Origin of the sequence: Acinetobacter sp. SK-43 (assembly GCF_015351505.1) — a bacterium.
Classification (GTDB): Bacteria; Pseudomonadota; Gammaproteobacteria; order Pseudomonadales; family Moraxellaceae; genus Acinetobacter; species Acinetobacter junii.
This window is the reverse complement of sequence record NZ_JADKPY010000035.1, coordinates 1-41298: the sequence shown is the minus strand read 5'-3', so window position 1 is coordinate 41298 and position 41298 is coordinate 1. Positions and strand designations below refer to the sequence as shown.

At 38.0% G+C, this 41298-nt stretch carries 40 protein-coding genes; 24 read left to right on the top strand and 16 right to left on the bottom strand.

The features are described 5' to 3' along the window. A partial coding sequence (locus IRT38_RS08375) for a nicotinate-nicotinamide nucleotide adenylyltransferase (protein WP_194597438.1) occupies positions 1-570 on the bottom strand: 570 nt, incomplete at its 3' end. A 108-nt stretch (positions 571-678) separates the two neighbouring features. On the opposite strand from IRT38_RS08375, the gene IRT38_RS08370 reads away from it, so the two are divergent. Beyond that, positions 679-1479 carry an enoyl-CoA hydratase-related protein gene (locus IRT38_RS08370; protein WP_194597437.1) on the top strand — a complete coding sequence of 267 codons (801 nt, stop codon included), beginning with the start codon at positions 679-681 and terminating at the stop codon, positions 1477-1479. 101 nt (positions 1480-1580) lie between these two features. Then, the gene (locus IRT38_RS08365; RefSeq protein WP_194597436.1) at positions 1581-2342 is read left to right on the top strand and encodes a nitroreductase family protein; all 762 of its coding nucleotides are present in this window, start codon (positions 1581-1583) and stop codon (positions 2340-2342) included. On the opposite strand, the gene IRT38_RS08360 is transcribed toward IRT38_RS08365, so the two are convergent. Both IRT38_RS08360 and purL read right to left on the bottom strand, forming a co-directional pair. Next, positions 2343-2657, bottom strand: a complete 315-nt coding sequence (locus IRT38_RS08360; RefSeq protein WP_194597435.1) for an NGG1p interacting factor NIF3 — start codon at positions 2655-2657, stop codon at positions 2343-2345. Between the two features lie 100 nt (positions 2658-2757). After that, entirely contained in the window at positions 2758-6588 is a 3831-nt protein-coding gene (gene purL / locus IRT38_RS08355) for a phosphoribosylformylglycinamidine synthase (protein WP_194597434.1), read from the bottom strand. Positions 6589-6965: 377 nt separating this feature from the next. Between purL and IRT38_RS08350 the strand changes: the two genes are divergently transcribed. From IRT38_RS08350 to pal, 10 genes are all read left to right on the top strand, one after another. Then, positions 6966-8306 carry a deoxyguanosinetriphosphate triphosphohydrolase gene (locus tag IRT38_RS08350; RefSeq protein ID WP_194597433.1) on the top strand — a complete coding sequence of 447 codons (1341 nt, stop codon included), beginning with the start codon at positions 6966-6968 and terminating at the stop codon, positions 8304-8306. A 73-nt stretch (positions 8307-8379) separates the two neighbouring features. Continuing rightward, positions 8380-8985, top strand: coding sequence for a Holliday junction branch migration protein RuvA (gene ruvA, locus IRT38_RS08345; RefSeq protein WP_194597432.1), 606 nt, complete (start codon positions 8380-8382; stop codon positions 8983-8985). A 4-nt stretch (positions 8986-8989) separates the two neighbouring features. Then, entirely contained in the window at positions 8990-9985 is a 996-nt protein-coding gene (gene ruvB / locus IRT38_RS08340; RefSeq protein ID WP_004952988.1) for a Holliday junction branch migration DNA helicase RuvB, read from the top strand. Positions 9986-10080: 95 nt separating this feature from the next. Then, positions 10081-10977, top strand: a complete 897-nt coding sequence (locus IRT38_RS08335) for a hypothetical protein (protein WP_194597431.1) — start codon at positions 10081-10083, stop codon at positions 10975-10977. Positions 10978-11127: 150 nt separating this feature from the next. Next, positions 11128-11535 (top strand): tol-pal system-associated acyl-CoA thioesterase, encoded by a 408-nt coding sequence (gene ybgC, locus IRT38_RS08330; protein ID WP_004913566.1) that lies wholly within the window; start codon positions 11128-11130, stop codon positions 11533-11535. A gap of 24 nt (positions 11536-11559) precedes the next feature. Next, positions 11560-12258: a protein TolQ gene (gene tolQ, locus IRT38_RS08325; protein WP_004913568.1), complete on the top strand. Its 699-nt coding sequence runs from the start codon at positions 11560-11562 to the stop codon at positions 12256-12258. Continuing rightward, entirely contained in the window at positions 12258-12710 is a 453-nt protein-coding gene (gene tolR, locus IRT38_RS08320) for a protein TolR (RefSeq protein WP_004913571.1), read from the top strand. Before tolQ ends, tolR begins: the two co-directional genes overlap by 1 nt. A gap of 3 nt (positions 12711-12713) precedes the next feature. Then, positions 12714-13973, top strand: a complete 1260-nt coding sequence (tolA, locus tag IRT38_RS08315) for a cell envelope integrity protein TolA (protein ID WP_194597430.1) — start codon at positions 12714-12716, stop codon at positions 13971-13973. 100 nt (positions 13974-14073) lie between these two features. Next, positions 14074-15357, top strand: a complete 1284-nt coding sequence (gene tolB / locus IRT38_RS08310) for a Tol-Pal system beta propeller repeat protein TolB (protein ID WP_194597439.1) — start codon at positions 14074-14076, stop codon at positions 15355-15357. A 22-nt stretch (positions 15358-15379) separates the two neighbouring features. After that, positions 15380-15946 (top strand): peptidoglycan-associated lipoprotein Pal, encoded by a 567-nt coding sequence (gene pal, locus IRT38_RS08305; RefSeq protein WP_004952979.1) that lies wholly within the window; start codon positions 15380-15382, stop codon positions 15944-15946. Between the two features lie 44 nt (positions 15947-15990). Here the strand turns inward: pal and IRT38_RS08300 are convergent, their stop codons facing one another. Further along, positions 15991-16185 (bottom strand): NF038105 family protein, encoded by a 195-nt coding sequence (locus IRT38_RS08300; RefSeq protein ID WP_004913584.1) that lies wholly within the window; start codon positions 16183-16185, stop codon positions 15991-15993. 176 nt (positions 16186-16361) lie between these two features. On the opposite strand from IRT38_RS08300, the gene IRT38_RS08295 reads away from it, so the two are divergent. The 5 genes from IRT38_RS08295 (at position 16362) to IRT38_RS08275 (ending at position 19631) form a co-directional block, all read left to right on the top strand. Continuing rightward, entirely contained in the window at positions 16362-17333 is a 972-nt protein-coding gene (locus tag IRT38_RS08295; protein ID WP_005403007.1) for a class 1 fructose-bisphosphatase, read from the top strand. 57 nt (positions 17334-17390) lie between these two features. Further along, complete coding sequence (locus IRT38_RS08290) at positions 17391-18167, top strand: TrmH family RNA methyltransferase (RefSeq protein WP_194597429.1); 777 nt, start codon at positions 17391-17393, stop codon at positions 18165-18167. 157 nt (positions 18168-18324) lie between these two features. Beyond that, positions 18325-18936, top strand: a complete 612-nt coding sequence (locus IRT38_RS08285; RefSeq protein WP_004952970.1) for an RNA polymerase sigma factor — start codon at positions 18325-18327, stop codon at positions 18934-18936. Beyond that, positions 18929-19252, top strand: a complete 324-nt coding sequence (locus IRT38_RS08280; RefSeq protein WP_004959825.1) for a hypothetical protein — start codon at positions 18929-18931, stop codon at positions 19250-19252. Before IRT38_RS08285 ends, IRT38_RS08280 begins: the two co-directional genes overlap by 8 nt. Beyond that, the gene (locus tag IRT38_RS08275; RefSeq protein ID WP_004959826.1) at positions 19242-19631 is read left to right on the top strand and encodes a DUF3106 domain-containing protein; all 390 of its coding nucleotides are present in this window, start codon (positions 19242-19244) and stop codon (positions 19629-19631) included. The genes IRT38_RS08280 and IRT38_RS08275 overlap by 11 nt, the downstream gene beginning before the upstream one ends. A 52-nt stretch (positions 19632-19683) precedes the next feature. On the opposite strand, the gene IRT38_RS08270 is transcribed toward IRT38_RS08275, so the two are convergent. The 4 genes from IRT38_RS08270 to cxpE all read right to left on the bottom strand — a co-directional run bounded on the left by IRT38_RS08270 (position 19684) and on the right by cxpE (position 26064). Further along, entirely contained in the window at positions 19684-22140 is a 2457-nt protein-coding gene (locus IRT38_RS08270) for a CSLREA domain-containing protein (RefSeq protein ID WP_194597428.1), read from the bottom strand. Positions 22141-22158: 18 nt separating this feature from the next. Beyond that, complete coding sequence (rbtA, locus tag IRT38_RS08265; protein WP_194597427.1) at positions 22159-24039, bottom strand: rhombotarget A; 1881 nt, start codon at positions 24037-24039, stop codon at positions 22159-22161. 112 nt (positions 24040-24151) lie between these two features. After that, positions 24152-24850, bottom strand: a complete 699-nt coding sequence (locus IRT38_RS08260; protein ID WP_194597426.1) for a DnaA ATPase domain-containing protein — start codon at positions 24848-24850, stop codon at positions 24152-24154. A gap of 20 nt (positions 24851-24870) precedes the next feature. Beyond that, the gene (gene cxpE, locus IRT38_RS08255; protein WP_194597425.1) at positions 24871-26064 is read right to left on the bottom strand and encodes a chloramphenicol efflux transporter CxpE; all 1194 of its coding nucleotides are present in this window, start codon (positions 26062-26064) and stop codon (positions 24871-24873) included. A 133-nt stretch (positions 26065-26197) separates the two neighbouring features. On the opposite strand from cxpE, the gene purM reads away from it, so the two are divergent. Together purM and purN are read left to right on the top strand one after the other, a co-directional pair. Beyond that, entirely contained in the window at positions 26198-27268 is a 1071-nt protein-coding gene (purM, locus tag IRT38_RS08250) for a phosphoribosylformylglycinamidine cyclo-ligase (RefSeq protein ID WP_194597424.1), read from the top strand. Beyond that, positions 27265-27894 carry a phosphoribosylglycinamide formyltransferase gene (gene purN / locus IRT38_RS08245; protein ID WP_171057540.1) on the top strand — a complete coding sequence of 210 codons (630 nt, stop codon included), beginning with the start codon at positions 27265-27267 and terminating at the stop codon, positions 27892-27894. The genes purM and purN overlap by 4 nt, the downstream gene beginning before the upstream one ends. Before the next feature lie 51 nt (positions 27895-27945). Here the strand turns inward: purN and IRT38_RS08240 are convergent, their stop codons facing one another. Next, the gene (locus IRT38_RS08240) at positions 27946-28737 is read right to left on the bottom strand and encodes an alpha/beta fold hydrolase (RefSeq protein ID WP_004913622.1); all 792 of its coding nucleotides are present in this window, start codon (positions 28735-28737) and stop codon (positions 27946-27948) included. A 174-nt stretch (positions 28738-28911) separates the two neighbouring features. Beyond that, entirely contained in the window at positions 28912-29934 is a 1023-nt protein-coding gene (sppA, locus tag IRT38_RS08235; protein WP_194597423.1) for a signal peptide peptidase SppA, read from the bottom strand. A gap of 138 nt (positions 29935-30072) precedes the next feature. Here sppA and IRT38_RS08230 point away from each other — a divergent pair, with 138 nt between their 5' ends. Next, on the top strand, positions 30073-31017 hold the full coding sequence (locus IRT38_RS08230; RefSeq protein WP_194597422.1) for a lysophospholipid acyltransferase family protein: 945 nt from the start codon (positions 30073-30075) through the stop codon (positions 31015-31017). A gap of 7 nt (positions 31018-31024) precedes the next feature. Here IRT38_RS08230 and IRT38_RS08225 read toward each other — a convergent pair whose 3' ends face one another. The 3 genes from IRT38_RS08225 to IRT38_RS08215 form a co-directional block, all read right to left on the bottom strand. Continuing rightward, positions 31025-33439: a DNA internalization-related competence protein ComEC/Rec2 gene (locus tag IRT38_RS08225; RefSeq protein ID WP_194597421.1), complete on the bottom strand. Its 2415-nt coding sequence runs from the start codon at positions 33437-33439 to the stop codon at positions 31025-31027. Positions 33440-33524: 85 nt separating this feature from the next. Then, on the bottom strand, positions 33525-34211 hold the full coding sequence (gene lolD, locus IRT38_RS08220; protein ID WP_039047276.1) for a lipoprotein-releasing ABC transporter ATP-binding protein LolD: 687 nt from the start codon (positions 34209-34211) through the stop codon (positions 33525-33527). Continuing rightward, the gene (locus IRT38_RS08215; RefSeq protein ID WP_004959849.1) at positions 34204-35439 is read right to left on the bottom strand and encodes a lipoprotein-releasing ABC transporter permease subunit; all 1236 of its coding nucleotides are present in this window, start codon (positions 35437-35439) and stop codon (positions 34204-34206) included. Before IRT38_RS08215 ends, lolD begins: the two co-directional genes overlap by 8 nt. A gap of 25 nt (positions 35440-35464) precedes the next feature. Between IRT38_RS08215 and IRT38_RS08210 the strand changes: the two genes are divergently transcribed. After that, positions 35465-36037 carry a PilZ domain-containing protein gene (locus IRT38_RS08210; RefSeq protein ID WP_004913640.1) on the top strand — a complete coding sequence of 191 codons (573 nt, stop codon included), beginning with the start codon at positions 35465-35467 and terminating at the stop codon, positions 36035-36037. Between the two features lie 10 nt (positions 36038-36047). Here the strand turns inward: IRT38_RS08210 and IRT38_RS08205 are convergent, their stop codons facing one another. Then, complete coding sequence (locus tag IRT38_RS08205) at positions 36048-36935, bottom strand: DMT family transporter (RefSeq protein WP_194597420.1); 888 nt, start codon at positions 36933-36935, stop codon at positions 36048-36050. Positions 36936-36942: 7 nt separating this feature from the next. Further along, entirely contained in the window at positions 36943-37413 is a 471-nt protein-coding gene (locus IRT38_RS08200; protein WP_004913645.1) for a YaiI/YqxD family protein, read from the bottom strand. A 225-nt stretch (positions 37414-37638) separates the two neighbouring features. Between IRT38_RS08200 and IRT38_RS08195 the strand changes: the two genes are divergently transcribed. Then, complete coding sequence (locus tag IRT38_RS08195) at positions 37639-38577, top strand: hypothetical protein (RefSeq protein ID WP_087540480.1); 939 nt, start codon at positions 37639-37641, stop codon at positions 38575-38577. Between the two features lie 37 nt (positions 38578-38614). Beyond that, positions 38615-38758 (top strand): hypothetical protein, encoded by a 144-nt coding sequence (locus tag IRT38_RS08190; protein WP_004913649.1) that lies wholly within the window; start codon positions 38615-38617, stop codon positions 38756-38758. A 58-nt stretch (positions 38759-38816) separates the two neighbouring features. Here IRT38_RS08190 and serC read toward each other — a convergent pair whose 3' ends face one another. Continuing rightward, positions 38817-39896, bottom strand: coding sequence for a 3-phosphoserine/phosphohydroxythreonine transaminase (gene serC / locus IRT38_RS08185; RefSeq protein ID WP_194597419.1), 1080 nt, complete (start codon positions 39894-39896; stop codon positions 38817-38819). A gap of 345 nt (positions 39897-40241) precedes the next feature. On the opposite strand from serC, the gene IRT38_RS08180 reads away from it, so the two are divergent. Then, positions 40242-41298, top strand: a 1057-nt coding sequence (locus IRT38_RS08180; RefSeq protein WP_194597418.1) for a TolC family protein, incomplete at its 3' end; no start/stop codon positions are given.

Sequence of the window (41298 nt, the reverse complement as noted above, 5' to 3'; positions counted from 1 at the left end):
ACATTCATCCAAATTACTTTTATCACCCGCAAGATATTTACGCTGCAATTCCGCATAGACTTTTGTATTTTTAAATTCAGTCAGAAATTCAATCGTGCCTTTAGGGAAAAATTCAGTTTGAATCTCACCTCGATAATAGGCTTCTCGCATAGGTGTAGCTGAAATAGAATCCTTTAAACTATCCAACTCAACCATTTCCCATTCTGGAAATAAAGCTAAATAATACGAAGATTCATCTTTGAAGTGACCAATCAAACCTACTTTTGCATTTAGCTGAACCACTTGATTGACCAATGTTTTGACTTGTTTGACCCATTTTTCATCGTTATACACATCAACCACATGTACGAAATGAATCCGCTTCTGATCATCCTCTGAAAAGTTAGACAGAATCATTTGCTCACGTTCATGAGCTAAAAATGGATTTTTGATATTCCGTTCTGATTGTGCTGAACCTAATGCCAATATCACGTTCTGACTTTGCTGTAACGCAATTTCAATGGTTTGTAGATGTGCTAAATGAAAAGGCTGAAAGCGTCCAATAAAAACAAGATAGTCAAATGTGTACATAGGCGTAATTTCACTTTTTGTGAACTCATCAGTTGCACTATGTAACGCAAATATGCGACATAATGAGAGCACTTTAAAATCAATCTGGATTAAAGCAAGGATAGTACGATGACACTTAGCTGTATTCAACAACCTCATCAACATTTGCAAGCAAATTTAGAAGATGGCGTACTCACCTTAGCCATTAACCGTTCAGAAGCCAAAAATGCACTTTACGGTGAACTTTATCTTTGGATTGCAAAAGCATTAGATGAAGCTGATACAAATAAAGATGTACGTGTTGTGATTTTCCGTGGTGCAGAACAAGATTTTACTGCGGGTAATGATATGAAAGACTTCATGGGCTTTATGCAAAAGCCATATGAAGGCAAAGCGGGTGATCAACCTCCATTTGTATTATTAAAAGCTGCGGCTCGTTTTTCTAAGCCACTTATTATCGCAGTGAAAGGTGTTGCAATTGGTATTGGTGTAACAATCTTATTACATGCTGACATCGTATTTGCAGACAATACTGCCGTATTCCAAATTCCATTCGTTAGTTTAGGCCTTTCTCCTGAAGGTGCTGCGAGCCGTTTATTGGTCAAACAAGCAGGCTATCAGAAAGCGGCTGAATTATTATTCACAGCGAAGAAGTTTGATGCAGCAACAGCAGTAAAAGCAAATCTTGTAAATGACGTTGTTGAAGATGCCTATGCAACCGCTCAACAAACCGCTCAACATTTAGCAGCATTACCTTTAGCATCTCTAAAACAAAGTAAAGCGCTAATGAAAAAAGACTTAGCTGAAATTATTGTTTGCGTCGACGAAGAAGCTGAAATCTTTATGCAGCGTGTACGCTCACCTGAAATGATGGAAGCTGTACAAGCATTTATGCAAAAACGTAAGCCTGACTTCTCACAGTTCAATTAATACATTTCACTGTTTTTATACAAACCATTTAGTCAAGACTGGGTGGTTTTTTTATTTAACGTCCCAATATTAACAACAAACTTATAGGAACATTTATTCTCATGTCTGAACAAAATCAAACCGAAAAAAAACGCTACTACGAACCTGCCCCTCAAGATATTGATGTTGCCAATTTCCGTAAAGTCATTGAAAGCCGTCGTTCAGTACGTAAGTTCACGGATAAACCGATTCCAAGTGAGATTTTAGATGAATGTTTAGATTTGGCACTGCTTGCACCCAACTCATCAAACTTACAGCCTTGGACATTCTATGTGGTGCAAAATCCAACCAAGAAAAAGCAACTGGTTAAAGCGTGTTTAGGACAACTTGCCGCTAAAACTGCATCCGAATTAATCGTATGTGTCGCTAGAACAGATCGTGTTGATGAAATGGCAAAACTAAATATCACCGAGTTTCCATTTCCCGAAGCGCCACCAGCGGTTCAAAAGTATTACCGCTTTATTCCCTACAACTATAAAACAGGTTATTTCAATGCCTTAGGTAACTTCAAAAAAGTTGCATTTAAAGTAGCCCGTACACTTGATAAACAACTTCCTGTGACTGCATTTAACCCTGCCGATGCTAAATTATGGGCAACTAAAACCACAGCTTTAGCCTGTGAAAACCTTGTATTGGCTTTACGCGCTTATGGTTTTGATAGTTGCATGATGGAAGGTTTTGATGAACCTTTGGTTCGTAAAATTTTAAAGTTAAATGATCAACAATATCCTGTGATGGTGATCGGCGCAGGTGAACGTGCCAAAGATGGCGTGTTCTTCCCGCAATATCGTTTTGATCGTGATTTATTTATTCAAAAAGTATAATTATTCAATATCTAATATTTGAATAAACTCAAAGGCAGGCTCTTCATAAGGATGGCTTGCCTTTAATGCTTTTGCCACAACACTGGCTTTTTCTTCAGGCACAATGGTCTCTACACGCCATTCTTCAAGTTGTTCCAGCTCATCCAGCTGCCCTAAAAATGGATTTGCACCTTTAACAGACTTAAACTGCCCTATTCCTTTCACTTGCCAAGCACAATGCTCATAATTGCCAATACCGCCTGCACCAGCTTCAAAGATAGCCTGTTTGGTGGATTCAAGGTGTGATTCAGGTACATAATAAATAAGTTTTAGCATATTCTTTTTGATTTCATTGTTCTTGCTCATTCATCGTTATTTTATATTGAATCCAAGAATAAAATAAGCCACCTTACGGTGGCTTATTTTTTATTTCATATTAACCAATGAACTTACGTGCATTGCGGAACATACGCAACCAAGCACCATCTTCAGCCCAATCTTCAGGCTTCCAAGAATGTTGTAAAGCACGGAAGTTACGCTCTGGGTGTGGCATCATTACTGTTGCGCGACCATCTTTAGAAGTTTGTCCTGTAATCGCTTCAGGTGAACCATTCGGGTTCAATGGATAGTGCTGAGTTGGATTACCCAAGCTATCTACATAACGCAAGATGACTTGGTTCTCTGCATTTAAAGCGGCAAGTTGTTGTTCTGTCGCAACTAAACGACCTTCACCATGCGCAACTGCGATTGGTAAAATCGAACCTTGCATATCTTCAAGCAACACAGAAACAGATTTCTCTACACGAACATTCACTGCACGCGCTTCAAATACTTCTGACATGTTACGGTGGAAACGTCCCCAATGCTCTGCACCCGGAATCAGCGGAGCAAGTTGTGACATCATTTGACAGCCGTTACATACGCCTAAGCTGAATGTATTTTCACGATGGAAGAATTGTTCGAACTGATCACGTAGTTTCGCATTGAACAATACTGATTTCGCCCAGCCACCACCAGCACCCATCACGTCACCGTATGAGAAGCCGCCACATGCCACTAAACCTTCAAAGTCGCTTAAGCTCACACGGCCTGCAAGTAAATCACTCATGTGTACGTCGATAGTATTGAAGCCTACTTTGTCAAAGGCTGCCGCCATTTCCACATGACCATTTACACCTTGCTCACGCAAAATTGCCATATTTGGACGACGTGTATTGATAAACGGCGCTTCAACTGGCTCATTTAAGTCATATGTTGGTTGTGCAATTAAACCTTTGTGGTTCTTATCTGCAATTAAAGCAAATTCTTGATCAGCTGTTTCAACGTTGTCACGTAAACGTTGGATCTGATGTGACACTTCAGCCCAAGCTTGTTGTAATTCAGCACGCTCAAGCGTTAAACCATTTACAACCAATTGATCAGTTGTATTCACACGACCAACAACAGCAATTGTATCTTTCAAGCTAGATGCCGCAACTTCAACTTCTAACTGCGCCCAATCAGCACCCGTAATTTGAAGTACTGCACCAATTTCTTCAGCAAATAAGCTTTCAGTGGATTGATTTTCTAGAGCAACACCTAAACGCGATGCGAACATCATTTCAGCAACAGTTGCCAATAGACCACCATCACCGATGTCATGGTAAGCTTTGATCACACCACGATTGTTCCAGTCTTGAATCAAGGCAAAGAATGCTTTGAAGTCATCAAAACTATCAACATCAGGGGTAACAGAACCGATTGCTTTATAGACTTGCGCAAGGATCGAACCACCTAAACGGAATTGACCTTTAGATAAATCAATACGTACAAGTACTGAGTCTGCTAAGTTCTTCAGTTCAGGTGTTAATGTTTTACGTACATCTAAAACAGGTGCAAACGCAGTGATTACGCCTGTCATTGGAGAAGTTACGGCTTTATCTTCACCATCATTCCAAGTGGTACGCATTGAAAGTGAGTCTTTACCGACAGGAATAGCGATACCCAATGCAGGACACATTTCCATACCAATCGCTTTCACACCTTCAAACAAAGCTTGGTCTTCACCTTTTTGACCAGCAGCAGCCATCCAGTTTGCAGAAAGTTTGATATCGCTGATTTGTTCGATGTTGGCACACGCAATATTTGTAATTGCTTCCGCAACCGCTAAACGTGCAGATGCAGCAGGATTTAACAAAGCAACTGGTGGACGCTCACCCATCGCCATAGCTTCACCTGTAAAGCCTTGCAAGCTTGTCGTCGTTACTGCTGCATCTGCAACAGGAACCTGCCAACGGCCAACCATTTGATCACGTGCAACCATACCTGTAATCGAGCGGTCACCAATGGTGATCAAGAATGATTTAGACGCAACTGTTGGATTCTTCAATACGCGGAAAATCGCATCTTTCAAATCAACTTTTGATGCATCAAAGTCGTTACCTTTACGTTCAATCGTTTCATATGAACGTTGCATACGTGGTGTACCACCCAACATGACTTGCATTGGGATGTCGACTGCATTGTTTTCAAATAATGGATCTTCAACAGTCAAATGACGTGCTTCAGTCGCTTCACCAAGTACTGCAAACGGACAACGCTCACGTGCACAAATTTCTTCAAACTGTTCTAAAGATTCTGGACGAATCGCTAACACATAACGTTCTTGCGCTTCATTTGACCAGATTTCCATCGGGCTCATGCCTGGCTCTAAAGATGGAATCTTACGAAGGTTCAATACAGCACCTAACTCGTGATCATTCACTAGTTCAGGCATCGCATTGGATAGACCACCCGCACCCACGTCGTGTACAGACACGATTGGGTTAAAGTCTTCTAAGCGCCAGCATGTATCAATGACTTCTTGGCAACGACGTTCCATTTCTGGGTTTTCACGTTGTACTGAAGCAAAGTCTAAGCTCTCACCCATAGTACCGCTGTCTACAGATGATGCAGCACCACCACCAAGACCGATTAACATGGCAGGACCACCCAATACAATGAGTAAGTCACCTGGTTGAATCGCATCTTTTTCAACGTGGTCAGGACGAATGTTACCGTAACCACCAGCGATCATAATTGGTTTATGGAAGCCTTTAACTTCACCATTCACATTCTGTTCGAAGGTACGGAAATAACCATTCAATGCAGGACGACCAAACTCGTTGTTAAACGCCGCACCACCCAATGGACCTTCAATCATGATTTGTAATGGCGATGCCATACGTGAAGGTTTACCGTAGTTTTCTTCCCAAGGCTGTTCGAAACCAGGGATATTCAAGTTAGAAACCGTAAAGCCTGTTAAACCTGCTTTTGGTTTACCACCACGACCTGTTGCACCTTCATCACGGATTTCGCCGCCTGAACCAGTTGCAGCACCAGCAAATGGAGAAATTGCTGTTGGGTGGTTATGCGTTTCAACCTTCATTAAAATATGAGCGGCTTGGCTCTTATATTTATAAACAAAGTGACCATTTTCATCCGCTTTTGGATAAAAACGCATCGTGTCATAACCCACGATCACAGAGGCATTGTCTTTATACGCCGACAATACATCTGTTGGAGATTCTTTATAGGTATTCTTAATCATTTGGAACAATGATAATGGTTGTTTTTCACCATCAATTGTCCATTCAGAACCAAAGATTTTATGACGACAGTGTTCAGAGTTCGCCTGAGCAAACATCATTAACTCGATGTCATTTGGATTACGACCCAGCTTTGTAAATGCTTCGGTTAAGTAATCAATTTCTTGCTCAGATAAAGCAAAGCCAAACTCATTATTCGCTTTAACTAATGCTTCTTTACCTTGACCCAAGATATCAATTGAGTTGAGTGGCTTCGGCGCAGTTTCTGAGAATAAAGCTTTTGCATCTTCAATTTGAGCAAAAACTGTTTCCGTCATACGGTCATGAAGTACTTGTTTAACTTCATTCGTAATTTCAGTGACACCTTTTAGCGTGAATAAAAGACCACGTTCTAAACGGTGTACAGGTGTATTACAGTTTTGGAAAATATCAGTTGCTTTAGACGACCACGGAGAGATTGTGCCAACACGTGGAGTTACTAAAATTTGGATTTCATCACTTGCAGCTTGGCGAAGTTCGAAAGATTGACCATCGTTTAAAAGTTGTAATGCCGATTGATGTTGCTGCTCGTTGAGCGCTTGATCAAACAAATAAACCCACTGGCTGTCAAAAGATTGAACAGAACTCATTGACGCTAAACGGTTTAAGAGTTGAGCTTTCTTAAAAGAAGAATGTGCTGATGCACCGGCCACGATAAACATGTTGACTTTGGCTCCACGGGTGGGTCTAACGAACCTACCGCAATGTGACTTATGAGAGAGCGCATATTCTACTGTGAAAGCCTTCTTTCAGCTAGCCATATCCATCTTAAAAATCAGAGTTTTCTATCCCAAATCACTTAAATTCTTATCGCTTTATCCATTTTACTTTATTCGTAACAATTCATTTAGTTTGTTCTGATGTACGCATTTCCCATCCCTCATTTTCACGACCTCTTTATTCCAATAGTATAAAAACCAATACTATCAATAGAAAAATCAGAGTGCTTTACACTTACAAGACAACTTATGTCGCACTACTCTAGTGCTTTAATCTTTTTTTTGGCATGATGAATTAAAGTCAGTTTGAATAATGATAAATGGAACAAATGCGTTGGTTGGAATTGCTCTCTGCAATTCGCTTAGGTAGTAAAAAAAGTAGTACAGAATTGGCTAGAAGCCCGTTTCATAAAGATTACGATAGAATTATATTTTCCCAAAGTTTTCGACAACTGAATAGAAAAACTCAAGTTCACCCATTGACTCAGCACGATGGTATTCATACAAGATTGACTCATTCACTCGAAGTATCTTGTATTGGTCGCTCGCTTGGTATGCTCGCCGCTGAAAAGATCAAAGATGAATTACCCATGTGGATTTCACCTGCTGATGTCGGTGCGATTATTCAAGCGGCATGTTTAGCTCACGATATTGGTAATCCCCCTTTTGGTCATGCAGGTGAATATGCTATACGTGAATGGTTTGATGATGCCTCACATCGTGACTTTCTGACCAAACTCACTCCCGAAGAAGAAGCAGACGTTCGTCAATTTGAAGGTAATGCGCAAGGTCTTCGTTTACTCAGTCGTATTGACTACCATCCTGATGATGGTGGTATGCGTCTGACCTGCGCAACACTGGGTGCCTATTTAAAATATCCTTGGTTATCAAAAACCATCGACCAACAAGGCGATACCCCATCCCATCAAAGAGCAAAATTTGGTTGCTATCAATCAGAAAAGGAAATCTTAAAACAGCTTGCTGAACAGCTTGGTTTAATTAAACTGGGTGAATATCACTATTGTCGTCACCCTCTAACTTATTTATTAGAAGCTGCTGATGATATTTGTTATGCACTGATTGATTTAGAAGATGGCATCATTCTTAATATGTTGAGTTATGAAGAAGTTGAACCTATCTTCCTCAACTTGATCGCAGATTTTGGTCTTCCTGAAGAGCTGCATTTACCGCATACCACTTGGCAACAAAAAATTGCAGCCTTGCGTGGTCGTGTAATGAAACGATTAGTCGATGAAGTCACGACGGCTTTTGCAAAACACCACTATGAAATCCTCACAGGTCAACTCAAAGGTAGCCTTTTACAATATTGCTCACCTGATATTGAAGCAGGCATTCAAACAGCGAAAAATCTTGCACGAGATCGTATTTTTGAACATCCTCAAAAATCCGGTTTAGAAATTATTGCGCATCAAAGCTTACAGACTATTTTAGATGCTTTTGTGCCTTTGACCATGCCGCATAAAACATTAAGCTTTAAAGAACAACGTTTGATGTCGATTTTGCAACATTCAGGCGCAAATTTTCAAAACAACCATTACAATAATATTATGCAAGTCTTAGATATTATTAGTAAGTTCTCAGACCATCAGGCTTATAGCTTGGCGCAAGAGTTACAAGGGAATAAAGTTGGCTTCTTTTAAAAGAATATGCAAACTCTGTTTTCTTAAATGACTTTGGTTTAAATCTTTTCAAATAAATAGTGAAAAATTTTCTATGATCGGATGTTTAATTGGCGAAGTGTTTGCCTTAGAAGCCCCTACTGTATTACTTAATGTAAATGGGGTTGGTTATGAAATCGATACACCGCTTTCAACATTTTGCCAATTACAAAAAGGACAAAAAGTAACGTTATGGACACATTTAGTCGTTCGTGAAGATGCTCAACAATTATATGGCTTCAGTGAAGCACAAGAAAAAATTATTTTCCGCACCCTACTCAAAGTAAACGGTGTAGGACCCAAAATGGCATTAGGGATTTTATCTACGTTAAGTGTTGAATTATTAATTCACACCATTGAACACGATGATATCGATACACTAATTAAAGTGCCTGGAGTTGGTAAAAAAACTGCGGAACGTTTAATGATTGAATTACGTGACCGTTTCAAAGCACTTTCACAGTCAGCGAATAGCACTTCACAAACAACCACCGCTCAAATTCAATTCATGTCAAACTCACCTGTTGCTGAAGCTGAGGCTGCTTTACAATCGCTTGGCTATAAACCTATTGAAGCACAAAAAGCTGTGGCAGCTGTCAAGGCTGACTATACAGAATCTGCCGATATTATCCGCGCAGCTCTTAAATCGATGATGAAGTAATATTATGCAAGATCGCCTCATTAGTGGAATTGAAAAACCTGAAGATCACTTTGATCGTGCAATTCGTCCGACATCACTTGCTGACTATATTGGTCAGCCCGTGGTTCGCGAGCAAATGGAAATTTTCATTGGTGCTGCTCGTGGGCGTGGTGAAGCACTGGATCATACGCTAATTTTTGGACCACCAGGTTTAGGTAAAACCACGCTCGCCAACATTATTGCTCGCGAAATGGGTGGAAATCTAAAGTCTACGTCTGGTCCTGTATTGGAGCGCGCTGGTGATTTAGCTGCAATGCTGACCAACTTAGAAGAAGGTGATGTTTTATTTATAGATGAAATTCATCGTCTTTCGCCAGTGATTGAAGAAATCCTCTATCCAGCGATGGAAGATTATCAACTGGATATTATGATTGGCGAGGGTCCAGCAGCGCGCTCTATTAAACTAGATTTACCACCATTTACATTAGTCGCAGCAACAACACGTGCAGGTCTACTCACTTCACCACTACGTGATCGTTTTGGAATTGTGCAACGTCTGGAGTTTTACTCTGTTGAAGATCTTACGCATATTGTAACGCGTTCAGCAAACCTCATGGATGTTCCAATTACTAGAGAAGGTTCAACTGAAATTGCAAGACGTGCCCGAGGTACTCCACGTATCGCCAATCGACTATTACGCCGTGTACGCGATTACGCTCAAGTGAAAGGCACAGGTGAAGTAACTCAAGAAATGGCTCAACGTGCTCTAGACATGCTAAATGTCGATAAAGCAGGTTTAGATACTTTAGATCGTCGTTATATCAGTATGTTGCTTGAACGATTTGAAGGCAGACCTACTGGTGTTGAAGCATTAGCAGCCGCAATGGCTGAAGATAGCGGCACACTAGAGGATGTTATTGAACCTTACTTAATTCAACAAGGCTATGTTATGCGCACTGCTCGCGGGCGTATAGCAACGAATATGGCTTATTTGCAATTTGGTATGACCCCACCGGAATAATATCAATTTCCTTTAATAAAATACTTTCTATAGTGAAGTAATTAAAATAATATACAGATTATTCTACTTACTTCATTATTTTATTAAGGGTTAAAATGAAAAATAAATTTTTCACAACAATATTTTATAGCAGCATAATATTACTAACAGCTTGTGGGGGTGGAAGTGACGGTAGTAGTAATGGAACATCCACCCAAAGTAAAGAAAAAATAGACTACACCAAAGCAGAATCTATTGAGTCAATTTATGAACCAATCATTAGTTTATCTCAAGAGAATGACAATATTGCATTGATTGGCACTGAGTTTGCAGAAAATATTTATTATGGCATTTATGCTGGTAATAACTTTAGATGTTCAAAAGGCTCATTTACAAAAAATAGCGACAAGAGCATTACATTCAATGACTGTGAGTTTATGGATTATATAAATGATGACAGCAGCTCTATAACTCGCTTAGGTATTTTCACCATCTCTGGATCCGTAAATAGCAAAGTAATATCATCGGCAGATTCTGCACGTTACGAGACCTCATTAAAGAACTTCAAAATCATTCCACCAAGTGATTCGAGTATTACTTTCAATGGTGACTTTGTCAGTAAATACAACCAAGCCACTACTCAATATCAAATCAAAGAAATGGTACTAAGTGTATTTGATGATGAAACCAAAAAAACGCAACAGTTGATGATTAATAATTATCAACTCAATGTGAATAATCTTATGCTTACTGCACTAGGAAATATTCAAGGTACTCCTGAAAGTAAATTTTTCTCAGTCAATTTCAAAAGTGATGTCAGATTTGAAAATGATACAGATAAAATAGCTTTCTATCCTAATTTTGCTGAAATTATGATTGAAGACACTGACAATATAAAAAATACAATTAAGATTTCAAACACGAGCAATTACAAGGCTTTAATCAGTGCATATGCAGATGGCATAACAGTAACTGGATTCCCTAAAACAGTTGAATGGGATGAACTCAATTAACTTTAAATAATTGTCTTTTCGATCAAGCCCTACATGTTAGGGCTTTTTTTATGCGCATCAAGAATATGTTATTTATTACTATTTCCTTAGTCTCATCGAGAACATATCATTCCTTCATCGCTCCCAGTACGAAACCAATAGGTAAAAGAAATGGCAAATCATTTTGAATTTAACATTCGCGTTTATATTGAAGATACAGATGCAGGCGGTATCGTCTATCATGCCAATCATATCCGCTATATGGAGCGTACTCGAACAGAATGGCTAAGAGCAGCTGGCGTTGATCATTATTGGCACCAAGAGGATTACAACTTTGTGGTTCACCAAATTCAGGTGAAATATGTACGTCCAATATTAATGGATGATTTAATTACCGTTACAGCACGTGTTATTTCGTGTAAAGCCGCATCTTTTGTGTTGCAACAAAATATTTATCGTGGTGAAATCTTGCTGGCTTCAGGTGAGGTTACGTTGGCATGTTTGAATAAAGACATGATGCCACGTCGACTTCCTGACGAAATTCGTGATCTGATTCAAAAAGAATTAGCACAGGACTAAAAATAAACTTTCGGCACTTAACTTATGGCAACAAATTTAGAATCTTCTCTGCATATCTCTGACCTGATTTTACAAGCAAGCCCTGTCGTACAATTGGTGATGCTGATCTTATTACTCGCTTCTATTTATAGCTGGTATTTGATTGCAAAATTGCATATGGGTTTCAAAAAAGCAGAACAAGATGACGAGCATTTTCAAAAAATGTTTTGGTCAGGTGCCGAATTAAATACGCTCTATAATAATGCCCAATTAAACTCAAAGCGTCGTGGGCTTGAAGATATTTTCTATCAGGGCTTAGGTGAGTTTTTAAAATTACAGAAACGCAAAGCTGATACTACACAAACGATTGAAGGTACAGAGCGTATTCTTCGTGTAGGTTTAAGTAGAGATCAAGGCGGCTTAGAAGTTGGTCTTGGCTCTTTAGCTAGTATCGGCTCAGTTGCTCCTTATATCGGTTTGTTCGGAACTGTTTGGGGGATTATGAACGCATTCATCGGTTTAGCAGCAGTTGATCAGGTGACATTAGCCACGGTTGCACCAGGTATTGCCGAAGCACTAATCGCAACTGCTATTGGTTTGTTTGCAGCGATACCCGCTGTACTTGCGTTTAACCATTTTACCGCTAAAGGCGAAAGCATCTATTCTGACCGCGCCCTATTTGCTGAGGAAATGATTGCACTTCTACAACGTCAATCAATTGGAACGACACAGGAAGATGCATAATGGCTATTCAGCGATCTGGACGTTTCGAGCGCATCAAAAAACCACTTAAAAGTGACATGAATGTCGTCCCTTATATTGATGTAATGTTAGTGTTATTGGTCATTTTCATGGTAACTGCACCGATGATTACCAGTGGTATAAAAGTTGATTTACCACAAGCCAATAATCATCCAATTGAATCTAAAGATATGCCAGCGATGGTGACGATTGGTAAAGATGGCAATATCTATTTGCAGTATGAAGATTACAAAGACAGTGAACCACTAACGCTCGAACAACTTGAAACTGTTTTAGCGAAGGCACAACAACAAGCCGAGCAAGATAATAAACAACTCACTGTTCTCGTGAATGGTGAAAAATCACGCCCTTATGGTGAAGTTGTATCACTGATGGCAAGCCTACAAGAAGCAGGTTTAACACAAGTGGGTTTACTGACAGAGCCTTTAAAATAAGTTATGAAAAATATTCACGAGCCACTATTTAAGCAAAACGCTATCGCACTTGGCTTCACATTTGGAGTTCATGCGATTGCTATTGTAGGCTTACTTTTTTTAGGTTTAAGTAAACCGCCCGAACCTCCTAAGAAACTGACGACTGTCTTAGTAAAACCTGAAGACTTTCAACCACCCTTAGCTAAAGAGGTTGAACAGGAAACAACTTCAGAAAATCAGGCTAATGAAATATTAAGTCCTATTGTTGATAATACTCAACCTGAAAATATTCCTGTTACACCTCCAACACCTACCCCTCAACAACTTGCTGCAGAGAAAGGGAAACAAGAGCAAGCACAACAGGCGAAATTAGCTGAACAAAAACGTAAGAGTGAAGAAGCTGCTCAAGCGAAGCAAGTAGAACAGCAAAGAAAAGCTGCTGAAGCATTAGCAGCAAAACAACGATCTGAAGCAGAAGCAAAGGCAACTGCTGAAGCTAAGCGTAAGACTGATCTAAAAGCAGAAGCTGATGCAAAAGCACGCCAAAAAGCTGAACAAGATGCTAAATTAGCACAACAAAAAGCTGCCGAGAACGCAAAGCTAAAAGCTCAACAAGATGCAAAACGTAAAGCTGATGCTGAAGCTAAGGCAAAAGCGAATGCTGATGCTAAACGTAAAGCTGAAGTAGATGCCAAACGCAAAGCAGAGGCTGATGCGAAGGCAAAAGCTGAGGCGGAAGCTAAACGCAAAGCTGATGCGGAAGCCAAGGCAAAAGCGAATGCTGATGCTAAACGTAAAGCCGATGCAGATGCGAAAGCTAAAGCCGACGCAGATGCCAAACGTAAAGCTGATGCAAAAGCGAAGACAGAAGCAGATGCAAAGGCTAAAGCGGAGACTGACGCTAAACGTAAAGCCGATGCAGAAGCTAAAGCTAAAGCAGATGCGGAGGAAGCAAAAGCTTCTGCTGCAAAAAAAGCCGAGCAAGAAGCTGCTCAGAAAAAAGCTGAAGCTAAAAAAATTGCCTCAACAGCTAAGCGTGATTTTGAGAACAAAATCAAACGTGCATGGAATATTCCATTAAGCTCATCTGGTCAAAAAGCTACAGCTCGGGTCACACTGAATGATAGTGGTGCAGTTATGTCTGTGATTGTTAATTCTTCTGATCCCGACATGAAAGCTAGTATCGAAGCAGCAGTTCGTGCAGCCGCTCCCTATCCAATGCCTGAAGATCCTGATGCTCGACGTGAAGCAAGAAGCTTTACTTCAAGTTTTACTGCAAAATAGTAATGAATAGTTAACGTTACATGCTTTTAATAGCACAAAGCATGTAACTATGCTAAATAATTCAACAGCCACAAAAATACGAACGCAAGTAATTGTAACTATGGATAAGACTCGTAAGCACCTCATCTCTCTAGCAGTATTTACTGCAATTAGCGCAGCAATCCCTGTTTCTGCATTTGCACAGCTTCATTTAGAAATTGCAAAAGCACCAGAACAAGCGCCTAAAATTGCTATCATCCCTTTTACAAATGACAATGCAATTTATCCAATTGTTGAAAATGATTTAAATCGCTCAGGTCGCTTTACAAGTGCATCAAAAAATCTACCTGCATCGGCTGCATTAAATCAAATTCAAGCGGCAGATTGGCAAAATGCTGGTGTTCCATATCTTGTTGTTGGGCAAATCAAACCTATTGATGCAAATTCATTTGAAGTTCACTATCAACTTTATGACGTACAAAAACAGCAATATCTCTTGAATGAGGTTTTAACTGTACCGAGTTCACGTATTCGTCAAGCTGGACATATGATCAGTGATGCAATTTACCAAGCATTAACTGGTATCGCAGGTGATTTTAGTGGTCGTATCGCATACGTACTTCGTAATCAAGCAACACCCGCTCAACGCTATACATTACAAATTGCAGATACTGATGGTGAACAGCCTAAAACGGTCTTGTCATCACGTGATCCAATTTTGTCACCAACATGGTCACCAGATGCAAAGAAAATTGCGTATGTTTCATTTGAAACGAAACGCCCTGCTATTTACTTACAAGATTTAGCAACAGGTCAACGGGAAGTTCTAGCAAGTTTTAGAGGGCTCAATGGAGCACCAAGCTTCTCTCCTGATGGGCAATCCATGTTATTTACTGCGTCTATGCATGGTAATCCCGAAATTTATCAAATGAATCTAAATACGCGCCAAGTTAAGCGTATGACAAATGATTCTGCAATTGATACCGAAGCACGCTATGCACCTGACGGCAAGTCATTTATCTTCACCTCAGATCGTGGTGGTTCTCCACAAATATATCGCTACAGTTTTGATGATGGTTCTGTAAAACGTTTGACATTTAGAGGTGCATTTAACGCACGTGGTACACTGAGTGCTGATGGTAAAAAGATTGCTTTAGTACACCGCCCTAGCGGAAGTAGTTATAAAGTTGCGTTACAAGATATCAATACAGGTATTACCAATATTTTGACACCAACAAGCTTAGACGAATCGCCAAGTTTCTCACCTAATGGGCAAATGGTTGTATACGCAACTCGTGAAGGTAGTCGAGGTCTTTTATCAATCATGTCTACTGATGGTCGTTTCCGTATGAATTTACCAAGTGAGCAAGGTGAAGTGCGCGAACCAGCTTGGGCACCGAAATAAATTTTATTAATTGGAGAACTTCATGAATATTAAATATCTTACACTTCCTTTAATCGCGGCAACACTTGTATTTACTGGATGTGCAAGCCGAAAACCTGCTGCTGAAATTACCACAGGAAATACACCAAATGGTTCCACAACAGTAAATACAACAGGATTGAGTGAAGATGCCGCATTAAATGCACAAAATCTTGCAGGTGCATCTTCTAAAGGTGTTACTGCGGCAAATAAAGCATTCTTGGCTAAACGTGTTGTTCACTTCGACTATGACAGCAGTGACCTATCAAATGAAGACTATCAAACACTTCAAGCTCATGCACAGTTTCTAGTTGCAAATGCAAACTCTAAAGTTGCACTTACAGGCCATACTGATGAACGAGGTACTCGTGAGTACAACATGGCTTTAGGTGAACGTCGTGCAAAAGCAGTTGAGAGTTTCTTGATTACCAATGGTGTGAATCCACAGCAACTAGAAGCTGTAAGCTATGGTAAAGAGGCACCAGTCAATACTGGACATGATGAAGCGGCTTGGAAAGAAAATCGTCGCGTTGAAATTAACTACGAAGCTGTCCCACCATTATTGAAATAAACTTACAAATAAAAAAGCTCACTAACAGTGAGCTTTTTTATTTCTTAATCATTTCGCGAAGTCTGCTGATTATCATGATCTGATTGCATCGACTCAATCAAATCATGTTTATTAAACTCTTTATACTCAGGTTTTGCTTCGTACTCTTTCCAAGCATCTTTGACATTTTCTTTAGAAATTTGTTCTAAACTAATCGGTTCGCTTGGCGTGGGAGTTGCATCAAAATTTTTGGTTGTCATCGTTGTTCTCCAAACCTCCTGTTTAGTATGCAATCAACATAGCATGTAATCTGATTCTTGTAATCATAAAAACAACATAAATAAAGTAAGATAATTTTTATTTTGGGACGTTCTCATCTAGAATAGCGAAAATATTTTTATCAACTTTTGACTCGGCTAAATTGGAGCTATTTAATATGTCAAACCAGACCTTATCCCAATACTTAGAACAACAACATGGGAATTTGACACCTGAGTTGGCACAAGTCATCGAAACGATTGCAAACACTTGTAAGACAATTGATCAAGCACTTCAAAAAGGCGCTCTAGCAGGAATATTAGGTAGTGCTGAAAATGAAAATGTGCAGGGTGAAACACAAAAGAAATTAGATGTGATTTCAAATGATTATTTAATCGATGCTTTGAAGTCACACCCACAAGTCGGTGGCTTGGCTTCTGAAGAATTAGATGATTTCACGCCAGCACAAGAAAACGGTAAATATCTCGTACTTTTTGATCCTTTAGATGGTTCAAGCAATATTGATATCAATATGTGTGTGGGTACAATTTTCTCGATTTTACCTGCAAAAAATACGGTAACTCAATCTGCTGACTTTATGCAAGCAGGTACAGAACAAGTCGCTGCAGGCTATGTACTTTACGGACCATCAACCATGTTGGCATTAACAGTTGGTGCTGGTGTTGTATTCTTTACTTTAGATCCAAATACACAAACATATTTATTAACGACAGAGAACGTACAGGTTTCTTCAGACACTCAAGAGTTTGCAATTAATGCATCAAATCAACGTCATTGGGAAAATCCTGTAAAACGTTATATTGATGAACTTTTAGCTGGAAAAACATCTGTACGAGAAAAAGATTTTAACATGCGTTGGGTTGCATGTATGGTTGGGGATATTCATCGCATTTTATGTCGCGGTGGTATCTTCTTATATCCTTACGATTTAAAAGATCCTAAAAAAGCAGGTCGTTTACGTTTAATGTATGAAGCGAATCCTATGAGCATGTTAATTGAACAAGCAGGCGGAGCTTCAACGACAGGTCGTGTTCGCATCATGGATATTCAACCAACTGAGTTACATCAACGTGTACCTGTTATCATTGGTTCGAAAAATGAAGTTGAACTTGTAACTAGCTATCATTAATCTCTCTTAAAACTCAGAGCATCATAGACTTATGATGCTCTTTTGGACAATTTATTTATGGCTGTTATCTTTCTAGAATCAAAAGACAATGCAAAAATCAAACATTTGCGTGGTTTAATCGAGTTAAATAGTGCTCGAAAAAAGCATCAACAAACTGTTCTAGAAGGTACACATCTCTGTTTATCTTGGTTACAACAACAAAGAAAAATCTTTTCTTTATTTACAACTGAGCAAGCTTTGGATCATCCTGAGCTGCAAGAAATTATTGAAATACATCAAGGTCATATTTTTATCATAAGTGAAGTACTTTACAAAGATTTGAGTACTTTAGGGACTACCCTACCTTGCTTAGCGATTGTTGATCTTCCAAAAACCTCGCAAACCATCGATTTCAAAGCTGATACTTTAATCTTAGAAAATGTTCAAGATCCTGGAAATGTCGGGACATTACTTCGTTCAGCAGCCGCGGCGAATATAAAACAAATCATTTGCACCCAAGGTTCAGCATCTCTTTGGTCTCCACGTGTGTTGCGTGCAGGTATGGGCGCTCATTTTAGTGTTAACTGTTTTGAAAATTTTCAGTTAACCGACATTCTTCCAAAATTTGAAATCCCTGTTTTTGTAACCAGCTCACACCGATCAACAAGCCTTTATTCAAAAGATTTAACTCAAGCCTGTGTCTGGATCTTAGGAAATGAAGGTCAAGGTGTATCTGATTATGCACTTGAGCATGCAGAAGCTATCACCATCCCACAACCTGGTGGTCAAGAGTCTCTAAATGTCGCCATTGCTGGATCAATCTGTTTTTTTGAAATGGTCCGCCAACGTCAATAAAACGTTAATTTACTTTAAATGCGCTTTATTTGCGGAAAAAATCAATTACACTGCTAAAATAATTGCTTAAGTTGTCAACGCATTCACCATTTTCAACGTTATATAGATAATGAATTGATAATAATGGTGGGTATCCATGACAGGATTTTCCATCTCTATGGATTTAGCACCTAAACAGGCTCAAACCGATAGCGGTACACATACAGGTACCGTTGAACAACGTCTTCGCTTTTTTATGCAAGACGTTACAGGTCGTGCGCTTGTAATGATGGAAAGTGCAACACAAGGTCAACAAGGCATTGCTATGGATTTAGTGCAAGAAGCATTTATCTCATTGCACAAATCATATTCAGACAAAACAGTGGATGAATGGTATCCCCTGTTTTACACTATTCTAAACAATAAATTACAAGACTGGAGACGGAAAGAAGCACGCAGAGCAAGCCCTTTCTCTTTGTTTAAAAAAATTAGTATAGATGATGACGAAGAACTAATTGATGTAGTTGATGAGTCAACACCCAATCCATTCGAATTTCTAAATCAAGAAGTAACAATGGAAGAAATTCAGGCTGCAATTCATAAATTACCTGTTCGTCAACAACAAGCATTCATGTTAAGAGCATGGGAAGGATTTGACACGATCACTACAGCTCAAATCATGGATTGTAGCGAAGGTAGTGTAAAAACCCACTATCACCGTGCAATACAAGGACTCAGAATCGCTTTAGAGCATTTAAATCCACATTCGGGAGGTTCATCAGATGAATAAAGATGAGTTCACCAAACAAGTGACTTCCAAACTAGACCAACTAGCAAAAGAACAGCATCATAATAAAATGCTGGTCATGAATCATGTTTTAGATACGGTCCAAAAGAAACCGACATCTTATTACAGTATTTGGAAAATGACTGGTTTTGCTTTGGCCGCTGCAATTACAGGTATTGTAGTTTTACCAAACTCAATAGATTTAGCAGATAAACCACAAAATCAAGTAATCGTAAATCCAAAACTTTCACCACAAATGGTCGAAGATATGGAAATGTTAATGGCGTTTGGCGAGGATCGAATTCCACATGGCAGCTAAAAAGTTAGCACTTGTTGTGTGTACGTTAGGCTTATTGCAAACAAGTTTTGCAAGTTCAGAACGTTTTTGGGTTTTTTCAAAACCAAATAAACCGACAACAGAAGAAACGTGGGAAGATCTATCACCTGAAGAGCAGCAACTCTTAATTAAACGCTATCAAACATTAAAAGAAATACCAACCAACCAAAGCACGCAACTACAACAGCGTATGGAATGGTTTACGCAGCTACCTGAAGAAGAAAAGCAAAAAATGCGTGATGTATGGCAAAAAATGAATACTCAAGAACGCAATACTCTGCGTAAAAGAATGCAGAATGCCAGTATTGAAGAGCGCGTATCTATCAGAGAAGAATATCTAAGCAAATATGCAGAACATTAAAAATTATTTTAATAAATTAAAAATAGCGCCCTAAGGCGCTATTTTTTATCTTCTATTTTCTAAAACGACGGTAAGCTAATAAACCCATTAAACCAAATATTGAAAACACTCCAATACTCCCGCCACCATTGTTACTTGCATTACGCGTATCATCAGTAGTCGTTGCTGTACTAATAACACTTACTGTAGCAGTATTAGAAATAGCACCATCAGCATCATATACCTGATAATTGAATGAATAGTTAAATGGGTTGAATGTATTAGATTCCTTAATATAAATATTGCCACCGTAACATGTTTCTTTTTGATCAGGTTCTGGGCATGCACCTTGGCGATCAGCAGTCACAACTAAATTTTTAGTTGGAACATTAGACAATCGTATTGGTAATTCAATCCCATCAGCATTTCTCCAGAATTGAGGTTTATTCGGTTCATTATCAGGACCTTTACCACCCTCACCAGTATCACCAAAATCATTAGATAATTTTAATAAATCTAATGAAACAGTTTGATTCTGCTGATATTTTAGTGTCACAGATGTATTTTTAGCCTCAGGAGCCACATTGACGAATGCCGCTTTGATCAAACCTGAGGATTTAATACTAGAATCAGTTCTCGATTGAATCGTATATTTACAGAAAATCTTATCACCAGCTTGAGTGATGCTATCATCTTTTCTATAAAGAATAATTTGCTCAAGATTACTATTCCACTCACAGACTATGTTTGGTTTATCACCCTCATCGATATTCGTAATCGAGTCATTAATCTGGCCCGTTCCCAAAACTTCTGTTGTGACAATATAATTCTCGTTATTAAAAAATTGTATTCTGTGACTACCATCACTCAGCACAATCTCTTGAGGTATTGGTAGTTGATATCGACTTAAATCGATATAAATTGCCCGATAATGTAAATTTTTATTTAGATTTTCATCTAATTTTTTAAATTTTTCTAAATTATACTTATCAGAAGTAAGCAATAGAGGATCATCTGGATTTTTGATTAGAAATTCATATCTCTCAATTTGCGCCTTGTAACCATCAATTATTTGTTTGATAGAGGTATTCGATAAATCCTCTAAATCACCAGCCGTTAATTTCATTAATTCAACAGAACCAATATCACAACTATTGCGAGCATTAGGATCATAGAACAAAGTACCATCAACAATACGTGCGATTCCTCTTTGATCTTTAGGTCCACAGTTATCACTTTCAGCTGCACTCACATCCACTAGATCTGTTGTCGTTTTATTATTATTTGGATAATAAAGTGGCATAAATGCCGTACTTTCAGATGCAGGTTGCAAACTACTTAATAATGTTCGCAAATTAGTAATATTACTTATATTTAAATTTGTATGTTTCCCATCTGGTATCACCTCTTTAGGCAAATCACATTTATTAGACCCCGTTAAAGTAAGGGCATTATAACCTAACAATAACTGCGTTAATTTTTCTTCCGATGCTGGTCCAAGAAGATAGCGGCAGGCATAACTACTGATATTATGAGATAGAACATTAAAACTCAATAATTTCAGACCGAGTTTATCGTATAAAAAAATAGTATTGGCTTGGTTTTCAACAATTGTGTTACTAGTTAATTCAAGGCTACTAGCATTACTTAAAATACTAGATGTGTTATTAGTGGTATTGCCTGCTTTTGTGTCTCCTGTAAACTTCAGCACAGTACCATTTGTAGAATTACTAATATTTTGTGCAATTGTATTTGTGCTTAAATTGACAGTAGGTTCGCCACAGAAATCAAATATACTTACAGAACTTGTTGATCCATTTTGAATTATACTGCTTGACGATATATCAATTTTTCGTTGCGAGTAGACGTTATCATTAAAACAACTCATTCCCAATACACTACCAACTGGGGATTGATTATTCCGAATTACTGCGTTTGATATAGATAAACCTGTAGTAGGCCCAGCAAGGAAAATTGCACCACCTGAAATACCCGCTTGTGACGCTAAAATGCGAACATTTTGCAAAGCAATATCAGCACCAGCATAAATCGCACCACCACGATCATTTGTTCGTGCATTTTTAAGAGTTATATTGTTCAGAGTAAGGGCTTTTGAACCAATTGTTGTATTAAAAATACGCGAAGAATTATTCCCATCAATAATGGTCTTATTCTCAGTCTGCGCAGGATACTGATTAGTAATTAGACTTCTCTTCTCCCAATCAACAGGTAATGCACCATAAATCACAACATTAACATTCGGTGCCAGTTCTTTCTTCAATACATAAGTACCAGCTTCTAACTGAATTTGTTTTCTAGTAGCAGATGAAATATCAGATACTGTACAGCCACCATAGTTTCTCCTAATCTCAGCAGCTTTTAGAGCTTCACGCAATGAACATGCGTTATTGTTCTCACCATCTTCGTCAACGAACGTATTAACTTTAATAACATCATTGCTTGTCGCAGCGAATAATGGCATCGTTGCAACGATCATGGTTGCTAAAATTCCTTTTTTATAATTTTTCATCTCAATCAAATCCCTTTATCAAGCTTTAAATCTTCGGAAACCAATTAATCCTAATAACATTAAAATTGATGTTAATCCCAAACTACCACCTGAAACATTTACTGTTTTACTTTCAAAATTATTTGGTGGATCTTGAACGATCGTTGTAGGAATGGTGATGTAATAATTTGATACATCGTTAAAACGTGTTGTTGTTGTAATAATACGTAAATTAAATTTGTCAGCACCATGCCAATTGCTATTTGGTGTATAAACAACATTACCAAATTGATCAATTGTAAGTTTACCTTTGGATGGTGTTAATGTCTGTTGCACTTCAAGGCATCCTGGCTGCCAAGTTTGACCATCAGAACGTTTTCCTAATATACGCTCACAAGATGCAGAATCTAATAGTTCTCCATCTAATAGGCTTTCACTTATATTAAATTTAGCAATCTGACCATAAAGAATGTCTTGACCAGTAATTGGAACTTCTGATCTGTTAATTACAAGCTCTATTGCACCTAGATCACAAAGCTCGTCATATCCGCTTCTATTTTTACCGCGCTGATCGATTAACTCACAACTTGCCAAACCAATAGAACTACCATCACTGTAAATCCGCCCCTTATTCACAATTAATGAATCAGATAGAGTTGAATATGATGACAATAACCTTGGTTTAAAGAAACCAACCAATTGATCTTTTGGTGTAGTAAATGGACATAGCAGACCATCTGCAGGAGGTGCATCACATATATCTTTTTCAACACTGTCACCCGCAATTAATTTATGCTTTAGATTATTTTTATCCCACATAAAATTTGGTCGTTCAGCAGGTGCTTGTAAATTACAGTCTGATGTTGTCAGCGTACTTTGAACGACTGACTCATCATCAGATGATGTAACACAATTTGTAGTACCGTTATCAACAATTATACTATTTGATACAAATGCACTTGGAAATTTTTCTTCTGTAGTTGTCTCCCCAGTTGTTGTCTTGGAGTTCCATTTGGGGGCTTGTAAATATAATCCAGCAGCGTTTTTAATCATTGTTATATTATTAACAATCATTCCTTCACGGATATTTGCAACATACCCACCTTTATTCTGGAATATTGTCGTGTTATTTATGCCAGCAAATCGACTTTGTAGTGCTGCACCTGTAGTCTCATCTCTAAAACCAGTTTGAACGAATAATATAGCTCCATCTATGGCAGAGGTACCTATATTGTCACGAATGACCGATTGTGAGATTAAATATCGAGGCATTTCACTGTAAATAACAGCCCCTTTATCCGCTTTATTGCCTTCTAAAATACTGTTACCAATTCGTACGATACCTGCCGTTTTTTCAGTATCAGATAAAATACCAGCATTATATATCCCGCCACCCCGTGTTGCGTTACCAGAAGTTAAGCGAGAGTACTGAATATTTAATGCTTCTCGATTATAGATCAGACCACCATCATTTAACTTAGTCGCTGATCCTTTTAAATTTAATTCATTTAAATTAACTAAAATTAATTCTTTTTCTACACTTCCATCATTAATAAAGAAGATTCGATCGCTTCCCACCATTTTTAGTGTCGCGTTATTCACACCTTTTTTATTATCATTAAAATCCCCACTAATTGCTGTAGTAATCGTCATTCCTACCTTCAGCTCAAGCGACTTATTTAATGAATATTCTTTATCACGCTGTAATACAATAATAGAACTTGCATCTTTATTACCACAACCATGGTAACCATTTTCATATTCTTTTTTGGCGCGATTATTTAGGAAAAAAACTGCTTCACGTAATGAACAAACGGTATCATCCTTATCTTCATCAACTAGTGTAGTGACCTGAATTTCTGCTGCATATACATGCCCAGTAATTGCAAATAAAGCACAGGCAAGCGTCCGTTTGAACATACCGTTCTCCTTCTATTTTTCATTTTTCTTCGTATTGCAAATGACAATTTGCAACCACATTCCTTTGTGCGTACTTTGTCATAGCTCTCAAAATTACTCAAGAAATTTTATGCTATTGGCGATATTCATCAATGAGTGCGTAAATTTGCTTGAGTGTTGTATTCGAAAGCTTGGTTTTTTCACCTTTCAGCATTTTTTCAAGTTGAGCCAATGTTTGTAATAACACTGAGGCCTGATGAGGTCCATTATTCAGTAAATAATCTACGATCTGCTGGTCAAAATGAATCCCTCGTCGATTCATCACAGATTGCAATAAGGCTTGTCTATCGATAAAAGAGCTGCCATTAGGGGCTTTAACACTGACAGCTTGAGTTAATCGGGATTGTAGGTCTGGTAATTCTAATTTTAATTCGATTGGTGCAACTCGTGATGAAAAAACTAACTGACCTTCATGGTTATTCATCAAATGAAAGACTGCTTTTTGCCAATGCGGAACTCCACAAATCGCATCAACATCATCTAAAGCTACTAAATCATAAAACTCTAATGACGTGATCGCTTCAATAGGTGCATCTAATAGCTCTAATAACGATACTTTAATGGCTGGACGATTTAGTTCAAGATAGGAATCACATATCGCAGATAAGAGATGGCTTTTACCTGTCCCTGCACCACCATAAACATAAAATCTATTGACCAACCCTGTATGTAATTGTCTAATTGCATCAACGATAGGCCCCCATCCTGGACCCGAAAAATCACTAATTCGGGCATCAAGCTGAGGTTCAATATCCAGTTGTAGTTGACGCATATCGTTAATTTGTTCCTCGATTAATCAGGGTGAGTCTTGTTAGATGTATCTGTATCTTGAGTTTTTTCTCCCTCAAGATCAATATCTAATTGCTGCGTTTCAAAATGTACTGGTTGATCATTGTTCACTTCGAGAACGAATTCTGAAGGTAATCCATATAAACGACTTCGCTCATAATTATTACGGGCATGCTTAAGTAAAACGACAATAACCGCTGCAACAGGTAATGCAATCAACATTCCGAGAAAACCACCTAATTGAGCTCCCGCTAAGACAGCAAAAACAACTGCAACAGGCGATAGACCAATTTTATCCCCTAACAGGAAAGGTTGCAGAATATAGCCCTCTACCATTTGACCAATCATAAAGACAACACCAACTAATAATAGTTGCATCCAATCAATACCAAACTGGAATAATGTTGCAATCACTGCTGCGATAATTCCAACACCGAAGCCTAAATACGGAATAATACTTGCAAGACCGGCGACCATACCGATAATCAAACCAACTTCTAATCCAATCAGTTGCAATCCAACCGCATAAACAATGCCTAATAAAAGCATTACAAGAAATTGCCCTTTAACAAATGCTCCAAGAACGCTATGACATTCACGAACAATCGTTAAAGTAGAAGTTTCATAAGGTCTTGGAATAAGGCGACGTAAACTATCTAACATTCTTTCCCAATCAAGCAAAAAGTAAAATGCAATAATTGGAATAAGGATTACGATACCACCGAGTTGAATAAAATTAAGACCTGACTGCGCTACGCGTAATGCCATAGTTTGAATGCTATCTGCACTATAGTTGGTCTGGATATAATCCATAACTGCTTTAGACAATTGCTCAGTATCTATTTCCATAGGTACAACATTAAATGTATGAGATACCCATGGTAAGAATGTTGCATTTATCCAATGAATTCCAGCTGGTATGCTATCTCTTGCATAAATCAGCTGCTCCCAAACTAAAGGCGCTAAAAACCATAAAACAACTGTTAACAGAACACCAATTCCAACGAACACTAAACTGATCGCTAACCAGCGAGGCAATCTAAATTTGACAAGTGTATCGACGAGTGGGCTGAACAAATATGCAATAAAGAATGCACCTACAAAAGGTAAAACAACAGGTTTCAACAGATATAAGACCCAGAGGAGCAATGCGAGTCCAGCGAGGATAAAGATACGGCGCAATACCTGATCTTGCATAAAATCCAGCCTTTTTTTGTGTAATCGTTATAAATAGAAAAAAATTTTAATAAAGATAGCATTTTCGAGCATAAATAACATAAGAGTTTCGTATATTCAGGTTATAATCTGCCGCCAATGCGGAGACTTCACTATGAGCAACTCAACTTCTACCTCAAATACTGGTTTAAGCTATAAAGATGCGGGCGTCGACATTGAAGCGGGCGACGCACTGGTCGATCGTATCAAATCAGTCGCAAAACGCACCACACGTCCTGAAGTTATGGGCGGACTTGGCGGTTTTGGTGCGTTATGTAAAATTCCAAAAGGTTATGAAGAACCTGTATTGGTGTCTGGCACCGATGGCGTAGGCACTAAATTACGTTTAGCGCTTAACTTAAATCGTCATGACACAATTGGTCAAGACCTAGTCGCAATGTGCGTAAACGATCTACTCGTGTGTGGTGCAGAGCCATTATTCTTCCTAGATTATTACGCTACAGGTCACTTAAATGTTGATGTTGCAGCAAATGTAGTAACAGGTATTGGTAAAGGTTGTGAATTAGCTGGTTGTGCATTGGTTGGTGGTGAAACTGCTGAAATGCCTGGTATGTACGAAGGCGAAGATTATGATCTTGCTGGCTTTGCAGTAGGTGTTGTTGAGCAAAGTAAAATCATTGACGGTACTAAAGTAAAGTCTGGTGATGTACTGATCGGTGTTGCATCAAGTGGTGCTCACTCAAATGGTTATTCATTACTTCGCAAAATTTTAGATGTTAAAAATGTTGATTTGACACAAATCGTTGATGGTCGTCCACTTGCAGATGTAGCTATGGAACCAACTCGTATTTATGTAAAACCTGTTCTTGAACTTTGCAAGCAAGTTGATGTCCATGCAATGGCTCATATTACGGGTGGTGGCTTACCTGGTAACTTACCTCGCGTACTTCCTAATGGTGCTCAAGCAGTAATCAACGAGTCAAGCTGGAATTGGCCAGAACTTTTCCAACTATTACAACGCGAAGGCAATGTTGAACGCTTCGAAATGTATCGTACATTCAACTGTGGTGTTGGTATGGTCATCGCTGTTGATGCAGATGATGCTGATAAAACAATCGAAATACTTAACTCGCAAGGTGAAACAGCATGGAAAATTGGTCATATCCAAGAAAATGCTGAATCAGTTGAAGGCGCAGACGAAAAAATTCGCGTGATCTTTGCATAATGAGAATTGCGGTACTTGTCTCTGGCAATGGTAGCAACTTACAAGCCCTGATTGATGCAAATCTTTCAGGGCAAATCATTGGTGTACTTTCAAATAAAGCTGATGCATATGCTTTGGAACGTGCTAAACAAGCCAATATTGCTACTGCTGTCGTCTCACACAAAGACTTTCCAAATAGAGAAAGTTTTGATGAAGCCATGCATCAACAACTATTAGCATGGCAAATTGATTTAGTTATTCTTGCTGGTTTTATGCGAATTTTAACACCAAGTTTTGTCAGCCAATGGCAAGGTAAAATGTTAAATATTCACCCCTCCCTTCTTCCTTACTATAAGGGAGTCAATACACACCAACGTGTTTTGAATACAGGTGATCGCTTTCATGGTTGTACGGTTCATTTTGTTACAGCAGAACTTGATGCAGGTCAAAGCATTGCTCAATCTGCGATAGAAGTTCATCTTAACGACACGGTTGAAACACTTGCTCAGCGTGTGCACAAACTTGAGCATTTTATTTATCCTCAAGTTGCAGAATGGCTATGTAATGGTCAACTGACTTGGAGAGATGGTCAGGCATTTTTCAATCAGAAACCTTTGGAACAACCAATTCAGTTCGCGCAATTCTAGAATCAAAAAACACATCCTCGGATGTGTTTTTTTATGTCGTATTACAGAGTCTTAACGAATTAGATTTTTAATTTTCATCACTGTTTCTGTCGGATGTTCCAATGGGAACATGTGCCCACCCGCTACGATTGAAAAAGGAATGCCTAATTTCTTCTTTGCAACCTGAGGAAACTTCTCTTTTAAAAACACACTGTCACTCCCAACCACTAAATGAACAGGCACTTTAGGCTTCGGCATAGGTAACCACCACATTGAAGGCGTTGTCCTAAACAATTCAACTTCATCATCTTTAGGTATCGTAAGTGTTACCCCACCTTTTCGTGGATCATCTGCTAATGCATAGTCAATATATGCCTGAAAACAATCAGGATCAAAATGTTGATAGAATCCTTTATTTCGCAATAGCTCTGCGGCTTGCTCACGAGATTCCCAGTGATCTCTACGACGTACTGATAAACCTGCAGGCGTAATTTTGTCGACTAATTTGGGTTTAAAAAGCTTTGCAAGATGAAATACAAAAGATGCTTTACCTATAATTAAAGGTGGGTCTAGCATAATCACTTGGGAAAATAATTCAGGACGACGATACGCAGCCATCAAAGTCAATACAGAACCTAAAGAGTGCCCTAAACCGATCACCTTACGACCTTTTGATTGCTGAACAATACTATCTATAACTTGATCAACGAGATATGTCCAACCATGGGTAATCGGATAACGTTTGTCTGTTCCTATTTCAGGTACATAGATAATGTCATAATCACTTTTCAAATCATCAAACAGCTTTTGGTAAACTTTTGAAGGCACACCGTTCGCATGAGCGAAATGAATTAAAGGTTTCATAGATTCGTCTTCAAATTTATCGATTGATCAATTATCTCCCGTTCAAAGATCATTACAATTTAAAAGGGAGAACTACAGAGTAATTTATAGAAAGTAAGATGGTGAGAAAATTAAGATCAAGAATCACTAAGTTTCCTTTATGACAAAGAAAACTTAGTGATAAGTCAGATAATATTATTGTAGTTTTGCGTTTTGTTGTGTGTCTAATTGAGTTGCCAATGATGAGCTAATCCCCTCACCAATTTTTGTACCCATTCGACCTAAAATTGACTCAAGCGGATTATGCTGAACAGTGTAATCAACTTTTTGCTCAACCTTCAAATCTCTCATCAAAGTCGTCAAACTACCACTACGATCCGCCACACCTAAGGCAATCGCTTGCTCACCACTCCAGAATAAACCAGAGAAGATCGTAGGGTCATTAGATTTCAAACGCTTACCACGACCTTCTTTAACAGCGTTAATAAAGTGACTATGAACATTATCTAAAACTGACTGAACATGTGCTTGTTGAGTTGGATTGATCGGCTTTGTCATGCTCAAAATATCTTTATTATTACCAGATGTAAGCGTGCGATCCTCAATACCTAATTTTTGAGTTAAACCGCTTAAGCCATAATTTGGCATAATTACACCAATTGAACCGACTAGACTCGATGGATTAACAATAATTTCATCAGCTGCAGATGCAATATAATAAGCACCTGAGGCGCCCATATCTCCAATCACTGCATAAACTTTTTTAGCTGGATATTGCTTTTTCAAATAGCGAATTTCTTGCCAAATTTCGTCTGACTGAACTGGTGAACCACCAGGAGAGTTGATATTCAAAGCAATTGCCTTACTGCCATTTGCTTCAAATGCACGCTTTAATGCTTTATTTGTATCTTCACTATTCACAGCAGATTGACTGCTTGATGAATCAATCGTTCCGATAATATCGACCACTGCTAAGTGATCACTACTGATACTTGTCGTTGCTTTTTCAGTTGTAGTAGAGCAGCTTTTACTCATTGCAATTAAAACAATCAACAAATAAGCAAAACCTAAACATTTAAAAAAGATACTCCAACGACGACTACGGCGCTGTTCTTCTACAGATGCTAAAACAGCTTTTTCCAAGATTTGCCATTCTTTGCCTGTCACATTATTACTATGTGTTGGTTCGTTTTGTGGTTTCGGTGGCCAATCGGACATAAGATTCCAATCCAATAGATTTTAAAGTGGTTTTATTATATACGCTGATTTACAGAAAACTGTTTAAATAACTTGTTTTAACTTATAATTATTTTGTGCGTTATACTCTTTTCATGTAATTCTAAATACCACAAATCAATGACCCAGCCTCAAGCAACTAGTTCAAACTACAAACTGATCAAACTATTCAGTAAACAACCAATCCAACTAGGACGGTTTTTTGCACGCATATTGGCTGGGTTATTTAACAGATTTCAATTATCTAAAATTTCCAAAACTATTCGTTTAAACATAAAAATAGCATTTCCTGAACTGAGAGATCATGAGTTACAGATACTCTCTAAAGAAGCAATTCGCAATGAGCTTACGTCTTATTTCGAATTTTTAAGTATTTGGGGTTCAAGTAATCAGAAAAACATTCAACGTATACATAGCATCACTGGTGAACAGTATTTTCACGATGCTTTAGCAGAAAAAAAAGGACTTGTGCTCGTCATACCCCACTTCGGAACGTGGGAAGTGATGAATTCTTGGTTATCTCATTATACTCAAATGACGATATTGTATAAGCCAGTTAAAAACCCAGATGCAGATCAGTTTGTCCGTGATGCCAGAAGTCGTGAACAAGCTAACCTCGTACCAACAGATGAAAGTGGTGTACGACAAATTTTTAAGGCATTAAAACAAGGCGGAACAACAGCTATTTTACCTGACCACACACCTGATCAAGGTGGTGATATGATTGATTACTTTGGGATTCCACTAGCATCTAGTAGTCTAAGCGCAAAATTAATCCAAAAAACAAAAGCCAAAGCACTCCTGATCTATACGATGAGAAATGATCAAGATGGATTTGATATGTTTGTTGAACCAATCAATCCACATATTTATGAAGGCAATGCTGAGCAAGGAACGCTAATTATTCATCAGGCTTTAGAGCAACTTATTCGCCGCTATCCAAGTCATTACCATTGGAGTTACAAACGATTTAGTGCCAACAAAAGTTTAAAGAAAATTTATGATATTGATGAGCAAGAGGCCTTAGCTAGGGTCGCTGAAGTTAGATTGCAAAATCAAAAATAAATCACTTTTATTGCAACCGAGTTAACCATTTACGTTGTTGTCTGTACATGGAAATTACAGTATTTGCATGATTGATTTCAAAGGAGATCGATCCGTTTTGGCTGGTCGTCAACAATGGAATATTTAATGCTCGCAATCTTTGCTGTAATTCAATACTCGGATGACCATAACGATTTTCAAAACCTGCGGAAGCGATTGCCAATTTAGGTTTAATTGTTGCTAAAAAATCATAAGCTGAACTATGTTTGCTTCCATGATGCCCCAAAAGAATGACATCTACTTCTAAGTCTGGATATTGCTGTAATAGCTTATATTCTGTTTCCCAACCTGCATCCCCCATAATTAAGAATTTGCGATACGGTTTGGCATGTTCAAACTCAATATACACAACACATGAATATTCATTCTGTTGATTTTGAACATAACTCAGCTCCTCTATTTTTGGAGATAGAATCTCAACCTGAGCTTGAGCTAAATTCCATTTTTGACCTTGATGACAAAAAGAAAAATTATCTTTAAATGGCAATTTGTCATTTTTTTCATTGGCATAAACCTTTGTGATCTCGAAGACTTGCTCAATATATGGGAAAGCACCACTATGGTCTTGATCGAGATGCGATAAAATCATTTGATCTAATTTTTCGATCCCCTGCTGTCGAAGAAATGGAACAATGACTCGCTCACCTAAACTGAACTTCTCTTCATTATATGAACCACCAGTATCTATCATTAGGTTATGCTGAGCTTGTTGTAAAAATACAGATTGTCCCTGCCCCACATCTAAAATGGTTAGCATAGTCTTTTGCTGTTTTACACCGAATAAAATAGGTAAGAAACATACTAAACCCCAAGATTTTGGTATCGTTCCTTTCGGCATAAATAAAATAAAAATTCCGACACTCAAAGCAAATAACGACAATGGGATATAACTAATACCTTGTAAATCAGGTGTGAGTGACATCAAAACATCTAATAATCCGATTAGTATGCTCAACAACATATTATTGAGGGTGAATAAAACTAGACCTAATGAAGGAAAAATGAGCCAAATACATGCAGCAAAAATATCTAAAGGTACAACCAACATGCTTAATATCGGAATAGCTATCAGATTACTAAGTGGCGCAATCCAAGCAATTTGTTGGAAAAAAATGATAACTAAGGGCATTAAGGCGATAAAAATTTTCCATTGTGATTCGATCAAAATTTTGATTGCAAACTTTATATCCTCAGTTCTATTTTTTATTCCGTCTTTTGGTAGAGTACTGATCGTTTGATAAATTCTCAATAGGATGAAACATGCACCGTAAGATAGCCAAAAGGCAGCCGACAAGATACTAAATGGATCATATATTAGAAATAAACACGCGCTATAAATTAGTAACTGAAAAGGCTGAATCGCTTGCCTTGTGATAACGAAAAAACTTGCCAAGGCGACCGTCAACAACGTCCTTAAAGCTGGAATTTCAAATCCAACGGAAGCCACGTAAACCATGACACTAAATAAAAATGGAAAAACCAAAATAATCTGACGAGGTTGCCATAGATATAAGTTTGGAAAATAATGCTGTAAAACTCTTTGCAATCCCCATGTCAGCATGATTGCAAAAATCAGCACATGAGGACCTGAGATCGCCAATAAATGTGAAATCCCAAGTTGCTGAAATTTTTTCTTTAAATCTTTAGCTAATAAACTTTCATCACCTGTAAGCAACGCAAGTAACAATCCTTTGTGTTGTAAATTTGAATGAGCAAGCATTTGCCTAAATTCAAATCGCATTATTTCAATCTTAAGACCTATTTTCTCCAAAAAATTGTCTTGCTCCTTCAAATATTGCAAATGACCAAGCCTATACACATCATCTTGGCTTAAAGGTACGATTTGTTCGACTAAAAATGCTGACATTAAATTTTGTTGTAAGAACCATTTTTCTTGGTCAAAAACACCTTGAACGGCATAACTGTGTGCGGGTTTGATTGTTCCATAAACTCGATAATAGCTCCCCAATACAAAAGCTTCTGACTGATGATCCTTCTCCTTTATGTACATCAACCAATTCACTACTTGATCATGTCGATTTAAAACTACAGCTTGCTGTTTAACACCCTCTTCAGTGAGTTCATTTATTTTTCGAATATAAACAACAGCCTCAAATGGTTGCGATTTTAACTCGCGTAATTCGAGCCTTTTTTCTAGAGCTTGATCTGCATAGTGATACCCCGTGCAAAACATTGCCCAAATCGCAGTGATCAATAACAGTGACTTGTAGAATGGGGAATGTCCTTTATTTTTTATTTTATAAAAAATAAATAGTAGAGTCGCAATACAGCACCAAATCCACCAAGTGGAATTAATGATTTCAAAATCACGCCCCATAGCTGAAGTACCCACAATCCAGCCAATCAATATAATTTTCAACATATATTTATAATTTAAGTTTTTGATTTTTCTGAGGGCAAAATTAAAGCCCTTTTTCAGGGCTTTAACAAGTGATCATAGAAAATATTTAAGCCTGATCAATCCATAAACCATCTTGCATATGCAAAATTGAATCTGCTGATTTTGCTAATTGCTCATCATGGGTCACTATAAGCATTGCCATATTGAGTTCTTTTTTTAGATCAGTCAGTAATTCAAAGATACTCAATGCAGTTTTCCGATCCAAATTACCTGTTGGCTCATCGGCTAAAACTACCGCAGGCTTAGTGACCAATGCTCTCGCTAAAGCAACACGTTGGCGTTCACCACCGGATAACTCACCAGGTTTATGTTCCATTCGGTGAGACAATCCAACACGATCAAGAAGATATTCAGCTTGTTTTTTCACATCTTTATAATTGCTTTCACCACGCAACATTAAAGGCATAGCGACATTTTCTAAAGCAGAAAATTCAGGCAATAGATGATGGAACTGATAAACGAAACCTAGATACTGATTTCGCTTATAACCACGCTCAGCCTCACCTAAATTGTCAAAGCGTTTCCCTTGTAAAAAAACTTGCCCTTGTGTAGGTTGATCTAACCCACCCAAGACATGCAACAAAGTACTTTTACCTGAACCACTTGAACCAACAATAGAAACAAACTCACCTGCATTGACCTGCAATGACAAGCCCTTAATCACTTCAACTTTGGTTTTACCATCATCAAAATGTTTAAAAACATCTTTAGCTTCTAAGACAATTTTACTCATAACGCAATGCCTCAGCAGGTTGGACTTTGGCAGCACGTAATGCAGGATAGATCGTTGCCAAGAAACTTAATAATAAAGATACAGTCACAATCACGACAACATCTTGCCATCTCAAATAAGAAGGTAAGTAATGTACGAAATAGGCATCAAATAAGTTCAATCCAAGTGCCGTATTGAACCATGAAATAATGTCACTGATCGTAAGTGCAAGTGTTACGCCTAGAATCGTACCTGCAATCGTACCAATCACACCAATAACAGTCCCCTGCACCATGAAAATTTTAGTGATCATAGACGGCGAAGCGCCTAATGTACGCAAAATTGCAATATCAGATTTTTTATCCGTTACAACCATGACCAAAGAAGAAACAATATTAAATGCAGCTACAACGATAATCAGTACTAGAAGCAAACCGACTAAAGTTTTTTCCATTTGAATGGCATTAAATAAGTTTCCATGCGTATACGTCCAATTCGATGCATAGAAATTACTTGGTAACTGACTGACAATTTCATCTGCAACCTTAGGAGCAGCAAAAATATCATCTAGTTTTAAGCGAACACCTTGAGCACCGTCAGGTAAACGCAATAATGTCGAGGCATCATTCAAGGCGATATAACCCACCATTGAGTCTACTTCTGCGCCAACACTAAAAATACCAACGATTTTAAAACGTTTAAAACGTGGTACTACACCTGCTGGTGATGGCGTTGCTTCTGGGAGAACGAGAGTGACACTATCATTTAAGCCTAAACCTAATGCATCAGTCATATCCTTACCGAGGACGATACCAAACTCACCCTTTTTTAATGCACCTAAGTTGCCTGCAACCATATGATTCTGAATGATTGAAACCTTTTTTTCATACTCAGGTTCAATCCCTGTCACCATAATACCTGCAACTTGCCCTTGAGCAGTCAACATCCCCTGTAATTGGGTAAATGGAGCCACACCTGTTACATGCGGATGATCCTCAACTTTTTTTACAAGCTCAGGCCAATCTGTTAGAATTTGAGTAGAAGAAACAGTAGCTTGGGGAACCATTCCAAGGACACGGTTTTTAAGCTCACGGTCAAAGCCATTCATTACAGAAAGTACTGTAATCAACACTGCGACACCAAGCGTTAAACCAATCATGGAAACCAAGGCAATAAAAGAAATAAAGTGATTACTCCGCCGAGCACGAGTATATCTCAACCCTATATACAGCGAGATTGGCTTAAACATACCATCTAGTCCGAGGTGATTTATTATGGAAAATTCACAACATCATCTTGTTGACGACAACACTGAACGTCGAGTGATGTCTCGTATTGATGCCGTGTTGAGAATCAACTATCAAATCATTCCTGATGACGTTGCACTGAATGATCCCTATGATTCTCACTTTGTTTTACCACGCTATTTTCTACTACTTGCAGAATTAGATCAATTTGATCATGCGTTTCGCTACGAATTAGAACAATTAAATGAAAAAGATCAACAAATTGCTCGTATCTTATCCCTATTTAATCAAAAACTAAATTTGATTACAGGATCTTTCTACGACAATATCGTGCAATCCCTACTACCCGTACCAGAACAAGTAAATTTTTCTGAAAATGGACTCAGTTTTTTCAGCGCTCAAGATATTAACGAAGGTACATACATTCACATCACGCTTAGCCACCCAGAGAACTTTTTTCACATCGCAGCTACAGCGCAAGTTGTATATAGCAATCCAGATGAACAAGGAAAATTCCGTATCGGTGCATACTTTATTACTTTGAATCCTCAAGATAGAGCTAAATTGGCCGAAACCATTCAACAGTCTGAAAACCCTTAATAGCTCATCTTTACATTCGACGGTAAGCTCTCAAATCCTTGATAAAATAGAGTAGCAAACCAAACAACACGATACTTGCACCAACAAAAACTTGTACTGATAGCTGCTCATCATTCAGAAAGGCACCGATCAATATTGCTAATAAGGGCGTCATCACAGTCGTTAAAGACAAAGTGGTCGGTTTGAGATTTTGTACTAGTTTAAAGTAGCAAAACATCGCAATCAGTGATGCCATGATCACCGTGTAGAATAAAGCCAGTAAAGATTTTGCAGAAGGCATCTGTGTTGGAGCATATTGCCAAATCCAAGGCACAACAAGAATCGCAATCAAAGTCGAAACCAAAATTGATCCCGTCGCTTGTGCCATAGCTTGAATATTCGCATTTATCTTTTTGACTAAGAAAATCGAGAGAGAATAAGCAAATACACTCACAATCATGAGTCCAATACCCAATGGTTGGACATGGTTCTGATTATCACTCAAACAAATCAAACCTAAGCCAATAATTGAAACAGCCATACCCAACCATTGCAACAATGCTAGTTTCTGCTGAAATCCGAAACGACCAATCAAACCAGCCATGATAGGTGCTAACCCAAACATCAATGCAATTAAACCTGAACTCAAGTAAGCCGTAGCCGCATACGTAAAAATCTGAGATCCGATTAAGCTCAATGAGCCTGCGATGTAACTCAGTATTGAAACTTTATCTACAGGAAATCTTACTTTTAAAATCAACAGGACGACGATGGCTAGTGGCAAAGCAATAAAGAAACGCAGTACTAAAGCCCACATGGGATGTAAATCAGATACACTCCAAACAATCGCCAATGGGGTCGTCGCCCATATAAAAACGAGTAATCCATAAGTTAGAATCAGATTTGTACGTGAGGGCATATCATACTCAAGAAGCGGTTTTACGTTTTTGCTTTAAAATGGTTTGGTCTAAAGAACTCGAAAACTCACGCTTATCTCTTTCAGAAATTGGAGGAGGTCCTCCTGTTTGAACACCAGCACCACGCAAGGTATCCATAAAGTCTCGAAGATGTAATCGGGCTTTTACATTTGCAGTAGTATAGATTTCGCCACGAGGATGGATTGCAATTCCACCTTTCTCAATAACCTGTGCAGCCAAAGGAATATCTTGCGTGATTACAATGTCATTTGGCTGCATACGTTCCACAATTTCCTGATCAGCACGATCTGCCCCACTCATAACCTGAATAGATTTGATTCGTACCGAAGGTGTAATACCTACATTTTGATTGGCAACGAAAGTTACTTCCAACTGATAACGATCTGAAGCACGAAGAATCACTTCTCTTAAAATCTTAGGCAAAGCATCTGCATCTACCCATAATTTGAATGGCAGCACGTAAGCGAAAGCTCATATAAATAAAATGCTAGTGTAGCAGATTGCTAGAAAAGTAGAGGGAAATTGAGCAAAGCAATTATTAAGACTCATTGATTTGCTGTCTAAGTTTAAAACCCATTTTTCACATAAATGAATTAATTTTATAGATTTACATATCGAGACTTGAAAAATCGATGTTACCCTCGATTTAATAGTATAAGTTCAATCTTTCCAGCATTACGATTTATGAAAATTCAAAACAGTCCAGAAATCATTACTATTCAAGATGAAAATTTCGGTAATCACGCTGAGCATTGGAACTTATTAACAGATAATCCTGCATCTGACGTACCTAAATGGTTAGGTCTGGCGTTAGATACTCCTGTTATGCCTATGGGATTGTGTACAGAAGAACATGAAATGGATCAATCATTTTGGTTGATTCAAGGTCCAAGTGATCAGTCGATTGCAATTAATCAAATTATCGCTGTTGAAGATCAAAAACCACGTGCTTTAAAAACTGCATTTCCAAGTTTCCAAAGCCCGTATAAATACGATGCACAGATTGAACGAATTATTACCTGTAAATCTGCAACCCAAGCGGTATTAAGACTAAATTTAAATAAAAGTACGACTATTTATGCATTTGATAATTTATTTAGTGTTAATCGCTGTAAATATGATAAAGATGAAACCTATCAAGTCCAATTTAATGCTTGGGCCTATGAATTAGAAGTAGTGTCAGAAGATGAGAAAATCATTGTGGATGACCCTGCTTCAATTAAACACCACCGTGCATTAAATGCAATTCTGGCTGAGCATAATGGAATTGCACCTGAAAACTTACAAGAATTGATTAATGCTTGGGAACCAAAAACGCCTGAAGATCAAGAACCTGTAACTGTCGACTTTTCTAAAATGGTCGCTTATTTATTTGGTGAAACATTAGGGCAAGAAGATGAGGCTTGGTTCCAAGGTAATATCGTTGGTAAAACTTCAATGCAGTTTATGCAAGACGAATACACCCTTTACGATGTCACTTTAGTTTTAGAGGATACATTACCTGCAATATTAATCCGCATTGCAACCAAAAATGATTTGTATAAAAACTTTAACATTGGTCAATATATTCGCGGCAACCTATGGATTCAGGCGAATATTTATGCTAAAACTGCTATAAAGTGAAATAAAATCACATAAATAGCAATTTTTAGGCGTTCTAATGAAAATTATACCAGAACAAACGACCACCAGTCTTATTCATTCAAGTGACCAAGGCCTTAAACTTGATGTTGGTGCTTTTTGCTTTTTTCTACTTGGTATGTTTTTAGCAGCACTCATTTTTCATCAAATTGGCATTTTCTAAAAATTTCATTCTTGTAAAAAAGCCCTCATTTTCGAGGGCTTTTTTTATTTGTCAGCGATTAACCATGGCGTTTTGCAAAATTATCCATAAAGTTAACTAATGCCTGTACACCTTCAAGTGGCACAGCATTGTAAATACTTGCACGCATACCGCCTACTGAACGATGTCCTGCAAGGTTAAGCAAATGTTGCTGCTCCGCTTCTTTTAAGAATGCCTTTTCCAAAGCTTCATCAGCAAGCGTAAATGGAACATTCATCATTGAACGATTTGGAAGTGCAATCGGGTTGTTATAGAAATCACTCGAATCAATATAACCATAAAGCAGTTTTGCTTTCTCTTGGTTGACTTTGTAGATCGCATCCACGCCACCTTGTTCAAGTAACCATTCAAAAACTAAACCAGATAAATACCAAGCATAAGTGGCTGGAGTGTTAACCATTGAGCCATTTTTAGCTTGATCGTTATATTTCAAAATGCTTGGAATTTCAGGTTTTACTTGATCCAACAAATCATCACGAATAATGACAATCGTCAATCCTGCAGGACCAATATTCTTCTGAGCACCAGCATAAATTAAACCAAATTTACTTACATCTAGCGGAGCAGACAAAATACTTGATGAGAAGTCACATACCAATGGCTTTTCAACATTTGGAACACCTGCAAACTGTAAACCACCAATCGTTTCATTATCTGCATAATGTACATATGCAGCATCAGCAGATAAGTTCCAAGTTGCTTGGTCTGTAATTGCATGCTTACCATCAATCAAAGTACCCGCTTCGATCACATTAATGTCACCGTAACGTTTTGCTTCTTTCAACGCTTTTTCAGACCAAATCCCTGTATGGATATAATCAGCTTTATTATTTTTACCCAACAAATTTAATGGAATCGCTGAGAATTGAAGGGATGCCCCACCTTGAAGAAAAAGTACTTTATAATTTTCAGGAATGTTCATGAGCTTACGTAAGTCAGCTTCTGCCTTTTCTGCAACAGCAACATAGTCGTTACTACGATGACTCATTTCCATGATCGACAAGCCTTTCCCCTGCCAATCCAACATTTCCTGTTGAGCTTTTTCTAAAACGGCAGTAGGTAGTGCAGCAGGACCAGCGCAGAAATTATAAGCACGCATGAGTTTTCCCTTGTGAAAGTGAAACAAATTGAGATGGGAATTTAATCATAGATTGGCGAAGCTTGCAGCAGCTTATCGCTTAAATATTTAATTTTATCTGCAAAATTTTTCGTTCATTCAACTATTTCTTTTTTTAAATACATTCAATTTCAGCGATTCATTATTATGTTTTATTCAAGTGAATATGATTATTTCATTGAATCTAGACTAGATTAAAAACTCTAATTTTTACAATTTAACTACACCAATTTAGGTTGTATAACTATTTAATTAAAAACATAATATTTTAATTTTACAAAAAGAACTTAGACTAACGCGAGTATTATTAAATTGCGACAAGCTCAAATGTTGAAACAAAATAATCGACCAAATTTAAGGGTCAAACGGTTTCAAAAAAAACTAAGCATGTGTATCCATATAATCACATGTAGTTTTTTTACAAGTTCAATATTTGCTCAAACTATTAGCTACAGTGAAGCTGAGCAATATATCGCTGAGAATGCATATAGCACACAAGCACAAAGAGCCTTAAAACAATCAGCTCAACTAGAAATGGATGCCATAAAAAATCTTGGGCTTCCTCGTGTTGATCTCAATGCAACTGCCTATTCATTTCATAGTGAAACTAGCGTCCCATTAGAGTCAGGCAAACGTCGTTTGGAAAACTCACTTACACGTGGATTTGATGATAAGCTTTCTCAATGGGAAAACGTATTATCACCAGAAGTCATTGATCAAATAAGCCAAGGTTTTGATCAAGTTGTTAGTGATGGTCTAAATAAAGTACCCAATAATGTTGATGTAACCGTCAAAGATCAGGATGTAAGAACTTCACTTTCTATGGTTATGCCATTATATACAGGGGGGAAAATCTCAAGTGCCAAGCAAATAGCGACTTTGCAGGCTCAACGCTCAACAATTAGCGAGAAACAACAGCAAGATGCTCAGCGTTTTGAAATGATCCAAGCTTATTTTAATGCCCAACTACAACAGCAGTTAGCCAATGTCAGCCTATTTAATTTTAATGCGATGCAACAGCATTATAACAATGCCCTAAAACTTGAAAAACAAGGGTTTATTAATAAAGGACAACGTATGCAGTTTGAGGTTGCCTTAAATAATGCTGATCGGGCTTATCAAAACGCACAATCTAACCTACAAGCAAGCTTGTTTAGTTTAAAAAATTTACTCCAAATCAGTGATCGTCTTAGCTTAAGCACGCCATTATTTGTAAATACCACTCAAAAAAATGATTTAGAAACTTTTCTTAGCAATTATGATCAAAACTCAAGTTTAGTAAAAAAATTACAGATGGATACCCAACTGGCAAATGAAAATATCCGTATCCAGCAAGCAGCCAAAAAACCAAGTGTATTTGCCTTTGGTGAATACGGGTTAGATG

What these genes read in the sequence shown, in the direction of transcription:
- IRT38_RS08370 (WP_194597437.1), top strand. Translation starts at nt 679, where the DNA reads ATGACACTTAGCTGTATTCAACAACCTCATCAACATTTGCAAGCAAAT.
- IRT38_RS08365 (WP_194597436.1), top strand. Translation starts at nt 1,581, where the DNA reads ATGTCTGAACAAAATCAAACCGAAAAAAAACGCTACTACGAACCTGCC.
- IRT38_RS08360 (WP_194597435.1), bottom strand. Translation starts at nt 2,657, where the DNA reads ATGCTAAAACTTATTTATTATGTACCTGAATCACACCTTGAATCCACC.
- purL (WP_194597434.1), bottom strand. Translation starts at nt 6,588, where the DNA reads ATGTTTATCGTGGCCGGTGCATCAGCACATTCTTCTTTTAAGAAAGCT.
- IRT38_RS08350 (WP_194597433.1), top strand. Translation starts at nt 6,966, where the DNA reads ATGGAACAAATGCGTTGGTTGGAATTGCTCTCTGCAATTCGCTTAGGT.
- ruvA (WP_194597432.1), top strand. Translation starts at nt 8,380, where the DNA reads ATGATCGGATGTTTAATTGGCGAAGTGTTTGCCTTAGAAGCCCCTACT.
- ruvB (WP_004952988.1), top strand. Translation starts at nt 8,990, where the DNA reads ATGCAAGATCGCCTCATTAGTGGAATTGAAAAACCTGAAGATCACTTT.
- IRT38_RS08335 (WP_194597431.1), top strand. Translation starts at nt 10,081, where the DNA reads ATGAAAAATAAATTTTTCACAACAATATTTTATAGCAGCATAATATTA.
- ybgC (WP_004913566.1), top strand. Translation starts at nt 11,128, where the DNA reads ATGGCAAATCATTTTGAATTTAACATTCGCGTTTATATTGAAGATACA.
- tolQ (WP_004913568.1), top strand. Translation starts at nt 11,560, where the DNA reads ATGGCAACAAATTTAGAATCTTCTCTGCATATCTCTGACCTGATTTTA.
- tolR (WP_004913571.1), top strand. Translation starts at nt 12,258, where the DNA reads ATGGCTATTCAGCGATCTGGACGTTTCGAGCGCATCAAAAAACCACTT.
- tolA (WP_194597430.1), top strand. Translation starts at nt 12,714, where the DNA reads ATGAAAAATATTCACGAGCCACTATTTAAGCAAAACGCTATCGCACTT.
- tolB (WP_194597439.1), top strand. Translation starts at nt 14,074, where the DNA reads ATGGATAAGACTCGTAAGCACCTCATCTCTCTAGCAGTATTTACTGCA.
- pal (WP_004952979.1), top strand. Translation starts at nt 15,380, where the DNA reads ATGAATATTAAATATCTTACACTTCCTTTAATCGCGGCAACACTTGTA.
- IRT38_RS08300 (WP_004913584.1), bottom strand. Translation starts at nt 16,185, where the DNA reads ATGACAACCAAAAATTTTGATGCAACTCCCACGCCAAGCGAACCGATT.
- IRT38_RS08295 (WP_005403007.1), top strand. Translation starts at nt 16,362, where the DNA reads ATGTCAAACCAGACCTTATCCCAATACTTAGAACAACAACATGGGAAT.
- IRT38_RS08290 (WP_194597429.1), top strand. Translation starts at nt 17,391, where the DNA reads ATGGCTGTTATCTTTCTAGAATCAAAAGACAATGCAAAAATCAAACAT.
- IRT38_RS08285 (WP_004952970.1), top strand. Translation starts at nt 18,325, where the DNA reads ATGGATTTAGCACCTAAACAGGCTCAAACCGATAGCGGTACACATACA.
- IRT38_RS08280 (WP_004959825.1), top strand. Translation starts at nt 18,929, where the DNA reads ATGAATAAAGATGAGTTCACCAAACAAGTGACTTCCAAACTAGACCAA.
- IRT38_RS08275 (WP_004959826.1), top strand. Translation starts at nt 19,242, where the DNA reads ATGGCAGCTAAAAAGTTAGCACTTGTTGTGTGTACGTTAGGCTTATTG.
- IRT38_RS08270 (WP_194597428.1), bottom strand. Translation starts at nt 22,140, where the DNA reads ATGAAAAATTATAAAAAAGGAATTTTAGCAACCATGATCGTTGCAACG.
- rbtA (WP_194597427.1), bottom strand. Translation starts at nt 24,039, where the DNA reads ATGTTCAAACGGACGCTTGCCTGTGCTTTATTTGCAATTACTGGGCAT.
- IRT38_RS08260 (WP_194597426.1), bottom strand. Translation starts at nt 24,850, where the DNA reads ATGCGTCAACTACAACTGGATATTGAACCTCAGCTTGATGCCCGAATT.
- cxpE (WP_194597425.1), bottom strand. Translation starts at nt 26,064, where the DNA reads ATGCAAGATCAGGTATTGCGCCGTATCTTTATCCTCGCTGGACTCGCA.
- purM (WP_194597424.1), top strand. Translation starts at nt 26,198, where the DNA reads ATGAGCAACTCAACTTCTACCTCAAATACTGGTTTAAGCTATAAAGAT.
- IRT38_RS08240 (WP_004913622.1), bottom strand. Translation starts at nt 28,737, where the DNA reads ATGAAACCTTTAATTCATTTCGCTCATGCGAACGGTGTGCCTTCAAAA.
- sppA (WP_194597423.1), bottom strand. Translation starts at nt 29,934, where the DNA reads ATGTCCGATTGGCCACCGAAACCACAAAACGAACCAACACATAGTAAT.
- IRT38_RS08230 (WP_194597422.1), top strand. Translation starts at nt 30,073, where the DNA reads ATGACCCAGCCTCAAGCAACTAGTTCAAACTACAAACTGATCAAACTA.
- IRT38_RS08225 (WP_194597421.1), bottom strand. Translation starts at nt 33,439, where the DNA reads ATGTTGAAAATTATATTGATTGGCTGGATTGTGGGTACTTCAGCTATG.
- lolD (WP_039047276.1), bottom strand. Translation starts at nt 34,211, where the DNA reads ATGAGTAAAATTGTCTTAGAAGCTAAAGATGTTTTTAAACATTTTGAT.
- IRT38_RS08215 (WP_004959849.1), bottom strand. Translation starts at nt 35,439, where the DNA reads ATGTTTAAGCCAATCTCGCTGTATATAGGGTTGAGATATACTCGTGCT.
- IRT38_RS08210 (WP_004913640.1), top strand. Translation starts at nt 35,465, where the DNA reads ATGGAAAATTCACAACATCATCTTGTTGACGACAACACTGAACGTCGA.
- IRT38_RS08205 (WP_194597420.1), bottom strand. Translation starts at nt 36,935, where the DNA reads ATGCCCTCACGTACAAATCTGATTCTAACTTATGGATTACTCGTTTTT.
- IRT38_RS08195 (WP_087540480.1), top strand. Translation starts at nt 37,639, where the DNA reads ATGAAAATTCAAAACAGTCCAGAAATCATTACTATTCAAGATGAAAAT.
- IRT38_RS08190 (WP_004913649.1), top strand. Translation starts at nt 38,615, where the DNA reads ATGAAAATTATACCAGAACAAACGACCACCAGTCTTATTCATTCAAGT.
- serC (WP_194597419.1), bottom strand. Translation starts at nt 39,896, where the DNA reads ATGCGTGCTTATAATTTCTGCGCTGGTCCTGCTGCACTACCTACTGCC.